Below are 48,242 nucleotides of genomic sequence, written 5' to 3' on the forward strand. Positions count from 1 at the left end.
GGAGCTGGTGGAGCTGGTGGCCGCGCCCGGAGGAGTGGGGCGGCGCCGGGGTCTCGCGGACTCCCTGGTCTTCGGAAGCGCGGTGGCGTCGTCGGATTCCGGCAGCGCCAGGAGTATGCGGTGCATGTCCGCCGGCTCAGGCCGTGCGGCCGGGTCCTTGTCCAGGCAGCGCTCGACGATGCCCACGAGCGCCTCGGGTATCCCGTCGAGGTCCGGAGCCTCGTACATCACCTGGTAGCCGGTCATGTACGGGGTGTCGGCGTCGAACGGTCCCGTGCCGACGGCCGCGAACACCAGCAGTGATCCCAGCGAGAACACGTCCGAGGCCGGGGTGACCTCCCGGGGAGAGGACAGTTGTTCCGGCGACATGAAGGGCGGAGTGCCGATGACACGCCCGGTCATGGTGAGGTTCTGGTTGTCGGAAGTCCGGGATATGCCGAAGTCGATGACGCGCGGCCCGTCCTCGGTCATCAGGACATTGCTCGGTTTGAGGTCCCGGTGCACCAGGCGCACCCGGTGGATGTCGCGCAGCGCCTCGGTGAGCCCCAGCCCCAGCGCGCGCAGTTCCCGCTGGTTCAGCGGGCCGTCCTTCTCCACGACTTCGGCAAGGCTGGCCCCCGGCACGTAGAGCGTCGCCATCCACGGCCGGTCGGCGTCCGGGTCGGCGTCCACGACAGACGCGGTGAAGGCGCCGCTCACCCTGCGCGCTGCCGCGATCTCCTGCCGGAAGCGCGTTCGGAACTCCTCCTCCTGAGCGTACGACCCGTGTACGAGCTTGACGGCGACCTGCCGGCCTGAGGCGGAGACTCCCAGATAGACGACTCCCATGCCGCCCGCCCCGAGCCGACCGAGAAGGGTGTACCCGCCTACGGACTCCGGGTCCCCGCTGATCAGGGGCGTCATCGCCGATCATCCTTCCTCTTGCCTGCCTGTCTCACGGGGGTCAGCGTAGGTCCTGCCGCGCCGGAAGCGGAGCCGTGCTCATCACCGGCCGGTCGCGACGCTGCCGGAGTCGGCGGGCGGGAGCCAGGTCATGGCTGTGGCCCGGAGAGGAGGCTGTCGCCGGGCGGTGAGCAATCCGCCTCTGGGCCGAGCCGAGAGCCACGGAAGCTTCCGGATCGAGGAGCCGGGTCATTACCTGCGGAGCGTGAGCGAGGGTTTCGCCGAGAGATGGGCCGGTCGGGCCGGTCGGGTCGGTTGGGCCGGTTGGGCCGGTCGGGCCGTCGGGCTGCAGGACCCGGTCCTCCACCGCGATGCGCAGCGCGGCATTGAGCATGCCTGCCTCCCCGCGGCGGGGCATGCTCCGGCCCACCACGACCGGCCTGCAACTGGCCCCGGCGCCAGGCTGTCGGGCAAGTCCATGTTCCTGTGCAACCGGCTGACCGGGCTCGCTGCTCAGCCGGTGGTCCTGGTCGGTATCGACTGCAAGCGCGGTGTGGAGCTGGTGCCGTTCGCTGCCCGGCTCTCCGCGCTGGCGACCGACCCGGTTCAGGCAGCTCAGCTGCCTCCTGTGCTCGTGAAGGAAATGGAGGATCGATACGACCTGATCAAAGACCGACAGGGCATCGCGCCCGGCACCCCGGGCAAGTCGATCACCTCGGACATCTGGGGACTGCCCGAGAGAGAACGACCGGCCCCCATCGTGCTGTTCATCGACGAGGTGGCCGGACTCTCCTCATCGCCACGCGGAAGGAGAGGCCCACCGGTAACTGGGCCTTCTCTTTCGGATCGCTCTCGTGGGCGAGGGATAGGTTGCTCGCCATGACTGAACTCGGACCCGTGGCCTGGCCACCCGCCCCGATCGGAACCGAACGGCTCGTGCTCCGCGAGCCCGAGGACCGAGACCGGGCGGCGTTCGTCGAGCTGCTCGCCTCGCCGGAGGTGCACACCTACCTCGGAGGCCCCCGGCCGCGTGACGAGCTTGAGCGCGAGGTGCCTGAGGTGCCCGAGCGGTGGCCGGGGAGTTTCGTCGTCGATCTCGACGGGGCGATGATCGGCCAGATCCTGCTCAGGAGAGCACCGGAGCATCATCGCCCGGCTGCTGCGGGGAAAGCCGATCTCGGCTACCTGTTCCTGCCGCGGGGATTCGGATCCGCCGCCGAGGCGTGCGTGGCGGCACTCGACTGGTTCGACGGCGTCCTTCCCGGCGAGCCGGTGGTGCTCGCCACCCAGACCGCCAACGTCGGCTCGATGCGCCTCGCGGCAGAGCTGGGTTTCACCGAGGAAGAGCGGTTCCGGGCCTGGGGCGCTGAGCAGTGGCTCGGCATGCGGTCCCCGGTCACGCAATCCGATTGAGCCATAGCGCGGCTTTTATGGTGCGGTTGTGGCGCGCCACCCGCCCACCGGTCCAGCCAACAACGAACCCCCGGGTCAGTGACCTGGGGGTTTTGTGTGGAGCGGGTGTGGAGCGGGTGACGAGAATCGAACTCGCACTCTCAGCTTGGGAAGCTACGGCGCTTGGGCCGATACATGGCTTCTGAGCCGCACGGATTCGTTCTGTCGCCACAGGTGTGAGTGCTGGGTGGCACTGCTGGTTACCGTGTTTGTCCGCTCTTACGGGCACGCTGTGGGCACGCTGTGGGCACGCGAGTGACCAGCAGTCGTGCCGTACAGCCCGCAGCGCCTGTGCTGACCGAACCGCATCGTCTGTGGGGCACATTAGGAGGCTCCGTCGCGACTGCATACACCGGAGCTGACAGGTGGATCCTGCAATGTTGGTGACATACTCTTCTATGTACATCACCAACATTGCGCGGGAGGCACGGTATGTCCGTGACCCAGATCGACATCGACGACGACGCCTTGGAGCGTGCCATGGCTCTGGCTCACGTCCGGACCAAGAAGGAGGCGGTCAATCTCGCTCTGAATTTCTACGCCGAGCAGCAGGAGCGTGCGGCGCGCATAGGCCGTCACTTCGAGCGTGCCCGTACGTGGGGTGCCGTCGAGGATGCCGAGCGTCTGCACCGGGCGGAGAAGCACAGCCGGTGATCTACCTGCTCGACACGTCCGGCCTGGTCCGGCTGCTCCGCGATCCAAAACTGCAATCGGCCTGGTACGACGCGATCGATGCCGGTGCCATCGCGTCCTGCTACGTGCAACGCACCGAGTTCCTGTACAGCGCCCGAAACAGCCGTGAGTACGACGAGGTCGCGGAAATGTTCTCCGACCTCTACCCCGACGCTGCGGTACCGAAGAACGCGGGGCGTTGGATCAGCGCGGTGCAACACCGGATGGCCCAGGCCGGGGAGCATCGCAGTGCCTCGACAGTGGACCTCGTCATCGCCGCTACTGCCGCCCACCACGGTTTGGCTGTCCTCCACGACGACGCGGAGTACGGCACCATTGCCCGGCACGCGTCCGACCTGACCGAGCACAACATCCACGACGTCAACTGACGGGCTTTTGCCGCCCGACAAGTGGTGGATGGTGGGTTCCGCGAACACGGGGCCTTCGGACGTCGCCGGGCGGCCGTGCTGCAACGTGGACGGACTGCACCCGCAAGGGGTTTGGCCCTCCGCGTGCCCAATTCTTCCGGCGCGGGGGCGCGGGGAGAACGCCGAAACGACCTATCAATGAACAAGCCCCAGGCGGCTGACCTGGGGCTTCAATAAGAGCGATAAGAGCGGGTGACGAGAATCGAACTCGCACTTGCAGCTTGGGAAGCGACGGCGCCTGGGCGGAGGCTATACCTCTGACCTGGGCATACATCTTACCGGGTCCTAGAGGCCGGCATGGTCGCCCTCTCGGGCGGGGACATGCGGCCGATTGTCTACATCCGCAACGAGGAGTTCGCGGATGCTGTCTCCGTCCGTGCGAAGACCACCGAGCTGAGGAACCTGCTGGATCACGTTGATGAGATGGTCGACCGGGTCTTCGCCGACCACGAGGGCCGCTCGTGACGGCGACGACCACGAAGTTCGCCGTTAATACCCGTGATCACTCTGGATACCCGTCCCGGTCTGCGGCGTCGCCCGACATCCCGCGCTGGGTGGCCCAGATCGAACTGTCCCTCGCCGTGGTCCAAGAGATGTCCGGTCGGCTGGAAGCCTCCACCCGCCGCTGAGGGAACTTGAGGCGTAGAAGGGGCCGAGCACGGTCGGCATCCTGCCACTGCCACTGCCCGCGCTGAGCTTTGCGGCGCGGGCAGTGGAGGTCCGTAGCTAACTTATACATCAATCCAGTACATGGACTACTCTTGGTACATGTCCATGAAGCGTACGAACGTCTATGCCGACCCCGAAGACCTGGCGATCATCAAGGAGGCGGCCAAGCGGAGGGGCATAAGCGAGGCTGAGATCATCCGGCAGGGGATCCATCTCGCGGCCATGGCGAACCGAGTCTGGGACGAGCCGCTTTTCTCGCGGACGTTCGAGGGGTCGGGGCGTACGCCGACCAAGCCTGAGGTCCGTGACGCGATCGCCGATGCGGTCCGCCGCGAGACAGACCCGGGAACCGTCGCGTGATCATCGTCATTGCGGACACGTCCGGCCTCCTGGCCGCTCTCGACTTGACACACCCGGAACACGGAGCGGCGAACGAGGCGATCATGGCTGCTGGTCTCCTGGTGATGTCCCCGCTCCTGCTGGCGGAACTCGATCACGTGGCCACGCGCGAACTTGGGCGGGAGGCCGCCATCAGCGCGATCGATGACCTGCGGCGGTGGATGAGCCGGGGTCGGATCGTCATGCCCGAGATCACGCAAGACCACTTGGGCGCCGCGCAGTCCGTCCGAGTCCGCTACGGCGCGCTCGACCTGGACCTGGCCGACGCGGTGAACGTGGCGCTCGCCGCCGACTACGACACCGACGCGATTCTCACCCTCGACCGAAGGGACTTCCGGGCCGTACGGCCGTTGGGCCGTCACAAGGCGTTCCGGGTACTCCCGGACGACCTTCCGCTCTGACGCGAGATCCTCGGCGGCCAAGCGCCGGCTCCCGCAAGGAAGTTGCGCCCCTCTTGTCGAGATGCGCGATGAGCGGTAGGCGTCCGGCGTCGTTCGGGACGGGCAGGCTGAGTGCTCCGACCACGCGAACCTGCTCATGGCTGACGTGAAGTCGCAAATCAGTTCCGTGCTGCAACGTGGGCGGGCTGCACCCGCAAGGCACTCGTGCCCTCCGTATGCCCCATCTTCGAGCGCGGCACGTGCCAGAAAGTGCGGGAGAGTCCCGCTCGCGTAAAAGCCCCAGGCCGCTGACCTGGGGCTTCAATAAGAGCGATAAGAGCGGGTGACGAGAATCGAACTCGCACTCTCAGCTTGGGAAGCTGATGTTCTACCACTAAACTACACCCGCGTAGACGCCGGATTCGTGTCGTTCGTGCCGGTGTCGGAAACGCGGATTCACCATACCTCATGCCTGGCCCCCGGCGCTGAAGCCGTGGGGCCCAGTGGTGTTTCTGGGGCGTTTCGGGGGGTGGACGGGGCTGCGAGGCGCAGGAGTTGGGGCGTACGGTGGAGGACCTGGAGAGGGGTCGGGCGGGATCGGAGTGCCGCCTGGAAGGCCGTCCCTTTCATCCCGTAATGTGGCTTCCTCTTCAGTCAGACGCGGCTCTTGGGGAAGGGACTCTGAGGACTTGATGGAACGCAGCACCGTCGTCCGTTGTGCCGAGGGGCACGTGTTCAGCACCGCATCGCTTCCGATGCGGCAGGCCGATCGGCTCGGTCCTGGCCGGCTGATCCGTTGTCCCCGTTGCACCAGGCTCCGCAACGTCGTACCGGTGGAGTTCGAGAAGCGCTAGGCCGGCAGCGGTCAGTAGTTCAGGAGCCCGCGGGCCCGCCACGATCACCGGATTGTGGCGGGCCCGCGGGCTCTGCGTATCCTCGGGGCGTGCTTCTCTCTGACAAGGACATCCGGGCCGAGATCGACGCCGGGCGTGTGCGGATCGACCCCTACGACGAATCCATGGTGCAGCCCTCAAGCATCGATGTGCGGCTCGACCGCTACTTCCGGGTGTTCGAGAACCACCGCTACCCCCACATCGACCCCTCCGTCGAGCAGGCGGACCTGACGCGGCTCGTCGAGCCCGAGGGGGACGAGCCGTTCATCCTGCATCCCGGGGAGTTCGTACTGGCGAGTACGTACGAGGTCGTCAGCCTGCCCGACGACCTCGCGTCCCGGCTTGAGGGCAAGAGTTCGCTCGGGCGGCTCGGGCTCGTCACGCACTCCACCGCCGGGTTCATCGACCCCGGGTTCTCGGGGCACGTGACCCTTGAGCTGTCCAACGTGGCGACCCTGCCCATCAAGCTATGGCCGGGGATGAAGATCGGGCAGCTGTGCATGTTCCAGCTCAGCTCGGCGGCCGAGTTCCCGTACGGCAACGACCGGTACGGGTCCCGTTATCAGGGGCAGCGCGGCCCGACCGCCTCCCGCTCCTTCCTCAACTTCCATCGGACCCAGGTGTGAGCGGCGAAGACGTGGACGGTGTACGCGAGAATCTGACGTACGAGCGGTTCGGCACCGCCGTCCGTGAGCTTGCCCAGACCATCGCCGACGACGGGTACGAGCCCGACATCGTGCTCAGCATCGCCCGCGGCGGTGTCTTCGTGGCCGGCGGGCTCGCCTACGCCCTCGACTGCAAGAACATCCACCTAGTGAACGTCGAGTTCTACACGGGCGTCGGCACCACCCTCGACATGCCGGTCATGCTCGCGCCCGTCCCCAACGCCATCGACTTCTCCGACAAGAAGGTGCTGATCACGGACGACGTGGCCGACACCGGCAAGACGCTGAAGCTCGTGTACGACTTCTGCGTCGACGCCGTCGCCGAGGTTCGCTCCGCGGTTGTCTACGAGAAGTCGCAGTCCTTGGTGAAGTGCGAGTACGTGTGGAAGCGCACCGATGGCTCAGTCTGGATTAATTTCCCATGGTCGGTTGAGCCGCCCATCACCAGGAAGCACACCACCGTTTTGGACGCGTAATCCCAGGTCACAGCCCTTGGCCCTCACCTTCGGGTGAGGGCTTCTGCGTGTGTGGAGAGACGGCAGCCCCGGCGTGTCGGCTGGCACTGTTCATCCCAGGTATGGGGCCTCTCGCCCCTCGGTGGCGTGCTGCAACCGGAGCTGTTGCGTGTGATGCATGGGCAGGCTCTCCAGGTCCTCAGGGGCCACCCATCGCAGCTCCAGGGACTCATCCGAGATAGCCAAGGTCCCGCCAACGAGCCGGGCCCGGAAGCACACGTTGAACTGGCGGCGTACCTCCCCATCGCTGTACGCGATCACGTGCCGAGGGTCGGTGTACGTGCCGACGAGACCCGTGATCTCTACGTCCAACCCTGTCTCTTCCTTGACCTCCCGGACGGCTGTACCAGGCAGGCTGTCGCTCATCTCCATGCCGCCGCCCGGCAGAGCCCACAGGCCGCTGTCTGAACGCTTCTGGAGAAGGATGCGCCCCTTGTCGTCGGTCACCACGGCAGAGGCCGCTACAACCAAGCTGTTGGGTTCAGGGGCCGAAGGATCGTCGTAGTACTCAGTCCGTCCCACGGGTGACCTCCTGAGCCGTCGACCAGACGGCATCGAATGACTCGGCGTAAGTGTTGAACATCGACCCGCCCTCTGTGCGGCGGAGGTGCCACACCGGCGCTCCGTACGCGTTCACGCCCCAGACGTGGACGTTGACCAGAGCTTGGTCATCCACTCGATAGATCGAGTTGTAGAGGGTTGTCCCGTGGGTCCTGATCTCCATTCCTGGGACCCCGATCAGGGGCCGGTAGTGGAGCAGTGCCAGACGGCACCGTGACTCGATTCCGTGCCCGAACTTCTCTTCCTGGCCCCGGAGTTGGACGTTCGACGAGTCGGCGTCACCTAGACAGATACGCACCCGGCACCCTGCCTCTGCCTTCTCTCTCAGAAGGTCATTGAGTCGGGGGTACGCCTCATGCAGGAAGACGGCTGCATAGACAAGCACGTCGACCCGTTCCTGTGCCGACGACAGAAGGTCGATGAACACGGACACCGGGAGGTCTGCCCGCTGCTCGTAGAGGGCCACTAGCTCAGGGCTCACGGCCCGTGCCGACCGGGCCTGTCTCAGGGCTGGCCACAGTGCATGGATGTCCTCTCCCAGTGCCTCAGCCGCCTTGACGGCTGTAGCTCTCCTGGGAACCCTCCCCAGGTTCACCCATCGCTCGACGCTCTTGGGAGCAACTCCCGTTTGTTCAGCCAGAGTTGCATGTGTCCAGCCGCCTGCTGCCAGTGTCGCCCGTAGCCGCTCGTTGCCAGCCATGGCGTCCACCCCCTCCCGTTCGTCCCCTAGGGACGTTCTACCCCCACTGGGACGTCCCGAAGTGGGGATTGAGGGAGGTTCCTACGTCCCAGCGACCGGCCAGAACATGAATCCTCAGCGAGAGGAGTCAGGAATGGCAGCTACAGCAGACACCAACGTACGACAGGGCGATTACGTCACCTACTCTCCAAGAGGTGAGAGGTGCGCCGATTGCAGGCAGGAATTCAAGAGCCTGGAGCGTGTGTGGCGAGTCGCCATCGAAAGAGTGTCGGGTGCCCCGGCTCCTGGCCCATACCGTCATTACGGTGAGTGCCCGTAGGAGGCGTTTACGTGCTGGCTCCTATTGCCCCTGCCATGTCGCTTACCATGCTGGACCCTAATTTCCCGAGGGAAGCGAGGGTAAAGAAGGCGCCTACCCCTAGGGGAAAGGGACGGCCCACGGATAAACAGCAGCCACCCTCATCAAACAAAGAAGAGGCCCCCGGTTAGGTCCGGGGCTTCCTCGTTTCAATTACCAGTCATGCCGGAATTTCACCGGAGTGAGATAGTCAGACTCAATACTCCAATCAAGAACTGATTCCGAATCACTCGGATTCATTCCTCCCTAAGATTCCAGCACCATTGAGAATCACTTGGCTAAAGCTAGAGAGCTGGGATTCCTTGAATAGGGAGGGGGAGGGGCCCCTCCTTCAATTCCAATCGGATGGTCCGGACGGGTACTGAGTAAGACCCCTGGGGGTCGGCTCTTTGAGTCGGCCCCTTTGGCATGTCTGGGGGTAGTGGCTTGTCGGCAGGACCCCCGGTCTCCTGTGTTGCCCTCTGTCGTCCTCTCAGGGCCTTCCCCGGTACCGAGTGCCGGTCGTGCCCTCCTTGGGCCCTCCCTGAGGGCTCCCGTGCCCTCTCTGGCTTTCAGGTCGCTCCGCCACCGGCCTACGTGCGGGCGCCCTACGGCAGGCATCTCCACTCAGGTTCTGTGTCGGCAATGTTGGGCTGTCATCTGACAGTCGACCAATCAAGGCGTCACGTGAACTGAGATCAAGGCGCAGACAGGCTTTCGGAAGCGTTAGCACTTGCTTGCTTCGCTCGTTGATCGAGCACAGAAGTTCGTGTGTGCATTTCTCGCAGCGTTTGTGTGTATGAGCGTCCAGGGGGAGGGGGGGTACCCGGAAACGCGCATTACGCTGATCGGGACGTCATATGGTCTGAGATCCTGTACGGGTTCTCGTGGTTCAAGGAGGGGCCAAAATCTCTCCAAAGTAAGGGTGTGACCACAATCACGTACCCTTGCAATTACTGGCCAGGAGTCACTTATGGCTGAATCTGTCCAAATGCTGGATTCCTTAATCTTCACCGTGACACACGAAAACCCCCGGTTGGATGCCGGGGGCTATGTAGGGATCAGATGACCCATTCGGGCCCAGTTGTGGTGATGGAACCAGCCCTTCTGTAGATTTGTCAGAGCCTCTGAGACCGCGTTTGAGATCTGCCGTGCCTGAGAGCTGGGGTGGTCGTTGATCCCTACGTGAGTTGTGTTGGGGGCGGGTATCCGTCGGACCTGACGGATGAACAGTGGGTGTTGGTGGAGCCGTTGCTGCCGCCAGCGCGGGTAGGACCGAGGGGCGGGCGCCGGGAGAAGCACCCACGCCGGCGGATCGTGGACGCGATCTTCTACGTGGTGCGGACCGGGTGCGCCTGGCGGCAGCTGCCGAAGGACTTCCCGCCCTGGCCCACTGTGTACTGGTACTTCACCTGGTGGCACGACGATGGCACCGTCGAGCACGTCCACGACATCCTGCGCGGTCGGGTCCGTGAAGCCGACGGTCGAAACGCAGAGCCGAGCGCAGGGCTGATCGACTCGCAGTCCGTCCGCACTGCCGACACGGTCCCGGCGGCGACCAGGGGCTTCGACGCAGGCAAGAAAATCAAGGGCCGCAAGAGGTTCCTGGTCACCGACACCCTCGGTCTGCTCGTCGCGATCCATGTCGTCGCGGCCAGTGTCCAGGATCGCGATGGCGCGAAGCGGCCGCTGCTGTGGACTCGACTTGACCACCCGCGGATCCGGAAGATCTGGGCGGACCAGGGCTTCGCCGGCCGCCTGGTCGACTGGACCACCGAAATCCTCGGCCGCGAGCTGGACATCGTCCGCAAGGATCCTGGCCAGCGCGGCTTCCAGGCCCAGCCCAAGCGCTGGGCGATCGAGCGCACCTTCTCGTGGCTCACCGCCCACCGCCGCCTCGCCCGGGACGACGAGACCAGCCCGGCCCGGTCCGAAACCATGATCCGCTGGGCAATGATCGGCCTCATGGTCCGCCGCCTCACCCGCGGCCGACCGGCGGCACGGCAGGGCCCGCGCCCGCTCCTGCGAGAAGTTCCATAGATACGCCGGTCTGCCCCTCTATGGGCGACATCCGGCGTCAGTGCGCTACAGGATCAGGAACCGCTCAATCTTCTGTTGCAGGTCAGGTGGCAGGTCAGTCAACTCCGAGACGATCGCACGAAGCTCTCGGCCAAGTTCGGGAGACTCGGTCCAGACCGCTAGGTTTCTGGTGAGGACCGCGGACAGCAGATCACCCTCGTACATGTCCCCCTCTGCCATCGGGTTGTCCCGCAGCACCTTCAGAGCCAGCGGCAGGAGGTAGGGCAGTCCTATGTCTTGCCCGATCAACAGACGCAGGCCCTCGACTGTCAGCTCGCCGACCGGCCGACGCCGCAAGGCGTGTGCAGTAGCGACAAGACGCGTGGCGTCGGCCGGAAGAGCTGGCCAGCGATCGCGTTCAAGCTCTTCAAGGGAGCGATTACGGCTTCGGGATCGCGTCACCGCCCGATTGTCCTACGACGAGATCTCAAACGCGGTCTGAGTAAATGGAAAGGCACCGACTCGAAAGCCGGGGCCCATCTGAGAGGTGAAAGGCTAGATGCCGTCGTATTCCATGTGCCTCTCGTTCCTAAATCCCGCTTCATCTTCTTGAGCTTCGAGGAGGCCATTAATCACCTCTCGGAAGTTCTCGATAGCGGCTTGGTCGTATTCCTTGGACTCGTACTCACCCTGATTGGCTGTGATGTCCTCGGGTGCTACCAGGATGAAAGCTGGCTTCGACTTGGAGCTAATTGCTAGGGGGATGAGACGGAACCCTGAACTCCGCAGGAACGGCCCTCGGTCGTCCCACGACGACATGGCCTCCCACTTCTGGCCGTAAGTCTCTCCCGTTCCCTGTTCGGTCCAGTAGCCCGGCCTGAACGGCTCTGCTTCGAGCTTGGTCAGTAGCTCTGCGTTTTCTTCCATGGGCTCGGTCAAGGAGCCAAGAACCAGTGCGTTAGTCGCAGTCTTGATCGCGGCCAGTAGGTTCTCATTGGCCAACGTGAGTTCCTTGATCTGCTTGCGGTGGTCTGTTCCGGGAACCCATTCTCGAACCATGACTTCCTTCTCTCCGAGCCGATGAAGGAATCCGGACTCAAGTTCAGGCAACAAGAGGTCTCGTCGCCAGGAAGTACGGAAAGCGCAAGACTCCCCCCGAAGGATTCGGGACCCGCACCTGAAGTAGTGGTTCACTTTCTTGCTGCCATCCTTGCGAACAGATGACACTGCTTTGTCTGGGTACAGTTTGGTTCCGCAGGGGCATAGAAACAGTCCGGACGTGGGATCACTGTTCCCCCGGATCCCGCTACGGCTTCTGCTCAGGTTCTCCAGTACCTTTTGTAGCTGGTCAAATTCATCGTCAGTGAGGATGGGCTCGGCCCACCTGACAGGCTGACCTTTCCGAAGTAGTTCATCTCCCTTGTGTACTGCGATCCCCTTGAGGGTCGGCTTACGGAGAATTGCACCGAGAGAGCTAGTCATCCATTTGGAACCCCGGACCTTAGCTTGCGTTCCTGCTTTCTTTTTGTCGGCGTTCACATTCCGCTGATGATCCTTGGGTGTCAGGATTCCCCGCTGATTCCAGTCTCGGACAACCATGCCCATAGACCAGTTCTCGGTTACGAGCCGTTCGTATGCCTCCCGGACGAGAGGAGACGTCACAGGGTCCAGAAAGAGTTTGTACCGGAGTTTCCCGTCATCCTGCATTACTGGGGCAGGTCGGTACCCGAATGGCCAGGCGCCGCCACCCCAGAGATCTGAGTTACGGAAAGAGGCAGTCTGGTTTTTCCTCTTGCTAGAAATGGTCTCCCGGAACTTCTGTGCCTGAGAGGCTTTGACGTAGGCAATGAGGCGGCCGTCGGAAGTGTGGATATCCAGTGCGGGATCATCAAGGCAGATGATTTCCTTACCGGCCTCATGACACTTCTGTGCGAACTGTTCCCAATGCCACTGGTCACGGGTGATCCGGTCCAGAGCGGAGACCATGATTGCGTCCCACTCGTTCCAGAGCGGTTCCCTCATCCACTTGCCCAGAGACTTCCGGTCGGCCAGATTGACCGAGCCGGACACCGTGGCGTCAACGACGTCCCCCACCACAGGGCAACCTGTGCCAGCAAGAGCGGCGTCCTGGTCCTGGTTTTGCCGGTCCAGTGATGAGCTGGACTCTGTGTCACGGCTGATCCGACGTACCTTCAGCACTCTCATGCCGCGTTCCAGGTGCGGGTATCCGTGCATCCTGCCCCCCCCTCGGGCCACGCCGCTCCCCTCGGGCGCGGCTCAGAGAGGCAAGTGTAAGACGTCAATTCCGATGAATGGATCGACTTCCCTTGGAGCGTCGAGCCGCCCGTCGTGAAGCGGGCGGGGCAGGTGCTCGACGCCTGACGTCCAGGGTGACGTTCGGATTGACGTCCAGGGGCGAGTGTCTGCCCCGCCCCGTGGACGTCAGGCCGTCGCTCGGTCAGGGTGTTGTTCGTTCCACCGGGATCCACAGTTCCGCGTCCGCCTCCGTGGCGTCCGGGGAGAGGTGGGTGCGGAGGATCTCCGGGCCCGGCCTGCTCTGGTACGGGTTGGACGGGAACCACTGGGTGAACACGTCCCGCCACATGTGCTGGAGTGCCAGCGGGAACGGGCCCGAGCTCTCGAAGACGGCCCACGCTCCCGGGGGGACGGTGAGGGTGTCGAGGTCCTCCGGGGGTGTGGTCCCGGTGCCCGTCACCACCGCGTGGTAGTAGTCCAGTTCCGTTCCCTCCGCCCTGCTCGGGTCGAGGTTGTCGCTCACCCCCACGATTCCCCGCGGCTCCTGATCGGAGAGGGCGGAGAGGTCGGAGAGGTCGGACTGGGCGGCGATCCGCCGCATCGTCTCCGGTGTGAGGCTTCGGATGAAGTTCGCGATCTCCGGGTTCATCCCCTCGTGGACCAGCGGGACCCTGATTTTCTTCCCGACCACCTGGAATGCCTCTCTCTGCACGATCCTGTATCGCATGCTGCTGCTCCCCTCGATGACCAGACGGAAGGACAGCCGGGGCTGGGAGGTCAGTGCGGTTCCGGTTCGGCGGGCCTCGCCCGGGCCCACGCCGTGCACCGCGCGGAACGCCCGTGCGAACGCCTCCCCCGAGCCGTAGCCGTACCGCACCGCGATCTCCAGCAGCGTCCGCTCCCGGGCCAGCACCTCGGCGCCCGCCACGGTGAGCCGTCTGCGCCGGATGTACTCGGACAGCGGGAGCCCCGCCAGCGCGGAGAACAGCCGGCGGAAGTGGTACTCCGACGTCATCGCGATCCGCGCCAGTTCGGTCACCTCGATCGGCTGATCGAGACGCGACTCGATGTGTTCCAGAGCCTCGTTCAGTCGCTCCAGCAACTCGGCCTCCTTCCTTTGCGTCCTCCACGTTAGGAACGTCGCACCTTGCCGGACCCGACAGTCCGTGCCCGGTCCGGTCGGGTGATGCCCACATCGGCTCGTTGGGTCCGTTGACCCGCTGACCCGTCGGTCCGTCGGTCCGTCGGTCCGTTAGAGAAACGCTTGCGTTTCGCTTTCGGGTTCCGTAGTTTGTGTGTACGAAACCGTTTCGTATCGATCGGCCCGCCGGTCGGTCAGGGGGAGGGGAGGAGCGGCATGAGTGTGCTGATGGCCGTAGCCCTCTCCCTCGTCTCCGCCGTCTGTTACGCCACCGCCGCCGTGCTCCAGGAACGGACCGCCGCCGGCGCCGCGAGCCTGCGCTCCGCGCTCAGCCGCGGTTCCTGGTGGGGATCCGTCGCCCTCAACGGCGGCGGGGCGCTGCTGCACGTGGTGGCCCTGCGGTACGGGCCGCTGACGCTCGTGCAGCCCCTCGGCGCGCTGAGTCTGGTGGTGGCGGTCCCGCTCGGTTCGCTGGTCACCCGCCGCCGGACCTCCGGCAGGCAGTGGCGCGGGACCGCCCTCACCCTCGTGGGGCTCGCCGCGCTGCTCGCCGCCACCGCGTCGGGCGGCGTGCCGGTCGACACCCTGGGGACCGGTGAGGTGTTTCTTGTCGCGCTCACCGCCGCCGGTGCCGTCGTGGCGCTCGTTCGTTTCGCCTCCGGCCGTCAATTCGCCTCCGGCCGTCGTTCCGCCACTCCGGGCGGCGGTCTCGCCTTCGCGGCGGCCTCGGGCATCGCCTCCGGGGTCGGCTCCACGCTGGCGCAGAAGCTCGCCGTCGGGCCCACGTCGAGCTGGAGCCTCGTGGCGGTGGCCGTGCTGACCGTGGGGTTCGCCACCACGGGGGTGCTGCTCTCGCAGAAGGCGTACCGCAGTGGCCTCGGCGGACCGCTCGCCGTGCTCACCCTGGTCAATCCCGTCGCCGCGTCCGCCATCGGCATCACCCTGCTCGGTGAGGGCGTCCAGTGGGGAGCGTTCGGCGGGCTCGGGGGCCTCCTGGCCCTCGTTGGTGCCGGTGCGGCGGCCCGTGGCGTGCTCCTGCTCAGCCTGCCCCGGGCCGAAGCGCAGCAGGGGGTCTCTGTCCAGGAGGCAGCGGCCGAAGGCGTCGGCGAACTGACCGGCGTTGTCAACCTCACCGGCATGAGCCGGGCCGCTCTCTGAAAGGTAGTGAAGGTAGAAAATGACCATGACCACTCTCGACATTCCGGTACGGGCCGCGGTGCGCGCCGCCGGACTCGTGGACGTACCCGCCGTGGTGCGGTTGATCACGCAGAGCTCCGCCGGGCACTCGGAGCAGGCGCAGCGCGCCATGCGGCTGGTGCTGGCCCATCACGCCCTGGAGAGGGGGCAGGTGTGGGTGGCCGAGCGGGACGACGACGGCACGCTGCTGGCCGCCGCCATCTGGCTGCCGCCCGGAACCGGCACCGATCCCCCCGGCCCGCACCTCAGGAGCGTGCTCTCCCGTGAGATCCCCACCGGCCGTTCCGCTGCCGAACCCGCCTTCTGCCTGCCGCAGCACCCGTTCCTGTCGAGGGTGCTGCAGGCGGCAGGGCCCGATCGGTCGACGCCGTACTGGACGCTGCTCGCCGTCTGTGTTCCGGACGAGACGGAGGCCTGGGACCGTACGGTGGTCGACGGGCTGCTGGCTCCGGGGCTGCGGGTCGTCGACGACCAGGACGCCACAGCCGTCGCGATCACGTTGTCCGCCCGTCACGGGGATCAGCTGCGGCACCTCGGGTTCCGCGGGCCGCGGCAGGCGCGCGTCGCGCCGGGCGCGAGCGTGTGGCTGACCACCCGGCACGCGCTGGTGGAGGCCGCCGCCTGAACACGGTCGCGGTTGTGGCGGTAGCCGCGGCTACTGGCAGACCACCGGGACCCGCTGGACCTCGTTGTTGGCGAAGCCTCCTCGGTTCCACGGCTGGGTGAGGGGCTGGGACGTGCCCTCGGCGTCCGTGGCGCGGGCCGTCAGGACGTGGCGGCCCGGGGTCGCCGTCCAGGGCGTGTGCCAGTGGCGCCAGGACCATGGACCGCCCGTTGCCGCGGCGAGTTCGGCGGTCTGCCAGGACGCGCCGTCGTCCGCGCTGACCTCGACCTTCGTGACCGGCGCGCGGCCCGACCAGGCCCGGCCCTCCAACCGCACGGGACCGGGGCGTACGACCCGGGTGCGGGACATGAAGTCGGGGAAGCCGGGCGGGATCATCAGCGCGCGCGGGGCGATACGGGTGACCGGGTCGCCGGGCTCGTCGGGGGACTGGCGGAAGCGGTACGCCACCGCCTGCTGGAAGCCCGTGAAAGGGGTGTCGGTCAGCTCGATGTCGGTCAGCCACTTCACATGGGCCATGCCGTACCAGCCGGGGACGATCAGGCGCAGCGGGTAGCCGTGCTGCGGTGGCAGCGGGGCCCCGTTCATCTCGTACGCCACCAGGACCTCGGGGCCCGGAGCGGCGGCGGTGGCGTCCGCGAGGGTGAGGCTGCGGGCGTAGTCCTGTTCGACGCCGCGTTCCACTCCGTGGTCGGCTCCCGTGAAGACCGCCTCGACGGCGTCCGGTTCCACTCCCGCCTCGGCGAGCAGCGTCCGCAGGGGTACGCCCGTCCAGTCCGCCGTGCCGACCGCCTCGACCAGCCAGGGCTGGCTCACGGGGCGGGGGGCGAGCCGGGCCCGGCCGTTGCCCGCGCACTCCATCGTCACGCGGTGGGTGACCGGCGGGAGGGCGCGCAGGGCGGCCAGGTCCAGGGTCAGGGGCGTACGGACGCGGCCGTGGATCTTCAGGGTCCAGGTGTCGGCGTCGGCGGCCGGGATGTCGTAGTGGACGAGGATGTAGTGCAGTCCGGGCGGGGTCACGTCGTAGCGCAGGGCCTCCAGGGGGAGGCCGTGGTTGCGGGCCGCGAGGGCGAGTTCCTCGTGGCCGATCCCCTCGTCGGGGGCGGCCACGCGGCCGGGTGCGCTGACCTCTGGAAGGGCGTTGCGTTCGTCTGTAGCGTCTGTCACGTCCGTGGCGTCCATGGCGTTCATGACGTCCATGGTGCTCCCCCGGGACGGGCCGGGCACCCGTATGGTCCCGCCCGGGGCCGGACATGCCCGGAGGCCGGACCGCGAGCGGCCGGCCTCCGGTACGCAGGACGCGTGCGGGGTTCCTAGAACGTGCCCAGCTTGATGATCGACAGCAGTGCGATCAGCTGGATCGCCGACGCGCCCAGGGCCTTGGGCCACGGCAGGTCGTGCGACTTGCCGACCATCAGCGTGAACAGCGCGCCGGCCGCCACCCAGGTCGCCCAGCCCAGGATGCGTACGAAGGGTGCGTCGCCGCTCGCGAACATCGCGACGACCAGGCGCGGCGCGTCCGTGAGCGACATGATCAGCATGGAGAGGCCGACCGTGGGCTGCCAGGCGCCGTCGCCGCCGAGCTGGCGGGCCAGGGTGTGGGTGACCACGCCCAGGATGAACGCGCTGAGCACGATCGCGACCGCCGTCACCAGGACGATGGGGACCGCGTTCGCGAGGGTGGCGTTTATGGCGTCCGCGCGGGCGCCGTCGAAGCCGAAGACGGCCAGCAGGCCGTAGAGGAACGTCACGATGAGGGCGGTGCCCCACATCGTGTAGTCGCGCATGTGCAGGAAGGTCTGGTTCGGGCGCAGGACGATGCCGCTCAGCAGTTCCTTCCAGCGCAGGGGCGGGCCGACGGGCGGCGCGGGAGTGCTGCCCGCACGGTAGGTGTCGCCCTGGTTGTACGGGTCCTCGCCGACCGAGAACGCCGTCGTGTGCCCCGGCTGGTTGGCCGCGTACGGGTCATGACCCTGCGGTGGCCGGCCCTGCGGGTGGCGGCCCTGTGGGGGATGGCCCGGGTCGCCGAAGTACTCCGGCTCCCCGTGTCCGTTCCCCTGGGGGTGTCCGTTGCCCTGCGGCCACTGCTGCGGGCCGTTGCCGCCGCCACCGCCGTACTGGGGCTGTTGAGGGTGGGCCCCGGGCGCGGGGGGATAGCCGTACGACGGGCCGCCCTGTGGGGCCTGCTGTCCGTACGGCTGCTGCCGCTGTTGTTGCGGAGGCGCCTGCTGCGTGCGGTTGTCCCGGCCGCGTCCGATCCTGAATCCAGCCACGTAATCGAACGTACCTGGTCCCGCAGAGTCACGTGCCGGGCCCGGGGCATCGGACCCGGCTTTGCGGCCGACCTGTGACATCCCCTAGGGGGTCTGCCAGACGTTTCGTCAGAGGCTGCTCAGGGTTTTTCCGTAGGTGAGCGCGCTCGTCGGGGCGGGTAGGCCCAGTCGGGCGGGGGTGAGGGCGTAGGAGCCGTCGGCGCTCGCGTGCGGGAACACCCACAGGCCACCGGAGTTGACGTTCTCACCGGGGGAACCGACGGTCAGGTCCGGCCTGCCGTCGTGATCGTGGTCGCCGGTCGCGGCAGCCGCGCCGAAGGCGTCGCCCGCCTCCGCGGCGCCCGGGACGCTCGGGGTGCCCTGGTTGTACGCGACCGCGCGGCTGTCGCCGGACTCGTCGGCCAGGCCGTCCTCCGTGCCGAACAGCACGGTGGCCGCGCCCGCGCCCGCCCGGGTGCCGATCGCCTCGCCGGGGGCGCCCGCGACCAGGTCGTCGCGGCCGTCGCCGTCGAGGTCGGCCACGGCGAGGGCGGCGCCGAAGCGGTCGCCGGACTCGGCGACGCCCGGTACGCCGACCGTGTCCTGGTTGAGGGTCTGATGGCGGAAGCCGAAGGAGCCGCTGGAGCCGGCGCCGTAGTGGACGTGGATGCCGCCGCCCTTCGCGTACTCCTCGGGGCCGCACGGGTCGTCGATGTTCTCGTCGGCGATCTCGCGGCACTCGCCGAGGACCAGGTCGGCGTGGCCGTCGCCGTCGAAGTCGCCGGAGGCGAGCGCGGAGACACCGGAGTTGTCGGTGTTCCACACGTTGGCCAGGGACTCCTCGGCCTTCTCCCACGCCCAGATCCTTACGTGCGACTGGGTGAACGGGTCGTTCGCCCAGTACCCGACCGCCAGGTCCGCCGCGCCGTCTCCGGTGAAGTCGCCGGTGGTCAGGATCGGGGCCCGGCCGCCCATGGGTCCGCTGACGACGGTCGCGGCGAGGCCGTCGGCGGTGCGCAGGACGACCTTGTCCTTGCCGCCTGCCACGATGTCCCTGCTGCCGTCGCCGGTCAGGTCGGCCGCGGCGACGGACAGTCCGTACGCGGCGGAGGCGGCGGGGCCCGTGGTGACGTTGGCTCCGGGGCCCGGGCCGCCCTTCGCGCCGCCCACGACGACGACCACGCCGGCGTCCGTGCCGCGCCCGGTGATGTCCTCGCCGGGGGCGCCGGCGAGCAGTTCCGCGATGCCGTCGCCGTTCAGGTCCTCCAGCGCCACGGAGGCGCCGAAGCGGTCGCCCGCCTCCGGGGTGCCGGGTACCTCGGCGGTGGCCTGCGTGACGCGGATGCCGCCGTGGGCGCCGATGCCCTTCCTGCCGCCCCACACGACGTTGACGTACCCGGCTCTCGCCTTGCCACCGACGGCGCCGTCCGGCACGCCCGCGGCCAGGTCCGGGTAGCCGTCGCCGTTGAAGTCGCTGGTGGAGGGGGAGGGCGGGGTGGCGGCGGCCGCCGTGGGAGGGAGGGCGAGGGCCGTGGTCGCCGCCGCGGCGACCGTGGCGGCGAGGGCGGCGTACGTCCGTATGCGCACGGGGGACTCCAGGGGCTGGGATGGCTTCAAACAGGTGGCCGGGTGGCCGGATCGGACGGTTTCGCTCGGTTCACCTGTGTGACACCTGGAGTACGTGCGGGGTTGTGTCGGGTTCGGAGCCGCTGTCCCTGTAAGACGCTCTCGGCGGGCAGGGTTACGGCACGAACGACCGCAGCTGTTCGTCGAGCCACGGGTAGAACTCCTCGGCCCTGGTGTTCAGCCGGGACTTCAGGTGGCGCGTCGGTTCATCGGCCAGTACCTCGATCGAGCCGTCCGCGACTCCGTCGTAGGCCTGTGCGACCACGCTCGCGGCGCTGACCTTCGGAACGTCCCAGCGTGCCGCCATCGGCGTGTCGACCATGCCGACGAGAAGGCCGATCACCTGTGTTCCCTGCCCCTGCAACTGCGTCCGCAGCGCGTTGGTCGCCGACCACATCGCGGCTTTCGACGCCGCGTAGCCGGTCGGCACGTTGACCCAGCTCGCCGAGGACAGGATGTTCAGGAGCGTGCCACCGCCGTGTGCGGCCAGCACCGGGGTGAAGGCGTTCGCGACGCGGAGTGTCCCGAAGAAGTTCGTCTCGAAGATCCGGTGGAGCTCGTCCTCGGGCCCCGCGATGGAATCGCCGGCGGGTGCGATACCGGCGTTGTTGATCAGGAGGTCGACGTCCGGCGCGGCGGTGACGGCGGCGGCGACGGCGCGGGAGTCCGTGATGTCGAGGGGCAGCGGCTGGGCCCGGGGGTCGTCCCAGCGCTTCGGCGTGCGCGCGGCGGCGTAGACCTTGGTGGCTCCGCGTTCGAGCGCCTGCAGCACGAACTGTTCGCCGAGTCCGCCGTTGGCACCCGTCACGAGTACTGTCCGGCCGTCGAGTGACTGGTTCATCTATACTCCAGAACTAAGTGGGGACTATCCCCGAATGAGTATGTGGGGACACTCCCCGCTTAGTCAAGGAAGGGTGGGCATGGCTGCTGACCGAGGTGCCACCGCGAAGGCGGCGCGTCCGCTGCGGGCGGACGCCCAGCGCAACCGCGAGGCCATCCTCCGCGCGGCGCGGGAGACCTTCGAGGAGGAGGGGGTACTCGCCTCGCTCGACGGCATCGCCCTTCGCGCGGGCGTGGGGAACGCGACGCTCTACCGGAATTTCCCGACCCGGGACGACCTGCTGGCCGCGGTGATGCAGGACTCCATCGACATCGCGTTGACCGAGGCGGACGAACTGGCTCGCTCGCTCGGTCCGCGGGAGGCCCTCGCGGAGTGGCTGGTGCGGCTGACCTGGAAACTGCGCATCTGGCACGACCTGCCGTACTGCGTCGCCACCGCCCATCAGGACCCGGAGTCGTCCATGAACGTCGCGTGCAACCCCCTGCTCGCGCGGACGGACGCCCTCCTCGGTGAGGCGAAGTCCTCGGGCGACGCGATCGGGACCATCACCGCCGACGAGGTGTTCGAGCTGGTCACGACGCTGTCATGGGGTGTCGACCGGTTCCGTGACGACCAGCGGACCGCGCGCAGGCGAGTGGAGGTCGCCACGGCCGGCGTCTTCGCCTGAGGGCGGGACAGCTCTTAGGGGTTTCTGATGGATCGGTTGCCTGGAAGTGGGCGTGGCGGGGCCGTCGGGGGAGCTGTCGCCGCACCCCGTGAGCAGGCAGCGGCGACCGCCGACGAGCAGTGCGACGGCCGCCCGCGGAAAGCCGGCGCGGCGCCTCAGCTCTCCGCGCCGAGGAACTCCGAGGTGGAGAAGGTGAGTCCGGGCTTCCGCGCGATCAGGTCCTTCTTCGCGCCCGGGTACACGGCGATCGTGTCCTCGGTGTCCCCGCGGTAGGTGCGCACCACCAGGTCCGCCCGCTTGTCGCCGTCGAAGTCGGCGACCGTCAGGACCCGGGTGGTTCCCCGGGCGGGCGGCTGCACGGTCACCATGCCGGACGTGGAAAGCCCGCCCGAGCGGCCCTTGAGGATCCTCAACCGCGAACCGCTGGCGACCAGTTCGCTCACTTTGTCGCCGTCGAAGTCCCCGGCGTCCAGGACCGTACCGGCGACGGCGAGTTCGGCGCGCAGGGTGCCCGGGACCTCGTACCGCAGGGCCGTGCCGCGCAGTGTGCCGATCGCCGCGTCGAGCCCCTTGCCCCTGCCGAACTGGCCGAAGGCGACGTCGACACCCCTCGGGAGGGCGACCGCGGTACCGGTGGGGCCGGTCGGTCCGCCCAGGACGAGGGAGGAGTCGGAGGTGCCGGACCCCTCGGCCGTACGCACGAGCAGGTCGTCGTAGCCGTCGCCGTCGACGTCCACGGCGGGGGGCGCCGGGGCGTTGCCGGGCGAGGCGAGCGGCGCGCCGGCCGCCTTAGGGGCTCCCTTGCGGGTGAAGGGGCCGCGCAGCTGGCTGAGGTGGCCGTCGGAGGCGTGCACGACGAGGTCGGCCGCCCCGTCGCCGTCGAAGTCGCCGCACACCGGCTGGTCCGGCCAGTCGTTGCCGAAACGGGCCTGCGCGGGGATCGCCAGTTTCACCGCCTTGCCGGACAGGCCCCGGGCCGAACCGAAGAGGATCTGCAGCGGCACCGGCGGCTGCCCCTGTCCGTCGTACGGCGGGTCGGTCGAGACGACGAGGTCGGTGAAGCCGTCCTTGTCCAGGTCGCAGCTCGCCTCGGCGTCGAAGACGGCGGGCGACTGCCCCTTGGTGGTGGCCGCGTGCTGCGCCGGACTGAGCAACTGCCGTGCGCCGGGGACGAGTCCGCGCTCCGAGCCGTACACGATCCCGATACCGGCGTCGTCCCCGTGCGTGTCACGTTTCACGAGATCGTTGAGTACGAGGTCGCGGTGCCCGTCGCCGTTGAAGTCGCTGTCGACCTCGCTGCCCCGGCCCAGCGGGACGGGGATCCGGGCGGGAGCCTTGGCGACCGTGAGGGGCCCGCGGTCGGCGGCGGCCTTGTCGCCGCCGTCCGGCCCGCCGCAACCGGCGAGCAGCAGGGCGCAGCCCGCCACGGCACCCGCCGCACGTATTCCGTTCTTCCCCATGGCCACGTCAACCCCGACCGCATCGTGAGACAACAACCTGCACATGATGCGGTCGGGACGTGTCAAAAGTCATCAGGGGTGGCCGTTTTCAGCCCTTGCCGACACCTTGTCGATACCTCGTCGACACCGTGTCGCTCGTCATGACCTGCTGCCGTTGGAGCGGCCGAAGAGCTCGATCTCCGCGATGGAGACCTGCTTCTTGGCGTCGGCGGCGTACGCCGAGCGCAGGATGAACCGCACCGCGACGACCTCACCCACCCGGAACTTGCGGGCCTGGCCGCCCGCGCTCCGGTCGAGGTTGAGGATCCGGGTGCTCTTCTTGCCGTCGGCGGTGGTGATCTGCGCCTCGATGCGCTTCGGGAGGGCCGACTCCTGAAGGTGTTCCACCTTGGCCGAGACGCCGGAGGTGATCACCACGTCCAGCAGCCGGGTCGGGGTGTCGAAACGGGCTTCCACCCACTCGCCCTCACCGGTCTGCGAGACCCCCGGACCCCACCAGGTGTTGCTGAGGCCGTCGAAGGCGAGCTGCGCGCTGTGTCCGGGGTACGAGCGGGACGCCCTGACACTGTCCGGGCCGACCGGGGCGCGCTTGGCGAAGTGGTCGCGGGTCGCGTCGATGCCGTCACCGATGTTGACGATGAGGGCGATGATCAGGCCCAGTACGGCGGCGCCGACGACCAGGTTCATGATGCGGCCGAAGCCGCGGCGCAGGCGGGGGCGTTCGCCCGCCCACGGGATGTCCCCGTTGCCGAAGTTCAGCAGGCGGCGCCACCAGGTCTGCCGGTCCGGCGGGCGCGGGCCGCCTTCCATGGGCATGGCGCAGCGGGCGCAGAAGTGCCGGTCGGGCCGGTTGGGGGTGGCGCACCACGGGCACGGCGGGCCGTCCTGCGGGCCGGACTCGGGGCCCGGGGCGCGGACCTGGGGACGGCCCGCCAACGGGACGCCCGGCAGCACGGGGGCGACGGCGGGTGTGACGGGGGCCCGGGGTTCGGGGTCGTTCACGGGGATGAGGAGGGACCTGGCCCGTTCGTCCGCCGTGTCGGCGGCGGAGGGGGGCGGGGCGCCGTGGCCGAGGGCCACCCTCGGCTCGGTGTCGGTGTCGTTCGCGTGGCCGCCGGTGGCCGTTGTGGCCGTTCGCGGGGTGAGGGCGGAGAAGATGTCGGGGGCGGCCGGGTCGGCCGGCGCGGCCGGGGACGCGGCAGCGGGGGCCGGCGCCGGGTTCCGCTGTTCGGGTATGGCGGTGCCCGCACCGGCGCGGGGGCCGGCGGGAGCGGAGGGGTGCGGCGGGGTGGCCGCGGACGGGGTGGACGCGGAGCCGGAGCCGCTGTCGCCGCCGTGTCCGCCGCCGTCGCGTCGGCGGGTCTCGTCCCCGGCGGTGTGGCCCGCGGTGTGGCCCGCGGCGGAGCCGACCGCCGTGGCCGGGGTGTCATGGGCGGTCCGGGCCGTGCCCGTACCGGCACCGGGCGCGGCGAACGCGTCCCAGCCCGGTTCGTTGCGTGCGTCGTCGCGCGAGTCGTTGCCCGGAGTGCTGCCCTGACTGCTGCCTGGACCGTTGCCCGGCTCGTTGTCGGCCCCGCGGCCGGTCGCGGAGTCCCGCGCCGGGGCGGCGGCTCCCGCGGGCACCGGGGCCGCGGCGTTACGGCCGGTGCCCCAGCCGAGTACCGCACCGCAGGAATCGCAGAAGGACTGGCCGGGCTCCGCGCGGGTGCCGCACTCGGCACAGCTGCGCGCCGGCTCCTGTCCCGTGCCGGAGTTCTGGCTGGTCATCTCTCGGGAATCCTTTCGGCGGCGGTCACCTGGACCGTGTAGGGCATGTGGGCGGGACGGGCGGCTGCCACGAGACTGTCCAGGCGGTGTTCGTCCGCACGGGTCGGGTTGGGCAGCCGTAGAGCGACGTGCAGGCGCGGGCGGCGGTCGCCGGGGACCGGGCCGAGCGGCCGGGCGTCCCAGGAGGCGCCGCCGCTCTCGGTGATCTCCGGGGCCACGCCGAACACCAGGCGTACGGCCTCGGACAGGCCGCGGCTGGTGCCCCGTACCCGGTGGAGGAAGGCGGCGGCGGCGACGGCGGCGCGCAGCCGGTCCTCGGGCTCGCTGCCGTCCGTCTCGGCGCCGACCCAGCCGGCCAGCCACCGCGTGAAGTCCACCGGTGCCAGGGACGGCGTGAAGTAGGAGTCCAGGTTGTCGAGGACGGCCAGGATCGGCGCGAGCACGTCGTCGAGCCCACCGACGAACCGCTGCGCCAGATCGTCGTCGGCGAACACGGCGGGCAGTGTCATTCCGATGGGCGCGGAGGAGCCAAGCCCGTCGATGGAACCCCTCACGGCCGGTCTCCCCTCGCGCGGGCGTACGCGTGCTGGGTGTCCGCGTGCCGGGCGAGGCACTCCGGGACCCCGGCGACGGCCCACGCGCGGCCCTCGGCCGGACGGACCGGACGAGCCGCCGGAGAGGCCGCGTGGCCCCTCAGGCCCGTGGGGCGCGCCGGTGCGGTGGTCGTGCGGCGGATGCCGTCGCGCGCGGTCCGCGCGCGGGAGCCCCGCGTGGTGGCGGTCTGCCGGGTACGGGGCCCGGACGGGTCGGAGGTCTGCGGCAGGTGGCTCATGCGCGGTCTCCGATCACTCGGACGCGGTGGTCGAAGGGGAAGACCAGGGACGGGGCGGCGAGGTCGATGCGGTCCGTCGCTTCGCCGCGCTTGCCGGTCAGCGGGTCGGCCGGGTGGAGCTGGACCTCGTCGACCAGTTCGACACCGGGGACCCGCTGGAGGACGGCGAACACCTCGCCGGACTGCACGGGCCGGCCGAAGCGCCAGCCCCGCCCGTCGGCGCCGCCGGTCAGCGGGTCGAGGTGCCGGTACAGGGCGTCGTGCGCCTGACGGCGGACCCGGTCCGTGTCGGTGCCACGGAACGCGTGCACCGTGGCCACCACCGTGATGCCCTGGTAGAAGGGCGGGCCCACCGCCAGGCGCGTGCCGATCAGGCGCCGTTCGTCGAGGTGCCGGGTGATGCGGTGCAACAGCGCGTCACCGGGGACCAGTTGCTCGAAACGCAGTCGGCCGCCCGGGTCCGGTACGGCCTGGGGCACCACCAGCACCCGTACCGCGTACGCCCCGTGCTCGCCCTCGTCGCCCTCCAGGCAGGTGATGCGGGCCGTCTCGGGCGCGGCCCGGCGGGCCAGCTCCTCGTAGTCGCGCAGGGTCACCGCCCGCTCCTGGGCGCGCAGCGTGATGGGCGCCCGGGTCTTCGCCTCCTCCACCGTCTCGCCGTCGACCCCGCCGCGCGCCGCCTCCCGGTTGACGACCTCGGAGACGTACGGGACGGAGGTGCGCAGCACCTGGACGGCACCGCGCGCCACGTTGCCGGACTTGCCGCCGCCCGTGCGGTAGCGCCGGGCGCGGATGACGGCGCCCTTGGGGGCCACCGCCCCGTACTGGCGCAGGGTGCCGTCGGGCTCCCGTACCGCCGGGCCGAACGCGATGTCGCCGGTCGCGGCGTCCAGGGTGATGTGCCGGTCGTACGAGGTGGACGCGGCGAACGACGGGACGACCTCCCAGTCGGTCCAGCCCTCGTGCTCGGCGGTCTGCAGCAGCACCGGAGGGGTGTCGCCCACCACGGGGAAGTGGGCCAGCCGCAGCCGCTGCCCGGGCAGGCCGCTGGACTCGCCGAGCGCCTCGTCGGTCACGGTCTCGGCGTGCACGGTCGCGGTGGTGCCGCCGAGCGTGAACGCGTCCACGGAGCGCACGGTCGGCGAGGTCGTGTAGAAGGGCTGGTCGGGCAGGGGCTCGGTGACCCGGCAGCGCAGCCAGCCGGCCTCCTGGCCGCCGGTGCGCGACAGGGTGTGCGCGCCGGGGATGTGCAGGACGACCTCGCCCGGCCGGTTCAGACCGCCGGTGCCGTCCCGGTCGACCTCGCAGACGACCCAGCCGTCCTCGGTCCACGCCTCCCACAGCAGCGGGGGCTGGCGCGGGTCCACGCCGACGCCGTCGACCCGGCTGTCCAGCTCCATCGCGACCGCGCAGTGCGGGACGGCGGTGTCCAGTCCGATCAGCATGCAGTCCCCGGGCCGCGGGGACTCGGTGAAGCACATCAGGTCCTTGCCCTCGGCGAGGTCGGCGGTCCTGTCGGTGACGGGCTCACCGTCGCGCTGGACCACCAGGTACCGCAACTCGCACGGCACGATGACCAGTTCGTCCTCGGTGGCGAAGACCGCGGCCTCCTCGCTCTCGGTGCGCGTGGTGGCGACCTCGGTGCCCACCGGCAGCAGCACCGGCTCGTCCTGCGGCGCGGACAGCCAGAACGTGACGTCCGTACGCGCGGCGGAGGGCGGGAAGAGGGTGATGCCCACCAGGTCCAGGAACGCCAGATGGTTCTTCTCCGGCACCCGGTTGAGCCGGTAGACGATCTGGTCGGCCATGTGGGCGACCGTTTCCACGAGGGTGACGCCCGGGTCGGAGACGTTGTGGTCGGTCCACTCCGGGGCGCGCTGCTGGATGTAGCGCTTGGCGTCGTCGACGAACTGCTGGAAGCGGCGGTCGTCGAGGTTCGGGGAGGGCAGTGCCATCAGCGGTCGCTTTCAGGGGAGTCGCCCGCGCCGGGGGCGTCGGGCTCCTCGTGGGAAGGGATGACGTAGAACGGGAAGACGAGGCTGCGCGGGTTGTTGGTGCCGCGGATCGAGTAGCGGACGTCGATGAAGAGCACGCCCTGCTCGCTGTCGGAACCGGCGGTCACATCGACGTCGCTCACCTCGATGCGCGGCTCCCAGCGGTCGAGGCTCGTGTACACCTCGTGCTGGATACGGCCGGCGGTGGCCTCGTTGACCGGGGCGAACACCAGGTCGTGGATGGCGCAGCCGAACTCGGGGCGCATCGGCCGCTCACCCGGCGCGGTCGACAGGACGAGCCGGATGGCCTCCTCGATCTCGCGCTCCCCGCTGACCAGGGCGATACCCCCGGTGGGTCCGATGCGCAGCGGGAACGCCCAGCCGGATCCGACGAACTGCTCGGCCATCAGGGGGCCACCCGCCTTCTCGTCCTCGTCGTCATGGTCATCACGGTCGTCATGGTCGTCACGACGGTGGTTGTCACGGTCGCGGTCGCGGTCGCGGTTCTTGCGGTCCTGTTCGCCACGGTCCTGTTCGCCACGGTCCTGGTCGTCTTGGTCCTGGTCGTCACGGGATCGGGTACGGCTTCTTGTTGACCGTCACGAGGCCCATGAGGTCGATGTTGATGGCCCGCATGCCCACCTGGCCGATGGTGTTGATCTGCACGGTGCCACCCGCGTTCAGCGTCGCGGCACCGGCCGCCTTGAGGTTGAGGGCGCCCACCGCGTCCACGGACACGGCCCCGCCGAGCGACTTGAGGCTGACGATCCCGCGGCCCTGGAGGGTGAGCGGCCCGCCGCTCTTGATGCTGATGCTGCGCCGGGCGCTCAGCGAGAGGTCGGTACCCGCCTCGATGGACACCGAGGTGCCGCCGGTGATGGTGACGGCGCCCTTGCTGTCCACGGTGATCTCGGTCTTGGTGCGGTCCAGGTTGATGGTCAGCCGGTCGTTGCCGGTGGCCAGCCGGACGCCCTGCTTGCGCAGGCCGGTCTGCTGGCTGAGCAGGTCCATCCGATTGCCGTCCCGGTCGGACACGGTGTGCCGGATCGCCTTCTTCTTGACCGGGTCGTGCAGCCACACGTCCTTCACCACGGTCGGCTTGTCGACGCCGTTGTAGAGGCCGCCGATGACGAACGGGTGGTCCAGGGCGCCCCGGTCGAAGGCGACCAGCACCTCGTCCCCGACGTCCATCGGGAAGATCCCGCCGCCCGCCTTGCCGCCCAGCTGCACGGTCCGCGCCCAGTCGCTGACGTACGCGTCGTCCAGCCACGGGAACTGCAGCTTCACCCGGCCCTGCTTCAGCGGATCCTGTACGTCGGTGACGAGCGCGTTGGCCACACTCGGCAGCCGGGGCGCCGTCGCGCCGCCGCCGGACGTCAGCCCGAACAGGGAGCGCCACTGCCGGCCGCTCACGGTCACCAGCGTCTCGTAGTGACTGCCCGCGCCGAAGGTGTGCCGTACGGAGGTGACGGTGTACTTGCCCTCGAAGGGGACGCCCACGTCGGTGAGCGCGACGGCCACCCCGGGGCGCAGCACGGGATTGCCGTGCACCGTGACCTCCAGCTCGGCGAACGAGGAGGTGAGGTCGTCCGCGAGGGAGGCGGCGGCGAACTTGACCTCGGGCCGGCGGTCGTACGGGGTGTCGGTCTCGACCAGCTTGGCCGCCTTGAAGGCGCTGGCGGCCTTCTGCGGGGTGGTCCCGATGGCGAAACCGGTGTAGGTGCCGGCCTTCCTGAGTTCGACGATCTTCTTCTTGGTCGGGATGTCCCAGCCGCGCGCCTCCACCTTGTCGACCTGGTCGGCGGCGGTGACGGCGGCCCGGCAGCGCAGTACGTCGACCCGGCCCCGCAGCACCCGGGGGTTCGGATCCTCGGGGGAGGTCGACAGGGGCGCCTTGGAGGCCGGATCCGGCTCGGCGAACTCGAACTTCCCCTTGGCGTCCAGCGACATCACCATCTCGTTCTCGTCGGCGAGCCGCGCGAGAAAGTCCCAGTCCGTCACATTGGACTGGGAGATGAACTCGTAGACCGTCTTGGTCGTCTGGATCCTCCCGATCGCCACACCGTTCATCGCGGCCAGCTTGCGCGCGATGTCGGAGGCGGTCTGGTTGCGGTACGCGGCCACCCGGCGCACCCGCATCAGACGGTGGCCCGGGTCGTAGCCGCGGACGACGCTGAACGTACCGGTGCCGTCGTAGTCGGTCTCCATGCCGGTGACCTCGCCGGTGATCAGCGGGTTCGCCGCGCCCTTGCCGTCGGCGACGGGCGCGAGGACCACCTTGGAGCCGAACCTGATGTTCAGCTTGCCGAGTACGTTCCGGTCCGGGTCACGGAAGGTGAGCCGGAACTCGCCGGGCACGCCCGCTCCGAGGTCGGCCCAGCCGGCGACGAGCAGGTTGATGTAGTCGGGCGGGATCTTCTTGCCGTCGATGGTGACGTGGATGATGTTGGAGAAGGACGTCTTCGCCATCAGTAACGCACCTCCTCGGCGGCGGGGAGGACCAGCTCGACACCGGTGGGCAGGTGCGTGGGGTTGTCGATCCCGTTGGTCTCGGCGATCGCGCGCCAGGCGGACGCGTTGCCGTACTCGCGCCAGGCCAGCGACTGCAGGGAGTCGCCCGCGACGACCCGGTGCACCCGCTGCGCGGTGAGCGCGCCCGAGGTCGGGTTCTGGCCCTTGATCGTGCTGGGGATCTCGTGCAGCGACACCTGGCAGGTGGCCCGGATCGGCACACCGGTCGTGCCGAACAGCGAGTAGGTGACGTCCACGGAACTCACGTACGAGGTGAAGCGCGCGGTGGAGAACGAGCCCCACTGGAAGACCACCCAGGGCGGCGAGGGCTGCTTCGCGGCGATGCTCTTGGCCGTCACCTCGCAGCAGTCCAGCAGGGATTCCACGTTCTTCAGCACGGCGTTGCTGGTCGGCTTCGTGGACGAGTCCAGGAAGATCTCGACCGTCATCTCCCGGGGCTCGGGCCCCATGAACTCCGGGACCGTGCCGTCGCGCACGCCCGCGGCCGGCGTGGACTTCCACTGGGAGCGCCGGCTCAGCTGCAGCTGCGAGGGGTTGAAGTCGAAGTTGAACGTCTTGATCAGACCGCCCGGAGTGGTGCTCGCTCCGACGGGCGGCTCGTGAATGGCGATCGTGGCGCGTACGAGGCTCTTGCCCGCGCCCTTGCTTCCCTTGGCCATGGTGGTGTCCCGCCCCTCAGTCCGTGAATCCGTGGTGAGTGATCTCCAGGACCTCGGTGGCCACGTTCGGGTTGGCCGGGTCCAGGGAGGGCCCCTGCCAGCTCACCGGCAGCACGTCGATCAGCCCCCAGTGCGCCACCTCCGAACCGTCCGCGCGCAGCGCGGCGATCTGCGCGGTCGGCCGCTTGATGCCCGTGGCCACGGACGAGATCCAGGCCGCGACCTTGGTCGTGTCGGGGGTCAGCGGCCGGGTCAGCCGGATGTTGGAGAAGGTGACACGGGACGGAAGCTGCCAGACGAACCCGTTGTTGCCGCCTTCCTGGCGTTGCTCGATCTCCACCGCGGACGACAGTCCCTCGCACCCGTTGAAGTAACCGAGGCTCTCGCCGTCGATGGTCAGGGTGAAGTAGATGGTGGAGCCCGGGTCGAGAGCGCGGGGCATCGGGGGCGGCCTTTCTGCGGACGTCGGTCGTGCGGGGTCGTGCGGGGTGGTGCCGGGTGGTGCCGGGTGGCGCGGGGTGCTGCGGGTCTCGGCCGGTCGGCGGCGGCTCAGCGACGTGGGTCGCGGAGCTTGCCGATCCGCTCCCGGTCGAGCCGCAGTTCGGTACGGATCATCCGGGTGATCCGGCTGATCAGGCGGTGCGTGAGCTCGTCGAGCTGGAAGTCGGTCAGGGAGCGGGGGTCGAACTGCCCCTTGGCGACCGCGCTGTACGCCGGCGGGGGGCCGCCCTGCTTGTACGGCGGCGGATCGTCGGCGGAGCCCGACCCGGACGAGCCGTGCGACGAACCGCCGTGAACCGTGACCGCGGACACGGCGGTGGTGGCCCTGGCGGACGTCGGCAGCAGGGCGCGTTGTACGGACGCGGGCACGGGCGTGGGAGCGGGGCGTGGCGGAGCCGGCGCCGGTGCGGGAGCCGTGGCGGCGGGTGCCGTGGCCGTCCGGGGTGCGGCGACCGCCTGCCGCTGGACGACTGCCGGGGCCGGGTACGCGTTCGGCACCGTCAGCGGCTGCGCGGCCGGAACCGTCCTGACGGGCCCGGCGGGAGCGGACCTGGTGGCCGCGAGGAGCGGCACGGCACGGCCGGCGGGAGCACCGGGCGTGACGGCCCGCTGCACGGCCGCCGGTCCCGCACCGGACGCTCCGTACCGGCTGGGCGTGGGCGCCGGGCGGCGCAGTGGTACGGGGGCCGGGAGGGCGGGGCGCCGGTGCGCGGGGGGTGCCGTGGGCGTGAGGGACGGCGCGAGGGCGCGGGCCGGGGTGAGGGCACGCATCGGTGCAGGCGCTTGTGCGGGTGCGTGCTCGGGTGCGGGTGCGGATGCGGGTGCGGGTGACAGTGCCTGTGGCGGTGCTTGTCTGCCGCCTACGGCTTTGGTGGCGGGGACGACCGCGGAGGGGGCGGCCGTGGCGCGCTGCACGGAAAGGCCGTTGGCGGGCGGGGTGGAGAGGGGTACGGCCGGGCGGCGGAGGGGTTGTGTCGGCGGTGCCTGTGCCGGTGCGGGTGCCTCTGCGGGTGCCTGTGCCTGTGCCTGTGCGGGTGCACGCTGCACGGAAGGCGGTCCGGCAGGGGCCCAACCGGCCGGAGACGTACGCCCGGAGAGAGGCCGCGTGTTCACGGGAGGCGCGGAGAGAGGAGCGCCGAGCAGGGGGCGCTGCCGCGCGGCGGGCGCGGTGGCGCGCTGGACCGGGGTGTGCGGAGGAGCGACCGGGGCTGAGGCCGGGGCCGGGGCCGGGGCTGGGGCTGGAGTTGCGTTCGGGAGCGTCGGCGGTACGGCCGGGGTCTGCGGGCGGTCGGCGGGGCGTGCGGATGCGGCGGAACTGGTCGGACCGTTCGGAGCGGTCGGCAGAGTCGAGGGCGGGGTGGCCGAGGTGACGGGAAGCGGGGCTGCCGGGCCGGGGCGAGCGGCCGTTGAGCGGGTGACGGACGGGTTCCCGGCCGTCGGCGCGCCGAGCCCCATACGCCGCACGCCAGTGGAAGCACTCCGCTGCACGGGGTACGGGCCTGAACCGGCCGGGGTGCTCGGAGGGGGTGAAGCGGCAGCGGGGGCTCCGGGGCCGCCTTGACCCGGCCCTGCAGCAGGCGAGTTCGCGGCGGCGGGGCCGGCTGCCGACGGCGTCCTGTGCTCGGTGGGCCCGGCTGTCGACCTCTGGACGACGGGCGCCGTGCCCGAAGGGGCGTGCGCCGGAGCGCTGTGGGACGGGGCTGTCGTGCCGCTGGAACCGGTTGAAGCCCGCTGGACGCTTGTCGCCGTGCCACGCGGGCCGGCCGGTGTCCCGGCGGGCGCGTTCGGCGTACGACTGGGAGCGCTGCTCGCCTGCTGGACGTCGACCGCCGGGTTACTGGGAGTGGCCGCCGCCCGCTGGACTCGGACGGGCGCCTTGCCGGCACCGGCGGCCGTTGTTTCGGCAGGGGCAGGGGCAGGGGCAGGGGCAGGGGCAGGGGCGGGGACTTGGGGGTCGGCCGTCGGCTGTCGGGCCTCGACCGCCGACGTGGCAGCGGCAGGGGTGTTGGCTGCCGGGGTGGGCCCGGCCGTCGCCCTCTGGACCGCGACGGGGGTGACCGCCGTTGCGACGGGGCGCGTTACAGGGCTGCTGGGGCCGGGGCCGGTGGTGGCTGAGGCAGGGGTCGTGTTCGCAGCGGGTGCGGGTGCGGGCGTGGGCGTGGGTGCGGCGGCGGGCGTGGGCGTCGCGCCGCCCGAACCGGCTCTTGCCCGCTGGACGTTGAGCGCGGGTCCGTTGGTACGAGTCACCGCGCTGCCGGGGCCGGTCGCCGTACTGCCACCGGACGCGGACGCGGACGCGGGCCGTACGGGTCCGGTCGGGGTGGGGCTGTCCGCGCGGGCCGGAGTTCCGGGCGAACCAGCCCTCGCCCGCTGGACGTTGAGCGCCGGTCCACTGGTGCGGGTCACCGCGCCGCCGGCGTCGGCGCCCGTACCGGCACCGGACGTGGACGCGGGCGCGGGCCGTACGGGATCGGCCGGAGCCGGGTCGCTGGGACGGGTCGGGGTGGGGCTGCTCGCGGGGGCCGGTGTTCCGACGGGGCCGGTCGCCGGGGCCCGCTGGACGTTGACAGCCGGTCCGCCGGAACGGGCCACCGAGTTGCCGGGATTGCCCCCCGTACCGCTGGTCCCGGCAGTACGGCTGCTGGAGCCGGACGCCGTAGCTTCACCGGATGCGGATGCGGATGCGGATGCGGGCCGGACGGGTCCGGCCGGAGTCGGGTCGCTTGGATGGGTCGGGGTGGGGCTGCTCGCGGGGGCCGGTGTTCCGACGGGGCCGGTCGTCGCTGCCCGCTGGACGTTGACCGCCGGTCCGCCGGAACGGGCCACCGCGCTGCCGGGATCGCCCGCCACCGGGTTGGCGGCGCCCGACGCCGTAGAACCCGACCTCGTAGCCCTCACCGTCGGAGCACCCGACGAGACGGGACCCGAGGGGACGGGACCCAGCGCGGCGGGACCGGACGAAGTGGGACCGGACGGAACGGGACCCGGCGGAACGGGACCCAGTGAGGCAGGACCCAGTGAGGCAGGACCCGACGAGGCAGGACCCGACGGGACGGGACCCAGCGAGGCGGGTCCAGATGAAGCGGGTCCAGATGAAGTGAGACCAGGTGAAGTGCGGCCCGACGAACTGGGACCCGACGGAGTGGGGTCCGGTGTCCGCGGGGCGGGTGGTGTCGGTCGGGGGGCCACCGGCAGAGCCCGCCGTTGTACTGCGGGCGTGGCGGGCACCCTGGTCAGCGAGTTCTGCCGGTGGGGCCTGGGGGGTACGGCGGTCACCCGGGGGCCCGTCGGGCGGGACGCCGTGACGGGCAGGGACGCGCGCTGCACCGGTGTTGTGTGACCGACCGCCGGGGACGGGGCGGCCTCGGGGACGTCGGGCCCCGCCACCGGCAGGACGCGCGACGGCGGTTCGAGTCCGGCGACGGGCGCGGCCGACGTGGTGAGCGCGTTCCTGATCAGCCCGCCCGGCGCTCCGTCGAGGACGGCGTGGGACAGGGTCCCGGTGAGAGAGGGGTTCTGCCAGGTGCTCAGCCGACCACCGAAGCCGGAGTCGGCGACCCCGGTACGGCCCAGGGCCGTCCGCTGGATCGGCGGCAGCCCCGTCCAGCCGACCACCGCGGCCGGCCCGGCACCCACGGAGGTACCCGTGGCAGCCGTGCCCGTGGCAGCCGTACCCGTGACGGTCGCAGCGGGTACGGCACCCGCACCCGTACCTGTAGCCGCATGCGCTCCCGTGGGAGCGGAACGTGCGGCGGATGCCGCCGCGCCGCCCCTCAGTCGGTCGAGGAACCCCACCGATCAGCCCTCCGCCCCGCCCCGGGTCACCAGGGACGCGATCTGTTCCGTGTAGCGGCGACGATCCTGGTGTTCGAGATCCAGGATGGTCTCCAGGCTCCAGTGGAAGTGGTAGGCGACGTACGCGATCTCCTCGTGCAGCCGGTCGGTCGCGTACGTCACGATTCCCCCAGGCGGCTCCCGCCGAGTTCGACCTCGAAGGGCTCCGAGCAGTGGGGGCACTGCACGGAGGCGCGGGTGTGGCCCTCGGCGTTGACCTGCCGGTAGAAGTCCTGCAGGAACGCGAGGTCGGAGGCGAACATGTTCTCCACGATGCCGTCGTGCACCATCGCCAGCGTGCCGAGGCGGGTGATGACCCGGCCCAGCAGGACCACCGACAGATAGGCGGGGTTCTCCTGGACACGGACGTCCCGCAGCGGGATCAACTCGTCCCGGGCGGTGGCCAGACGCATCACGCCGTCCCGGTGCACCGTGCCCGCGTCGTCGACGTAGCCGCGCGGAAGCTCGAAGGGGAACTCCGTGCGCAGCGGTTGTGCCACCGGCGCGGGCGCCGGCGCCGGAGCGGCGGCGGGCGCCGGAGCAGAGGTCTGCTCCGGCGCCGCCACCGGCTCCGGTACCGGTGCGTCCACGACCGGGCCCGCGCCCGCCCTGGCAGCAGTACGGCGCATTACTCGATGACCAGTTCTTCGAAGACGATGGTCACGGTCTCGGTGAGCGCGGATGCCTCGCCGGCCTTGAGCGCACTGGCGTCGATCTTGGAACACCAGGCGTTGCGCATGTTGTACCGCTTCACCGGGTTGTTCTGGTAATCCATCATGATGATGGAGGCGTTCTTGCGGGCCGTGCTCATCTGACCGGCGATCGAGTCGTTGATCCACGTCGTGAACGCCGGGGACTGGGTCATGCCGCGCACCACGCTGCACTGCCCGTCCTTCTGCACGCCGGGCATGAGGCTGACCTCGGGCCTGCCCTGCGCCGAGTTCGACAGGTGCTTGATGACGTCCTGTTCGATGCTGAGGCCGTTGACCTCCGCGAGGTACTCGACCATGACGCCGTCGATCTGGAGACCGAAATTATGTGAAGTGAGAGCGTCACCCGGGCTGAGACTCATCTGTTCTCTGTCCTTCTGAGGGTTCTTGTCTGTGACGTACGAGCTGGCGTACGGGACCGCGTACGGAGAGGCACGCGGGGGCTAGCCGGGGAAGCAGGCGGTGCCTACTCCTCCAGCTCGCCGCTGCCGCTGGAGAACTGGGCCAGGCGGAAGATCACGAACTCGGCGGGCTTGACGGGCGCGATGCCGATCTCGCAGATCACGCGGCCGAGGTCGACCGACTCCGGGGTGTTGGTCTCCTCGTCGCACTTGACGTAGAACGCCTCTTCCGGCCGCTGGCCGAAGAGGGCGCCGCTGCGCCACTCGTTGACGAGGAACGCCGAGACGTTGCGCCGGATCCGGGCCCACAGGTTGTGGTCGTTCGGCTCGAACACCACCCACTGGGTGCCGAGCAGGATCGACTCCTCCAGGTAGTTGAAGTACCGGCGGACGTTCAGGTAGCGCCAGGCCGGGTCCGAGGACATGGTGCGGGCGCCCCAGACACGGATGCCGCGGCCCGGGAAGGCGCGGATGCAGTTGACGCCGATGGGGTTGAGCAGGTCCTGCTCGCCGCGGGTGATCTGGAGCTCCAGGTCCACCGCGCCGCGTACGACCTCGTTGGCGGGCGCCTTGTGCACACCGCGCTCGAAGTCGTTGCGGGCCCAGATACCGGCGACGTGACCGCTCGGCGGGGTCAGGCGGGACTTGCCGGACGCGGGGTCGAAGACCTTGACCCAGGGGTAGTACAGGGCCGCGTACTTGGAGTCGTAACCCGCGGTCTCCTGGCGCCAGACGCGGATCTCACGGGCGTTGAGGCTGGGCGGCGGGTCGATGACGGCGACGCGGTCGCCCATCAGCTCGCAGTGCGCGATCAGACCGAGCTGGACGGCCTTGACGGCCTCCAGGTCGATCGCGCCGCGCTGGTAGGCGGCCATCAGGTCGGGGACGGCGACCATGGAGATCTCGTCCACGGCCTCCAGGCCACCGAAGCCGGTGCGGTCGGCGGAGTCGCCGAGGTACTGGGCCGGGCCCGGGTGCGAGTCCTGCGACCCGGCCGGAACGGCGGGGGAGCTGGACGAGGCGGCCGAAGGGGCGGCCAGGGCCACGGTCTGGTTGTCGGGGCGCGCCAGCTGCGCGGTGGGCGCCGCCTCCTGCACGGTGATGAGCTTGGAGCGCTCCTTCACCTGCGTGACGACGTAGTTGCGGCCGCCCTTCTTGGCGGTCACGTCGAAGGTCTCGACCGGCCTCTCGCCGTCCTTGACGATCAGCTTGAAGCGCTCGGCGGGGCCCTCGCCCTCGGGGTCCGCGACCTCGACGCTGAGCGAGCCGCCCGCGACCGCGGTCACACTGAAGGTGCCGAGCTGCTTCGGCTCGCCGGCCGTGAGCGCGGCGGGGGCCGCGGAGCCGGAGACGGCCGCCGGAGCGCCGTTCGCGGACACGCCGTTCGCCGACGCGCCGTCGGCCGCGCCGCCGACCCGTACGACGTAGGCGGCGCTGCCGCCGTTGTTGAAGAACCCGTACACGGAATGCGCCAGGTAATAGCCTTCGGTGAAGACACCGAAGGCCGCGACGTACTGCGACCAGTTGGTCACCAGCGTCGGCTCGTTCAGCGGGCCGTGCGGGGCGAGCCCCACGAAGGCAGCCACTGACGTGCCCACTCCCTCGATGGGACGCGAGCCGCTGGCCACCTCCTCGACGTAAACGCCGGGTGACAGGTAGGACGGCATGCTCTGCGCTCCTCGGGGTACGAGACAGGTCTACTCCGAGCTTCACGCGCGCGAGCGTTCGTTGAAACGTCCTGCGGTACCTGATCGGGGGCAAACTCCCTGCCCGCAAGGGCAGTCCGGGACACCCGAGTGCCCCCGAAACCGTCCGTGCTGCCCGCAGGACTGCCCTCACCGCTCTCCCCGCGGCCGATCCCGCCCGGTAACGCTGGAAGATCAGTCGTGGAGGGGAACGTCATGCGCGCGCAGGAGGCCCAGGCCGACAAGGCCGGTGGTGATCAGGTACGGGTCCGCCCCACGACGGAGCGGAACACCACCGCGGACCGGATCCTGGCGTTGCAGAGCGCGGCGGGCAACGCGGCGGTGACCCGGGCCGTGCAGCGGAGGCAGCACCAGCACAGCGCGGGCCACGGGCCCACCCCGGACGAACAGCACACGATGGTGGACCAGGTCGTGAAGTCCCCGGGCAGCCGGATGAACGGCTCGCTGCTGAAGGAGACGGCGAGCTGGTTCGACGGCGAGGACTTCAGCACCGTGAAGCTGCACACGGACACGGTCGCCCTGCAGTCCGCCCAGGCGATCGGCGCCCGCGCGTACACCGCCGGCGACAACGTGGTCTGGGACGGCAAGGACAAGCCGACCCTCATCCACGAGCTGCAGCACGTCAAGGACCAGCGCAGGGGCGCCGTCCCCGGTACCGACAACGGCTCGGGCCTGAAGGTCTCCAGCCAGGGCGACTGGGGCGAGAAGCGGGCGGAGGCGATCGAGGCGCAGGCGCGGAGCGGGCCGCCGCCGGTGCAGCGCGCGGTCACTCCCGGGGGCGCGACCGCCACCGAGGCCCTGAACGACTCCGCCACCGAGGCCCTGAACGACTCCACGACCGTGGGTGCCGGGCACGGCTTTGGCGGACACGCGATCCAGCGCGCGGTGTGGACGTTCAACGGCAGCACCAGGACGCACCACGCCATGGGGCAGAACTCGGGCACGTGGTTCGACAGCGACGGCCGGACCAGGACCACCGCCGAACTGCAGGTCGACTCCACCTCACTGCAGCACGGTGACAAGTACGACGACGTCACCCGGCAACTGCACAGCAGCGGCGCCGTCGCCATCTCCAAGCGCGGGACCATCGCCGACCACAAGTACCCGCAGCGCGAGACCAGGACCCGCAAGGCGGTGGTCGAGGCCCAGCAGAAGATGACGGCCGCGCTGGCCCTGCTGAACGCGGCGGGCGGTGCTCCGAACGGCGTGCTGCTGCAGGCACTGACGTCCGCGTTCCCGGTGTTCCAGACGGCGACTCCCCAGCAGGTCGGTACTCTCCTGCCGCGGATCTCCGAGGTCCTGCGACGCGTTCAGGTGGGCCTGGCCTCGCAGGGCGCGCAGATCGCCCTGGTCGGGGAGGCGTCGATGTTCGACCTCTCGGCCAAGGGGGCGAACGCGTCCGGCGCGGCCGGCTGGGTCGACGCGAGCACCAAGGACTATGCCGCCCGGCTGAATCCCGACTACATGAAGAGCGAAGCGCTTCCGTCCATGGACTCGGGGCGCACCGGCGCGATCAACCTGCGGGAGGAGGGCGAGGTGGCCTGGTACGTCATCCACGAGGCCACGCACCGCTTCGCCGGAACGCTGGACTACCAGTACAGCTCGTACGACCACGAGCTGTCGGAGGACGCCGCGCAGGCGGGTCTGGCGACGGTCCTGGACCCGGCCACCGCGGCCACGCAGGACGCCGCGATGCTCGGCAGGCGGACCGCCCGCGACCCGGCCACCTACACGGGCGACAACGAGACGCAGCGTCCGAAGCGGCAGGAGAACTGGTACGCCATGGGCCGGCGCGCACTGATGAACGCCGACTCCTACGCGCACTTCGTCATGACGGCCACCGGCTCACCGATCCCCAGGAGCTGACGGGGAGCTGACGGGGAGCTGACGGCAGGAGCTGACGGCCCCACCTGTGGGCCTTTCGGGCAGCACAGCGTGCACCTGGGTCCGCTGCCCGAGGCCCGTCCGATGGCTAGCGTCCGTATGTGAGCCTTTGGACTTCTCTGGAACCCGCCTCCGCGACCGTGGACCCGGGTGGCAGTACGACGGTGCGGCTGCGTCTTCGCAACACCGGTGATGTGGTGGACGAGTACCGCTTCGAGGCGGTCGGTCCGCTGGCGCCGTGGGCGAGGGTGGAGCCGCAGGTGTTGCGGCTCTATCCGGGGACGACGGGTTCGGTGGACATCGCGTTCGCGCCGCCGCGTACGCCCGATGCGACGGCGGGTCCCAATCCGTACGCGGTGCGGATCACGCCGACGGAACACCCCGAGGCGACCACCGTCCCGGAGGGGAACCTCACCATCACCCCGTTCACGGAGGTGCGGGCGGAGTTGGTGCCGCCGACGGTGAAGGGCCGTTTCCGGGGTCGTCCGAAGCTGGCGGTGGACAACCTGGGCAACACGAAGCTGACGGCGTCGGTGAGCGGCAGCGACAACGGTGATCAGTTGTCGTACGACATCCATCCGTCGAATGTGCAGATCGACCCGGGCCGTGCGGCGTTCGTGAAGACGACGCTGAAGCCGCGCGAGATCATCTGGTTCGGTTCGAAGGAGTCACGCCCCTACACCCTCGCCGTCCAGCGGTCCGGCGTGGAGCCGCTGGACGTGGAGGGCACCTACGTCCAGCGGGGTTTCCTGCCGCGCTGGCTCGCCACCTTCCTCGGTATTTTCCTGGCCCTCGCCATCACGTTCGTGCTGCTGTGGATCGCCTACAAGCCGCAGGTGCGCAGCGCCGCCACGGAGAAACTGCAGGAAGCCGGCATCAGTACCCTGGCTCCCTCCCCCTCACTGACCCCCGAGGCGCCCAAGGCCCCGTCGGTCGAGCCGGTGGCCTCCGAGCCCGCCGCTCCGTCGGCGTCCGGAGACGGAGACGGAGACGGAGACGGAGACAGTGGCGGCGGCGGAGGTGGGGAGAGCCCGAAGCCGAAGTCGACGCCGAAGAGTGTCGTCCCCGCGACCGAGATCCTCCTGCGGAACCCGACCACCAAGATGTGCGCCGACATCCCGGGCCGTGAGAAGGGCAAGGAGCACGGCCGCGTACAGCAGGCCACCTGCACCGGGAACCCGGACGAGGACAACCAGCTCTGGAACCTGGAGGTGCGTGTGCCGAAGGGGGGTCCCGGCGGTTCCGCCCTCTTCGTGATCCGCAACGTCAAGGACCAGTTCTGCATGGACCTGCCGAACTCCGGGGCCGAGCCCGTGCAGGTGGGGGTGTACGAGTCCCCGTGCGACGGCACGTCGGCCGACAACGATCTGTGGTGGATCGACAAGCAGGAGAGCGGCGCCTACTGGATCCGCAACTTCGCCAGCAACAACAAGTGCCTGGACGTGGCCGGGTTCAGCACCGGCGGCGTCGACACGAACCTGACGCTGTATCACTGCTCCAACACCGATGACCAGGAGTGGCTGGTCATCCATCCCTCCAAGGAATGAGACCCGAGGGAATGAGACCCGAGGGAATGAGACCCGAGGAACGGGACCCGGGGCAGCCGTGCCGCCTGTTCGGGCATGCACCGTGCCCCGCTGCTTCCTGACCCGGCACCGGCACTGCGTTTAGGTTCCCGGAGTGAGCCTATGGACTTCCTTGGAGCCCGCCTCCGCGACCGTGGACCCGGGTGGCAGTGCGACGGTGCGGCTGCGTCTTCGCAACACCGGTGATGTGGTGGACGAGTACCGCTTCGAGGCGGTCGGTCCGCTGGCGCCGTGGGCGAGGGTGGAACCGCAGGTGTTGCGGCTCTATCCGGGGACGACGGGTTCGGTGGACATCGCGTTCGCGCCGCCGCGTACGCCCGATGCGACGGCGGGTCCCAATCCGTACGCGGTGCGGATCACGCCGACCGAACACCCCGAGGCGACCACCGTCCCGGAGGGGAACCTCACCATCACCCCGTTCACGGAGGTGCGGGCGGAGTTGGTGCCGCCGACGGTGAAGGGCCGTTTCCGGGGTCGTCCGAAGCTGGCGGTGGACAACCTGGGCAACACGAAGCTGACGGCGTCGGTGAGCGGCAGCGACAACGGTGATCAGTTGTCGTACGACATCTACCCGTCGAATGTGCAGATCGATCCGGGCCGTGCGGCGTTCGTGAAGACGACGCTGAAGCCGCGCGAGATCATCTGGTTCGGTTCGAAGGAGTCACGCCCCTACACCCTCGCCGTCCAGCGGTCCGGCGTGGAGCCGCTGGACGTGGAGGGCACCTACGTCCAGCGGGGTTTCCTGCCGCGCTGGCTCGCCACCTTCCTGGGCGTCTTCCTGGCTCTCGCCATCACGTTCGTGATGCTGTGGATCGCCTACAAGCCGCAGGTGCGCAGCGCCGCCACGGAGAAACTGCAGGAAGCCGGCATCAGCACCCTGCCGCCCAGCAGTCCCACGGCGTCCCCGCCCATACCGACCACTCCCACCGTCGCCCCCTCGACGCCCCCGGCCGCCGCGGAGACGCAGGCAGCGGGCGGAGCCGCGGCCGGGGCGGGGGGCGGCGGTTCCGAGGAGGAGAAGGAGACCAAGGCCCCGGAGCGGACGGCGGCGACCGCCGTCCAGGAACTGGCCGCGGAGGAGCCGGACAAGAAGCACATCTGCTACCGGGCCTTCGTTAAGGGCGAGGGCTGGACGGAAGCGGTGTGTGACGGCGAGACGGCCGGCACGGTGGGTGAGAACACGCCGCTCAAGAGCCTCAACATCGCCGTGTCGGGAACCGACGGGACGGCGAGCGCCGCGTTCGTCCACGACCCCGAGTCGACCAATGGGCAGGGGCACTACGTCGCGCCCTGGTCGGGTGCGAAGAACGGTATCGACAACTACATCGGCAGTACGAAGAAGGACGCGCCGAACCTGCTGGGGTTCACCATCAACGTCGGCAGCGGTGGTGGGGCCGTCTGCCAGAACGCGCACATCCATGACGGGGCGTGGCTCGGACTGGCCTGCGACAAGCCCGGTGAGGGTGAAGCGTTCATCTTCGGGGGCACCCTGAACAACGACCTGTGGCTCGAAGCGGTCAAATTCACCGTGTGAGCCGCGTGCGGGTCCGGTGGGGGTGGGCCGCGCCGTTCCCCGCGCCCCTTAAGGGTAAAAGCAGGGGCGCAGCCCCGCTTTTGAGGGGCGCGGGGAACGGCGCGAACGGCCCCCGCCGGACCCGCCGGACCTACCAGTTGCCCTCTCCGGGGACCAGTCGGCCCGCCTTGCGGTACTCCCGTTCGGCGCCCTCGCGCAGGTCCGCCGTCGTGACCGGGGCGCCGCGTCCGGCGGCGGCGTAGGCGGCGGTGACGACCGCGCTGCGGATCGAGCCGCCCGCCAGCTCGAAGGCGTCGGCGACCGCCGAGGGGTCGGTGCCCTCCGCGCACGGCACCGCGGCGAGGCTGTGCCGCCACAGGGCGAGACGCTGCCCGGGGTCGGGGAACGGGAAGTCGACCACCATGTCGAGCCGCCGGGTGAACGCCTCGTCGATGTTGGCGCGCAGGTTGGTGGTGAGCAGGGCGATGCCGTCGAAGGACTCCAGGCGCTGGAGCAGGTAGGCGCTCTCCATGTTGGCGTACTTGTCGTGCGAGTCCTTGACCTCGGAGCGCTTGCCGAAGACCGCGTCCGCCTCGTCGAAGAGCAGCACCGCGTCCGTGCGGTCGGCCTCGGTGAAGATCCGCTCCAGGTTCTTCTCGGTCTCGCCCACGTACTTGTCGACGATCGAGGAGAGCTGCACCACGTACAGGTCCAGGCCGAGTTCGGCGGCGACGACCTCGGCCGACAGGGTCTTGCCGGTACCGGACTCGCCCGCGAAGAGACCGAGGACACCACGGCCCCGCCCGCCGCCCGCGCTGAGCCGCCAGTCGCCGAGCACCTGATCGCGGTGGCGGGCGCGCAGGGCCAGTTCGTGCAGCTGCACGAGGGGCTTGTCGGGCAGGACGAGGTCCTGCCAGCCCACCTCGGGCCTGATCCGGCGGGCATGCCGCTCCAGCCCGGAGGCGGACTGCTGCCGGGCGGCGAGCCGCAGATGCGCGGCGGTCACCGGCGTGCCGTCGAAGACGGCGAGGCCCTGGGCGGCGTGCGCGGCCCGCAGGATGCGGTCGCCGCCGAGCCGGTAGGGGGCCACGGTGGCCGCGAGGTCGAAGCCGGGCTCCTGCCGCAGGGCGGCCGACCAGACGTCCACCGCGCCGGCCCGCTGCCGGGGGGCGTCGAGGACCAGCGGATCGTGCTCGCACCACTGCGGGTCGTACGGCCGTGACCCGGTGAGCAGCACGGGTACTCCGGTCTGCGCCAACGCCCGCACCAGCGGACCGGGTTGGTCCGGCAGGGCGGACGCGACGACGGCGGCGGCGCGCAGCCGGGCCTCACGCAGGAGTTCGGGTACGCGGTCCTCGGGGCCCGTGTAGTGCAGGGCCTCGTATCCGGCGGCCCGCAGGGCTGCGGCGGCACCGGCGAGCCCGTCGCCCTCGCGGTGTTCGCGCAGATAGACGGTGAGGGGCGCGGTGCCCAGCCGGGCGGCCAGCTTGGCGGTGAACTCGTCGTCGAGCGAGGGCGCGGCGGTCGCGAGCGGGTGGACGTGGCCGACGAGCGCGGGGTCCAGGGTGTCGTCGCCGAGCAGATGCGCGACGAGCCGGTCGGGTACGCGCAGCGACCGGCTGAGGAAGGGGCGTTCGGGATCCTCGACGCTCAGCAGGCCGAGCGCGGTCAGGGGTGCCGAGGGATGGAAACGGGCCCGTGCCCCGGCGAAGTGCACGGGCAGCCCGCACAGGTCGAGGGCGAGCCCGGTGGTGGCCCGGCGCCTGCTGACGTCGTCGTTGAGGTACCCGTACAGCGACTCGAAGGAACGGTCCAGGTCGGGTGCGAGGGCGATCAGCAGGATCCGCAGGTCCAGCTCGGTGATCCCGAGCCGCACCGCGAGCAGTTCCAGCCGGTCGGCACCGGCGCCCTCGTACGCCGCCCCGTCCCCGTCGCTGTCCCTGTCTCCGTCTCCTTCTCCTTCTGCGCCCCGGCCCCGGCCCCGGTCGCCCGCCTCGTCCTCGAAGGCGGAGGGGTACGAGGTCGTCGTGGGCCCGAGAAGGTGCCGTACGGCCTCGTCGGAGAGGTACAGGCCACGCAGCGGATCGCCCGCCGTGGGATCTCCGGCGGTGCGCTCGTCGACCAACTCGGCGACGCGGTCGCGCAGCCGGGCCAGCCGGAGGAGGAGCGTGTCGGACGTGAGCGGGGCGTGGGCGGTCACTTCTGCCGTTCTCCGGTGTTCTGCCGGTCGTCGGCGTTCTGCCGGTCACCGGTGTTCTGCCGGTCACCGGTGTCGTCGTGCTGACCGGTGTTCTCGCGTGTGTCGGTGCTTTCGCGGGTACCGGTGCCCAGGGGCGAGGACTTGAGGTGCCGCGGCCGGTGCCGGCGTTCCTCCGAACCCTCCAGCGAGCCGTCGATGCCGCGTACGCGCAGGCCCGCGCCCTCCGTGACCGGGGGACCGGCGTCGTACTCGGGGAAGGCCGGGAAGGGCGCGGTGACGACGAGGTCCAGGGACGGCTTCAGTTCGCCGCCCATCGCGGACCAGATCTCGGCGAGGGACCGGGACTCGGTGTGCAGTCCGGCCACCGTGAGCGGGATGGACAGGCCCAGCGCGCCGAGCGGACCCGGCAGTTCGCTCGCGGGCATCAGTTCGTGGGGCAGCAGGGTCGCCAACGCGGCCGACAGCAGCCGGTGTTCGTCCAGCGGCTGCTTGGTCCACGCGGTGACCAGGTACGACAGCCGGAACCAGCGGGGCGGCTGGCGACGGCGTACGACGATGTCACGGTCGTCGCGCACGGCGGTGTGGCCGCGCTGGCGCCGGGAGACGTCCTCGCGGATGTCGTACAGGTAGGTGTTGATGGTCGGCGCGTTGCGCCGGGCCGCCCAGTCGCGGGTCGGGGCCTCGAAGGAGACGTCGATGCCGGACCCGGCCAGCGCACCGCTTCCGAGCAGCCGCTTGAGGACCTCGTCCACCTCGTGGATCACCGTCGTGCTCCCGCCCTGCCGTGCTGTGCCCTGCCGTACCGCCACCGGATGACGGCGCGGCTGTCCCGCGGCGCCACCGGAACCGCTGTCGTAACCGATCGTGCCTCTGAAGGCCTCGCCTCCGCAGGCACGCCGGGGACGACAGGCGGGCACAGAGTGCTGCCCCCGCGTCCGTCTCCGGCTGCCCGTTCGATCAGATGTAGCCTTCGCGCAGGGCATGTGCCACCGCATGAGCCCGGTTGCGCAGATGCAGTCGGGTGGTGAGCCCGTGCATCACGTTTTTCACGGTCCGTTCGGAGTAGGACAGTTTGCTGGCGATTTCCCCGGTGTCGAGCCCCTCGGCGACGAGTCTCAGCACATCCACCTCACGCGGTGCCAGCCCGGAGGAAGGGGCCCCGGGATGGCTGCTCGTCGTGCGGTGCAGCGAACCCACCTGGCTGATCAGCCGGCCGAGCAGGTCGGCGGGCAGATCGCCGTCGCCCCGGGAGGCCGCGACGACCGCCTGCACCAGCCGGTGCGCGGTGGCCTCGTGGCGCCACACGATGGCACCGACCCCGCACTCGATGACGTCGAGGAGTTCGGTCTCGCGGATCACGCTCACCACGAGGACGGCTCGGGCGCCCTCGCTGCGCACCAGTCTGCGCAGCCGGGAGAGCGCGCTCTCGTCCAGCGTCTCGCTGATCAGCAGGGCGACCGTGTCGGGGCCGGTCTCGGTCTCCTCGCGGAGGTCGATCACCGGGTGCTGGCGCAGTTGGCTGAGCGCTCCCTCCCGGGTGATCGGGTCCGAGGCGTGTACCGCCACCGGTATCCGGGACTCGGGCTCTGCCGTGCCCGGAGCCGCGGTCCCAAATGAACTGCGCAACGGACTCCCCTATGTTCACGAGCCCGTCACCTCTGTGGCGTCCGTGACAGGCGTGCGGTCATCACACTTCTGGGGACCGTGTGTTCGGCGCAATCGTGGAGCACCACGAGACACACCACGAGATCGGAAACCGGATCGGAAACGACGCCGCACACATGTCAGTGGGTCATCTCACGCAACGGGACCCGCCTGTTCCGCCGTCCCACACAGTGGGCCGCACCACGGCCGCGAGGGAGGCAGGGATGTACGTACCACTGCTTGAGCGTCGTCAAACCCTGGAAGCGGTCGCCGCCGAGGCCGCGCGCGCCCGCGCCGGAACCGGCCGGCTGGTCCTGCTGCGGGGTGCCACCGGTACGGGCCGTTCCGCGCTCCTCGAAGCCGCCGCCGAGCAGGCGGAGGAGGCCGGGATGCGGGTGCTGAGGGCCCGCTGCTCGCCCGACGACACAGCTCTGCCCTTCGCTGCCGTACGTCAACTGCTCGGCCCGCAAGCGGAGTTTCCCGAGGCCCGGGAGGTGCCGGACGAACGGGCCCGGGGGGCCTGGCTGTGGCGGCTGCTGCGTTCGCTCACGGCCGGACCGCCGCTCCTGGTGACCGTGGACGACGTCCATCTCGCGGACGACGCCTCGCGGCGCTGGCTCGTCGACGCCGCCCGGCGGGTGGACCGGTTACCGCTGTCGCTGGTCGTGACCGAGCGCAGCCAGTACGACGTAGACGCACCGTCGGCCGGGCTCGCCCACACCCTCTCGCCCGCGCTCGTGCGCACCCTCACCCTCGCTCCGCTGGGGGCCGACTCCACGACACGGCTGGTCCGGTCGGACTTCGGCACGGTCCCGCGGGCGTGGGTGGAGGACTGCGTACGGGCGAGCGCGGGCAGCCCGCTGCTGTTGCGCGCCCTGCTGGACGACCTGCGCGGCACCCTGCCGGCCACGGTGCCGAAGGTGAGCGCCGCGCTGTATCCGGGGGCGTACCAGGCCGCGGTGTCATGGTGGCTGGACAGCGCGGGCCCCGCGACGGCGCAGGTGGCCCGAGCGCTGGCCGCACTGGACGAAGACTTGACGGGCCCTCACACCCGGACACCGTCCGACACACCGAACGACGGGACTGCCTTCCCGGGCGGGGGTCGGGGGGACGGGACTGCCTTCCCGGGCGGGGGGCAGGGGGACGGGGCCGCTCCCCTGGCCGGGAGCGGGGAGTACGGGGCCGAGTCCACCGGCGTGCAACGGGGTTACGGGGCCGATGCACCACCGGGGGACCGGCGGGGGTCGGCTCGGCCGGACGCCGGTGCCGATGCCCCTGCGTTTGCCGGTGCCGGTGCCGGTGCCTCTGCCTCTGCGTTTGCCGATGCCGATGCCGATGCCGATGCCGATGCCGATGCGGCTGCGGGTGCGGGTGCCGGGGCCGGGGCCCATGCCGAAGGCGCAGGCGCGCCCGCTGCGAGCCGGCCTGGCGGCGGTGCAGGCTGCCCGGATGCGGGCGATCCCGCCCACGGCGAACCGGCGGAGAACGACCGGGCCCGGCCTTCGGAGGCCGCCCGGCCTTCCGGCGACGGCTCCACCGGCGACGGCTCCACCGGCGACGGGCCCCGCGCTGACGGTTCCTCAGACGTCGGCTCGTCGGAGGGAGGCGCGGTCTCGGGCGCCGCGACTCCCGGCGGTCCGGTTGCGGGCGCCCCAGCCATCGGTGACCGGGCCCCGGGAGTCCCAGTTGTCGGGGACCGGGTTTCGGGTGCTCCGGCTTCCGGTGCACGGGCCCCGGGCGCCGCGACTCCCGGCGGTCCGGTTGCGGGCGCCCCAGCCCTCGGCGGTCCGGTTTCGGGCGCTCGGGCTCTCGGCGACGCTGCCTTGGGCGGGGCGGTCTCGGGCG

45 protein-coding genes, 1 tRNA gene and 2 pseudogenes are annotated in these 48,242 nt (G+C 70.1%); 20 read left to right on the forward strand and 28 right to left on the reverse strand.

Features of this window, described 5'->3' with window-relative positions; all coding sequences use genetic code 11:
- The coding region (locus tag ACIOKD_RS33290) for a serine/threonine-protein kinase (protein ID WP_402091485.1) at nucleotides 1-903 on the reverse strand (903 nt) is incomplete at its 3' end.
- 433 nt (nucleotides 904-1,336) lie between these two features.
- On the opposite strand from ACIOKD_RS33290, the pseudogene ACIOKD_RS33295 reads away from it, so the two are divergent.
- The 7 genes and pseudogenes from ACIOKD_RS33295 to ACIOKD_RS33325 form a co-directional block, all read left to right on the forward strand.
- A pseudogene (locus ACIOKD_RS33295) lies at nucleotides 1,337-1,695 on the forward strand (FtsK/SpoIIIE domain-containing protein); the annotation flags it as partial.
- Between the two features lie 66 nt (nucleotides 1,696-1,761).
- A complete protein-coding gene (locus ACIOKD_RS33300) occupies nucleotides 1,762-2,295 on the forward strand; it encodes a GNAT family N-acetyltransferase (protein WP_402091572.1) in 534 nt (177 codons plus the stop codon).
- A 471-nt stretch (nucleotides 2,296-2,766) separates the two neighbouring features.
- Nucleotides 2,767-2,988, forward strand: coding sequence for a type II toxin-antitoxin system VapB family antitoxin (locus ACIOKD_RS33305; protein WP_402091487.1), 222 nt, complete (start codon nucleotides 2,767-2,769; stop codon nucleotides 2,986-2,988).
- Entirely contained in the window at nucleotides 2,985-3,395 is a 411-nt protein-coding gene (locus tag ACIOKD_RS33310) for a PIN domain-containing protein (protein ID WP_402091489.1), read from the forward strand. The genes ACIOKD_RS33305 and ACIOKD_RS33310 overlap by 4 nt, the downstream gene beginning before the upstream one ends.
- A 336-nt stretch (nucleotides 3,396-3,731) precedes the next feature.
- Nucleotides 3,732-3,899, forward strand: coding sequence for a hypothetical protein (locus ACIOKD_RS33315; RefSeq protein ID WP_402091491.1), 168 nt, complete (start codon nucleotides 3,732-3,734; stop codon nucleotides 3,897-3,899).
- A 303-nt stretch (nucleotides 3,900-4,202) separates the two neighbouring features.
- On the forward strand, nucleotides 4,203-4,463 hold the full coding sequence (locus ACIOKD_RS33320; RefSeq protein WP_402091494.1) for a CopG family transcriptional regulator: 261 nt from the start codon (nucleotides 4,203-4,205) through the stop codon (nucleotides 4,461-4,463).
- Entirely contained in the window at nucleotides 4,460-4,903 is a 444-nt protein-coding gene (locus ACIOKD_RS33325) for a PIN domain-containing protein (protein ID WP_402091497.1), read from the forward strand. The genes ACIOKD_RS33320 and ACIOKD_RS33325 overlap by 4 nt, the downstream gene beginning before the upstream one ends.
- Before the next feature lie 317 nt (nucleotides 4,904-5,220).
- On the opposite strand, the gene ACIOKD_RS33330 is transcribed toward ACIOKD_RS33325, so the two are convergent.
- A tRNA-Gly gene (locus ACIOKD_RS33330) sits at nucleotides 5,221-5,291 on the reverse strand.
- Between the two features lie 534 nt (nucleotides 5,292-5,825).
- On the opposite strand from ACIOKD_RS33330, the gene dcd reads away from it, so the two are divergent.
- A complete protein-coding gene (gene dcd, locus ACIOKD_RS33335) occupies nucleotides 5,826-6,401 on the forward strand; it encodes a dCTP deaminase (protein WP_402091499.1) in 576 nt (191 codons plus the stop codon).
- A gap of 11 nt (nucleotides 6,402-6,412) precedes the next feature.
- A complete protein-coding gene (locus ACIOKD_RS33340; RefSeq protein ID WP_402091574.1) occupies nucleotides 6,413-6,916 on the forward strand; it encodes a phosphoribosyltransferase in 504 nt (167 codons plus the stop codon).
- 90 nt (nucleotides 6,917-7,006) lie between these two features.
- Here the strand turns inward: ACIOKD_RS33340 and ACIOKD_RS33345 are convergent, their stop codons facing one another.
- Both ACIOKD_RS33345 and ACIOKD_RS33350 read right to left on the reverse strand, forming a co-directional pair.
- Nucleotides 7,007-7,477, reverse strand: coding sequence for an NUDIX domain-containing protein (locus ACIOKD_RS33345; protein WP_402091502.1), 471 nt, complete (start codon nucleotides 7,475-7,477; stop codon nucleotides 7,007-7,009).
- The gene (locus ACIOKD_RS33350) at nucleotides 7,464-8,216 is read right to left on the reverse strand and encodes a helix-turn-helix domain-containing protein (RefSeq protein WP_402091504.1); all 753 of its coding nucleotides are present in this window, start codon (nucleotides 8,214-8,216) and stop codon (nucleotides 7,464-7,466) included. The genes ACIOKD_RS33345 and ACIOKD_RS33350 overlap by 14 nt, the downstream gene beginning before the upstream one ends.
- A gap of 1,483 nt (nucleotides 8,217-9,699) precedes the next feature.
- On the opposite strand from ACIOKD_RS33350, the gene ACIOKD_RS33355 reads away from it, so the two are divergent.
- The gene (locus ACIOKD_RS33355; protein WP_402091575.1) at nucleotides 9,700-10,593 is read left to right on the forward strand and encodes an IS5 family transposase; all 894 of its coding nucleotides are present in this window, start codon (nucleotides 9,700-9,702) and stop codon (nucleotides 10,591-10,593) included.
- Between the two features lie 45 nt (nucleotides 10,594-10,638).
- Here ACIOKD_RS33355 and ACIOKD_RS33360 read toward each other — a convergent pair whose 3' ends face one another.
- Nucleotides 10,639-11,034, reverse strand: coding sequence for a contact-dependent growth inhibition system immunity protein (locus ACIOKD_RS33360; protein ID WP_402091506.1), 396 nt, complete (start codon nucleotides 11,032-11,034; stop codon nucleotides 10,639-10,641).
- Nucleotides 11,035-11,127: 93 nt separating this feature from the next.
- On the reverse strand, nucleotides 11,128-12,777 hold the full coding sequence (locus ACIOKD_RS33365) for a recombinase family protein (RefSeq protein ID WP_402091509.1): 1,650 nt from the start codon (nucleotides 12,775-12,777) through the stop codon (nucleotides 11,128-11,130).
- A 99-nt stretch (nucleotides 12,778-12,876) separates the two neighbouring features.
- Here ACIOKD_RS33365 and ACIOKD_RS33370 point away from each other — a divergent pair.
- Nucleotides 12,877-12,954, forward strand: a pseudogene (locus ACIOKD_RS33370) (phosphoribosyltransferase); the annotation flags it as partial.
- 76 nt (nucleotides 12,955-13,030) lie between these two features.
- Here ACIOKD_RS33370 and ACIOKD_RS33375 read toward each other — a convergent pair.
- Nucleotides 13,031-13,930, reverse strand: a complete 900-nt coding sequence (locus ACIOKD_RS33375) for a GyrI-like domain-containing protein (protein ID WP_402091511.1) — start codon at nucleotides 13,928-13,930, stop codon at nucleotides 13,031-13,033.
- A 255-nt stretch (nucleotides 13,931-14,185) separates the two neighbouring features.
- Between ACIOKD_RS33375 and ACIOKD_RS33380 the strand changes: the two genes are divergently transcribed.
- Both ACIOKD_RS33380 and ACIOKD_RS33385 read left to right on the forward strand, forming a co-directional pair.
- Nucleotides 14,186-15,127, forward strand: a complete 942-nt coding sequence (locus ACIOKD_RS33380; protein ID WP_402091514.1) for a hypothetical protein — start codon at nucleotides 14,186-14,188, stop codon at nucleotides 15,125-15,127.
- A 25-nt stretch (nucleotides 15,128-15,152) separates the two neighbouring features.
- Nucleotides 15,153-15,791, forward strand: a complete 639-nt coding sequence (locus ACIOKD_RS33385; RefSeq protein WP_402091516.1) for a hypothetical protein — start codon at nucleotides 15,153-15,155, stop codon at nucleotides 15,789-15,791.
- Nucleotides 15,792-15,821: 30 nt separating this feature from the next.
- Here ACIOKD_RS33385 and ACIOKD_RS33390 read toward each other — a convergent pair whose 3' ends face one another.
- The 4 genes from ACIOKD_RS33390 to ACIOKD_RS33405 all read right to left on the reverse strand — a co-directional run bounded on the left by ACIOKD_RS33390 (nucleotide 15,822) and on the right by ACIOKD_RS33405 (nucleotide 20,507).
- Entirely contained in the window at nucleotides 15,822-16,970 is a 1,149-nt protein-coding gene (locus tag ACIOKD_RS33390) for a sulfite oxidase (protein WP_402091576.1), read from the reverse strand.
- Nucleotides 16,971-17,101: 131 nt separating this feature from the next.
- Nucleotides 17,102-18,142, reverse strand: coding sequence for a Yip1 family protein (locus ACIOKD_RS33395; RefSeq protein ID WP_402091518.1), 1,041 nt, complete (start codon nucleotides 18,140-18,142; stop codon nucleotides 17,102-17,104).
- 27 nt (nucleotides 18,143-18,169) lie between these two features.
- Nucleotides 18,170-19,627: an FG-GAP-like repeat-containing protein gene (locus ACIOKD_RS33400; protein ID WP_402091521.1), complete on the reverse strand. Its 1,458-nt coding sequence runs from the start codon at nucleotides 19,625-19,627 to the stop codon at nucleotides 18,170-18,172.
- 154 nt (nucleotides 19,628-19,781) lie between these two features.
- The gene (locus ACIOKD_RS33405) at nucleotides 19,782-20,507 is read right to left on the reverse strand and encodes an SDR family oxidoreductase (protein ID WP_402091524.1); all 726 of its coding nucleotides are present in this window, start codon (nucleotides 20,505-20,507) and stop codon (nucleotides 19,782-19,784) included.
- 79 nt (nucleotides 20,508-20,586) lie between these two features.
- Between ACIOKD_RS33405 and ACIOKD_RS33410 the strand changes: the two genes are divergently transcribed.
- Nucleotides 20,587-21,174: a TetR/AcrR family transcriptional regulator gene (locus ACIOKD_RS33410; RefSeq protein ID WP_402091526.1), complete on the forward strand. Its 588-nt coding sequence runs from the start codon at nucleotides 20,587-20,589 to the stop codon at nucleotides 21,172-21,174.
- A 155-nt stretch (nucleotides 21,175-21,329) separates the two neighbouring features.
- Here the strand turns inward: ACIOKD_RS33410 and ACIOKD_RS33415 are convergent, their stop codons facing one another.
- From ACIOKD_RS33415 to ACIOKD_RS33440, 6 genes are all read right to left on the reverse strand, one after another.
- Nucleotides 21,330-22,634, reverse strand: a complete 1,305-nt coding sequence (locus tag ACIOKD_RS33415) for an FG-GAP repeat domain-containing protein (RefSeq protein WP_402091528.1) — start codon at nucleotides 22,632-22,634, stop codon at nucleotides 21,330-21,332.
- A gap of 138 nt (nucleotides 22,635-22,772) precedes the next feature.
- Nucleotides 22,773-24,401, reverse strand: a complete 1,629-nt coding sequence (locus ACIOKD_RS33420) for an NADase-type glycan-binding domain-containing protein (protein ID WP_402091530.1) — start codon at nucleotides 24,399-24,401, stop codon at nucleotides 22,773-22,775.
- Entirely contained in the window at nucleotides 24,398-24,955 is a 558-nt protein-coding gene (locus ACIOKD_RS33425) for a phage tail protein (RefSeq protein ID WP_402091533.1), read from the reverse strand. The genes ACIOKD_RS33420 and ACIOKD_RS33425 overlap by 4 nt, the downstream gene beginning before the upstream one ends.
- Complete coding sequence (locus tag ACIOKD_RS33430) at nucleotides 24,952-25,233, reverse strand: hypothetical protein (RefSeq protein WP_402091535.1); 282 nt, start codon at nucleotides 25,231-25,233, stop codon at nucleotides 24,952-24,954. The genes ACIOKD_RS33425 and ACIOKD_RS33430 overlap by 4 nt, the downstream gene beginning before the upstream one ends.
- A complete protein-coding gene (locus tag ACIOKD_RS33435) occupies nucleotides 25,230-27,188 on the reverse strand; it encodes a putative baseplate assembly protein (protein ID WP_402091538.1) in 1,959 nt (652 codons plus the stop codon). Before ACIOKD_RS33435 ends, ACIOKD_RS33430 begins: the two co-directional genes overlap by 4 nt.
- Nucleotides 27,188-27,634, reverse strand: coding sequence for a GPW/gp25 family protein (locus ACIOKD_RS33440; RefSeq protein ID WP_402091540.1), 447 nt, complete (start codon nucleotides 27,632-27,634; stop codon nucleotides 27,188-27,190). Before ACIOKD_RS33440 ends, ACIOKD_RS33435 begins: the two co-directional genes overlap by 1 nt.
- Before the next feature lie 33 nt (nucleotides 27,635-27,667).
- On the opposite strand from ACIOKD_RS33440, the gene ACIOKD_RS33445 reads away from it, so the two are divergent.
- Complete coding sequence (locus tag ACIOKD_RS33445) at nucleotides 27,668-27,823, forward strand: hypothetical protein (RefSeq protein ID WP_402091542.1); 156 nt, start codon at nucleotides 27,668-27,670, stop codon at nucleotides 27,821-27,823.
- On the opposite strand, the gene ACIOKD_RS33450 is transcribed toward ACIOKD_RS33445, so the two are convergent.
- The 4 genes from ACIOKD_RS33450 to ACIOKD_RS33465 form a co-directional block, all read right to left on the reverse strand.
- Nucleotides 27,795-29,696 (reverse strand): VgrG-related protein, encoded by a 1,902-nt coding sequence (locus ACIOKD_RS33450; RefSeq protein ID WP_402091543.1) that lies wholly within the window; start codon nucleotides 29,694-29,696, stop codon nucleotides 27,795-27,797. The genes ACIOKD_RS33445 and ACIOKD_RS33450 overlap by 29 nt on opposite strands.
- The gene (locus ACIOKD_RS33455) at nucleotides 29,696-30,418 is read right to left on the reverse strand and encodes a peptidase M23 (protein ID WP_402091544.1); all 723 of its coding nucleotides are present in this window, start codon (nucleotides 30,416-30,418) and stop codon (nucleotides 29,696-29,698) included. The genes ACIOKD_RS33450 and ACIOKD_RS33455 overlap by 1 nt, the downstream gene beginning before the upstream one ends.
- Nucleotides 30,419-30,434: 16 nt before the next feature.
- Nucleotides 30,435-30,860, reverse strand: coding sequence for a phage tail protein (locus tag ACIOKD_RS33460; protein ID WP_402091546.1), 426 nt, complete (start codon nucleotides 30,858-30,860; stop codon nucleotides 30,435-30,437).
- 107 nt (nucleotides 30,861-30,967) lie between these two features.
- Nucleotides 30,968-31,690, reverse strand: coding sequence for an extensin (locus tag ACIOKD_RS33465; RefSeq protein WP_402091547.1), 723 nt, complete (start codon nucleotides 31,688-31,690; stop codon nucleotides 30,968-30,970).
- Between the two features lie 1,354 nt (nucleotides 31,691-33,044).
- On the opposite strand from ACIOKD_RS33465, the gene ACIOKD_RS33470 reads away from it, so the two are divergent.
- Nucleotides 33,045-34,259 (forward strand): hypothetical protein, encoded by a 1,215-nt coding sequence (locus tag ACIOKD_RS33470; protein ID WP_402091548.1) that lies wholly within the window; start codon nucleotides 33,045-33,047, stop codon nucleotides 34,257-34,259.
- Between the two features lie 458 nt (nucleotides 34,260-34,717).
- On the opposite strand, the gene ACIOKD_RS33475 is transcribed toward ACIOKD_RS33470, so the two are convergent.
- From ACIOKD_RS33475 to ACIOKD_RS33490, 4 genes are all read right to left on the reverse strand, one after another.
- The gene (locus ACIOKD_RS33475) at nucleotides 34,718-34,876 is read right to left on the reverse strand and encodes a DUF6760 family protein (protein ID WP_188114298.1); all 159 of its coding nucleotides are present in this window, start codon (nucleotides 34,874-34,876) and stop codon (nucleotides 34,718-34,720) included.
- Nucleotides 34,873-35,382 carry a hypothetical protein gene (locus ACIOKD_RS33480; protein WP_402091550.1) on the reverse strand — a complete coding sequence of 170 codons (510 nt, stop codon included), beginning with the start codon at nucleotides 35,380-35,382 and terminating at the stop codon, nucleotides 34,873-34,875. Before ACIOKD_RS33480 ends, ACIOKD_RS33475 begins: the two co-directional genes overlap by 4 nt.
- A complete protein-coding gene (locus ACIOKD_RS33485; RefSeq protein ID WP_402091551.1) occupies nucleotides 35,382-35,825 on the reverse strand; it encodes a phage tail protein in 444 nt (147 codons plus the stop codon). The genes ACIOKD_RS33480 and ACIOKD_RS33485 overlap by 1 nt, the downstream gene beginning before the upstream one ends.
- A gap of 104 nt (nucleotides 35,826-35,929) precedes the next feature.
- Nucleotides 35,930-37,531, reverse strand: coding sequence for a phage tail sheath subtilisin-like domain-containing protein (locus ACIOKD_RS33490; protein WP_402091552.1), 1,602 nt, complete (start codon nucleotides 37,529-37,531; stop codon nucleotides 35,930-35,932).
- 234 nt (nucleotides 37,532-37,765) lie between these two features.
- Here ACIOKD_RS33490 and ACIOKD_RS33495 point away from each other — a divergent pair, with 234 nt between their 5' ends.
- The 3 genes from ACIOKD_RS33495 to ACIOKD_RS33505 all read left to right on the forward strand — a co-directional run bounded on the left by ACIOKD_RS33495 (nucleotide 37,766) and on the right by ACIOKD_RS33505 (nucleotide 42,574).
- A complete protein-coding gene (locus ACIOKD_RS33495) occupies nucleotides 37,766-39,436 on the forward strand; it encodes a DUF4157 domain-containing protein (protein ID WP_402091553.1) in 1,671 nt (556 codons plus the stop codon).
- Between the two features lie 119 nt (nucleotides 39,437-39,555).
- Nucleotides 39,556-41,001: an RICIN domain-containing protein gene (locus ACIOKD_RS33500; protein ID WP_402091554.1), complete on the forward strand. Its 1,446-nt coding sequence runs from the start codon at nucleotides 39,556-39,558 to the stop codon at nucleotides 40,999-41,001.
- A 133-nt stretch (nucleotides 41,002-41,134) separates the two neighbouring features.
- The gene (locus ACIOKD_RS33505) at nucleotides 41,135-42,574 is read left to right on the forward strand and encodes a hydrolase (protein ID WP_402091555.1); all 1,440 of its coding nucleotides are present in this window, start codon (nucleotides 41,135-41,137) and stop codon (nucleotides 42,572-42,574) included.
- A gap of 130 nt (nucleotides 42,575-42,704) precedes the next feature.
- Here ACIOKD_RS33505 and ACIOKD_RS33510 read toward each other — a convergent pair whose 3' ends face one another.
- The 3 genes from ACIOKD_RS33510 to ACIOKD_RS33520 form a co-directional block, all read right to left on the reverse strand.
- Entirely contained in the window at nucleotides 42,705-44,753 is a 2,049-nt protein-coding gene (locus ACIOKD_RS33510; RefSeq protein ID WP_402091557.1) for an ATP-binding protein, read from the reverse strand.
- Entirely contained in the window at nucleotides 44,750-45,517 is a 768-nt protein-coding gene (locus tag ACIOKD_RS33515; protein WP_402091558.1) for a DUF4255 domain-containing protein, read from the reverse strand. Before ACIOKD_RS33515 ends, ACIOKD_RS33510 begins: the two co-directional genes overlap by 4 nt.
- Before the next feature lie 193 nt (nucleotides 45,518-45,710).
- Entirely contained in the window at nucleotides 45,711-46,379 is a 669-nt protein-coding gene (locus tag ACIOKD_RS33520) for a LuxR C-terminal-related transcriptional regulator (RefSeq protein ID WP_402091559.1), read from the reverse strand.
- A gap of 242 nt (nucleotides 46,380-46,621) precedes the next feature.
- Between ACIOKD_RS33520 and ACIOKD_RS33525 the strand changes: the two genes are divergently transcribed.
- Nucleotides 46,622-48,242: AAA family ATPase (locus ACIOKD_RS33525; protein WP_402091561.1), on the forward strand; the 1,621-nt coding region annotated here is incomplete at its 3' end.

Origin of the sequence: Streptomyces sp. NPDC087844, assembly GCF_044742785.1 — a bacterium.
Lineage (GTDB): Bacteria > Actinomycetota > Actinomycetes > Streptomycetales > Streptomycetaceae > Streptomyces.

Excerpts from the sequence above, each read along its gene's own strand:
- ACIOKD_RS33300 (WP_402091572.1), top strand. The coding sequence starts at position 1,762 with ATGACTGAACTCGGACCCGTGGCCTGGCCACCCGCCCCGATCGGAACC.
- ACIOKD_RS33305 (WP_402091487.1), top strand. The coding sequence starts at position 2,767 with ATGTCCGTGACCCAGATCGACATCGACGACGACGCCTTGGAGCGTGCC.
- ACIOKD_RS33315 (WP_402091491.1), top strand. The coding sequence starts at position 3,732 with ATGGTCGCCCTCTCGGGCGGGGACATGCGGCCGATTGTCTACATCCGC.
- ACIOKD_RS33320 (WP_402091494.1), top strand. The coding sequence starts at position 4,203 with ATGTCCATGAAGCGTACGAACGTCTATGCCGACCCCGAAGACCTGGCG.
- ACIOKD_RS33350 (WP_402091504.1), bottom strand. The coding sequence starts at position 8,216 with ATGGCTGGCAACGAGCGGCTACGGGCGACACTGGCAGCAGGCGGCTGG.
- ACIOKD_RS33365 (WP_402091509.1), bottom strand. The coding sequence starts at position 12,777 with ATGAGAGTGCTGAAGGTACGTCGGATCAGCCGTGACACAGAGTCCAGC.
- ACIOKD_RS33380 (WP_402091514.1), top strand. The coding sequence starts at position 14,186 with ATGAGTGTGCTGATGGCCGTAGCCCTCTCCCTCGTCTCCGCCGTCTGT.
- ACIOKD_RS33385 (WP_402091516.1), top strand. The coding sequence starts at position 15,153 with ATGACCACTCTCGACATTCCGGTACGGGCCGCGGTGCGCGCCGCCGGA.
- ACIOKD_RS33390 (WP_402091576.1), bottom strand. The coding sequence starts at position 16,970 with ATGGACGCCACGGACGTGACAGACGCTACAGACGAACGCAACGCCCTT.
- ACIOKD_RS33395 (WP_402091518.1), bottom strand. The coding sequence starts at position 18,142 with ATGTCACAGGTCGGCCGCAAAGCCGGGTCCGATGCCCCGGGCCCGGCA.
- ACIOKD_RS33405 (WP_402091524.1), bottom strand. The coding sequence starts at position 20,507 with ATGAACCAGTCACTCGACGGCCGGACAGTACTCGTGACGGGTGCCAAC.
- ACIOKD_RS33410 (WP_402091526.1), top strand. The coding sequence starts at position 20,587 with ATGGCTGCTGACCGAGGTGCCACCGCGAAGGCGGCGCGTCCGCTGCGG.
- ACIOKD_RS33415 (WP_402091528.1), bottom strand. The coding sequence starts at position 22,634 with ATGGGGAAGAACGGAATACGTGCGGCGGGTGCCGTGGCGGGCTGCGCC.
- ACIOKD_RS33420 (WP_402091530.1), bottom strand. The coding sequence starts at position 24,401 with ATGACCAGCCAGAACTCCGGCACGGGACAGGAGCCGGCGCGCAGCTGT.
- ACIOKD_RS33430 (WP_402091535.1), bottom strand. The coding sequence starts at position 25,233 with ATGAGCCACCTGCCGCAGACCTCCGACCCGTCCGGGCCCCGTACCCGG.
- ACIOKD_RS33435 (WP_402091538.1), bottom strand. The coding sequence starts at position 27,188 with ATGGCACTGCCCTCCCCGAACCTCGACGACCGCCGCTTCCAGCAGTTC.
- ACIOKD_RS33440 (WP_402091540.1), bottom strand. The coding sequence starts at position 27,634 with ATGGCCGAGCAGTTCGTCGGATCCGGCTGGGCGTTCCCGCTGCGCATC.
- ACIOKD_RS33445 (WP_402091542.1), top strand. The coding sequence starts at position 27,668 with ATGGTCATCACGGTCGTCATGGTCGTCACGACGGTGGTTGTCACGGTC.
- ACIOKD_RS33450 (WP_402091543.1), bottom strand. The coding sequence starts at position 29,696 with ATGGCGAAGACGTCCTTCTCCAACATCATCCACGTCACCATCGACGGC.
- ACIOKD_RS33455 (WP_402091544.1), bottom strand. The coding sequence starts at position 30,418 with ATGGCCAAGGGAAGCAAGGGCGCGGGCAAGAGCCTCGTACGCGCCACG.
- ACIOKD_RS33460 (WP_402091546.1), bottom strand. The coding sequence starts at position 30,860 with ATGCCCCGCGCTCTCGACCCGGGCTCCACCATCTACTTCACCCTGACC.
- ACIOKD_RS33465 (WP_402091547.1), bottom strand. The coding sequence starts at position 31,690 with ATGCGTGCCCTCACCCCGGCCCGCGCCCTCGCGCCGTCCCTCACGCCC.
- ACIOKD_RS33480 (WP_402091550.1), bottom strand. The coding sequence starts at position 35,382 with ATGCGCCGTACTGCTGCCAGGGCGGGCGCGGGCCCGGTCGTGGACGCA.
- ACIOKD_RS33485 (WP_402091551.1), bottom strand. The coding sequence starts at position 35,825 with ATGAGTCTCAGCCCGGGTGACGCTCTCACTTCACATAATTTCGGTCTC.
- ACIOKD_RS33490 (WP_402091552.1), bottom strand. The coding sequence starts at position 37,531 with ATGCCGTCCTACCTGTCACCCGGCGTTTACGTCGAGGAGGTGGCCAGC.
- ACIOKD_RS33495 (WP_402091553.1), top strand. The coding sequence starts at position 37,766 with ATGCGCGCGCAGGAGGCCCAGGCCGACAAGGCCGGTGGTGATCAGGTA.